Origin of the sequence: Basilea psittacipulmonis DSM 24701 (assembly GCF_000743945.1) — a bacterium.
In the GTDB taxonomy this organism is placed as follows: domain Bacteria; phylum Pseudomonadota; class Gammaproteobacteria; order Burkholderiales; family Burkholderiaceae_B; genus Basilea; species Basilea psittacipulmonis.
In genome coordinates, this window is record NZ_CP009238.1 from 1 (window position 1) to 57,671 (window position 57,671).

Here is a 57,671-nt window from a genome sequence, read left to right on the forward strand (position 1 = left end):
AACATTTTATTATTTGATTTTAATAACAAAAATTGACTTATAAAAGAGTTAATAACAGGGTTTTCCACAATGTTTCACGTGGAACATGTATTTTATAGAGTATTTTTGCTGTATTTTAATTAGGATGAATTTGATACAATTAAATTTTAAATATTTTGTATAAAAAAGATAAAAATGAACCATATTAAAGAATACGATGTAATTGTTATTGGTGGTGGTCATGCAGGAACTGAAGCTTGTTTAGCCGCTGCGAGATCTGGATCAAAGACTTTATTAGTTACTCATAATATAGATACGCTAGGACAACTATCTTGTAATCCATCTATTGGTGGTATTGGTAAAGGGCATCTTGTAAAAGAAATTGATGCTTTAGGTGGATTGATGGGAATTGCTACTGATCATGCAGGCATACAGTTTAGGATTTTGAATGCTTCTAAAGGTCCTGCAGTAAGAGCAACACGTGCACAAATTGATCGTTCTTTGTATAAAGCATATGTAAGAGAAATATTAGAAAATACAGAGAATTTGCATATTTTTCAGAATTCCGTTGATGATTTGATTTTAGAAGGTGATAAGGTTGTCGGTGTTGTTACAAAATTAGGCCTTACTTTTTATTCTAAATCAGTCGTGCTAACAGCTGGTACTTTTTTGAATGGTCTGATTCACGTTGGTCTATCTAATTATTCTGCAGGAAGAGCGGGTGATCCATCATCTATTCAGCTTGGGGAACGTTTAAAAGAATTAAAGTTGCCTCAAGGAAGATTAAAAACAGGTACCCCACCACGAATTGATGCTAAATCGATTGATTTTTCTGTATTAGAAGAGCAACCAGGAGATTTTGATCCTATACCTGTTTTTTCTTTTATGGGTAAAGAAAGTATGCATCCGCAACAATTATCTTGCTGGATTACACATACAAATACGAAAACTCACGATATTATTCGTGGAGGTTTAGATAGATCACCACTTTATACAGGCGTAATTGACGGAGTAGGGCCACGTTATTGTCCTTCTATTGAAGATAAGATTCATAGATTTGCCCATAAAGATTCACATCAGGTTTTTTTAGAACCAGAAGGATTACATACTCATGAAATTTACCCTAACGGTATTTCAACTAGTTTGCCATACGATGTTCAACTAGATTTAGTACATTCATTGCCAGGTTTAGAAAATGCTCATATTCTTAGACCTGGATATGCTATTGAATATGATTATTTTGATCCGAGAGGACTTAAAAAATCATTAGAAACGAAATCTATAAAAGGATTGTTTTTTGCTGGACAAATTAATGGCACAACGGGCTATGAAGAAGCTGCTGCCCAAGGATTATTGGCAGGTATTAACGCAGCTTTGTATGCAAAAGAAAAAGATCCATGGATACCTGGCAGGGAAGAATCGTATATTGGTGTAATGATTGATGATTTGGTTACAAAAGGAGTAACTGAACCATATAGAATGTTTACTTCACGAGCAGAATATCGTTTAAGTTTGCGAGAAGACAATGCAGATTATCGATTAACACCTAAGGGTAGAGAACTTGGTATTGTTTCTGATGAACAATGGAAACTTTTTAATATAAAACAAGATAACGTTGATAATGAAATTAAACGCCTAGAAAATAAAAGACTTTTTCATTCAACTTATCCTAAAGATTTAGCTCAAGAATGGATTGGTAAACCTTTAGAACAAGATTATTCTTTGTTACAAATTCTAAAAAGACCAAACATAAGTTATCAGAATTTAATTAAACAAGTTGATGAAAAAGGTGAAAGCCTTGGTCCCGTTAAACCATTAACAGAAGAGGAAGCCGATCAGGTAGAAATCAGAATTAAATACTCTGGGTATATACAAAAACAAGAAGAAGAAATTAAGAGATTGAAAGATTTTGAACAACATAAAATACCAGAAAATATAGATTATGATTCTTTTGGTTCATTATCTACAGAAGTAAAACAAAAATTAAAACTTCATAAACCTGAAACGATAGGTGAGGCAAGTAGAATTTCTGGTGTAACTCCTGCAGCTGTTAATATGCTGATGGTTTACTTAAAAAGACATAATAAGTAGGGGTGTTTCACGTGGAACATTTGAAAGAAAAATTATTTAATGCGTGTAATCAATTAGATATAAATCTCGATGATGCAAAAGCAGAGAAGATATTAACTTATCTCTTTGCTATGCAAAAATGGAATAAGGTTTATAACCTTACTGCTATTAAAAATCTAGATGATATGTTGATTCATCATGCAATAGATAGTTTGTCGATTATTCCAGTATTGGCCCAATCGTTGAAATCAGGAGATTTAGTTTTAGATGTTGGGTCAGGAGGCGGATTGCCTGGGGTAATTATTGCTATTATGTTTCCAGAAGTTAACGTAGAGTGTGTTGACGCAGTAGAAAAGAAAGTGACGTTTATCAGACAAATAGCTGGAACGTTAAAATGTCATAATTTACATGCAGAACATACAAGGATTGAAAATAGACAAGGTGAAAAGGCTGAGGTGATTATCTCCAGAGCATTTGCTTCTTTAGAAGACTTTGTCTTTTTAATAAAAGATCAAAAGAAAGTTAATGGAAAAGTTTTTGCGATGAAAGGCATTTATCCCGAAAAAGAAATTGAAGATTTGAAGCTAAAAATGGGATGGAAAGTTAAAAATAATTATGAATTAAATGTTCCATTTTTAGATGCAAAACGCTGTTTGATAGAGCTTGAGGAAGAACTATGAGTGAGAAATGTATGTTATTTTGTATTGCTAACCAAAAAGGCGGTGTGGGCAAAACTACCACGACAATTAATTTAGCCGCCAGTCTTGCAATTAAGAAAAAAAGAGTGTTGTTGGTTGATTTAGATCCACAGGGCAATGCGACAATGGGGAGTGGCTTAGACAAGAATGAAATCACAGCTTCAGTATATGAAGTTTTGATTGGAAAAATTGAAGCGAAACAGGCCGTGTTCCACGTGGAACAATCGGGTTATGATGTAATGCCTTCTAATCGCGAATTAGTAGGTGCAGATTTAGATCTTGTTGATATGGAGCGTAGAGAATTTCGTTTAAAAGATGCTTTACAAACCATCAAAGATGATTATGATTTTATTTTGATTGATTGTCCGCCAACATTATCTTTGTTGACTTTAAATGGATTGGCTTGTGTAGATGGTGTAATTGTTCCGATGCAATGTGAATATTTTGCTTTAGAGGGATTGGCAGATTTGACACAAACCATCAAATTAGTGAAAACAAACTTTAATCCAAACTTAAAGAGTATTAATTTATTAAGAGTGATGTTTACACCAAATATTACTTTACAGCAGCAGGTTTCTGACCAATTAAAAGAGTTTTGGGGTAAGAGAGTTTTTGATACGATCATTCCACGTAATGTACGTTTAGCAGAAGCTCCTAGTTATGGACTTCCAGGAGTGGTGTATGACAGAAGTTCGAAAGGTGCACAATCTTACTTAGAGTTTGCATCTGAATTAATAAAGAAAGTTAAAAAAGGTTTATAGGAGAGATATGATGACTAAGACAGGAAAAACGTTAAAAAAAACGGCAGGCAAATCTGAAAAAACAAATGTAAAAGCGTCTTCAAAAGCAACTGAAAAGAATGCTAAGAATTCTTCAGCATCGAATAAAAAAGAAGGAAAGTTGAAAATGGCAACTGCAAAAACAAAAAAAGCAAGCACTGTTACTAAAAAAACACCAGCGGCAAGTGTGAAAAGAGGATTGGGTAAAAGTGTTGTAATGACCAACAAAACAACAAGTAATGTTTCAAGAAGAGGTTTAGGTGGGGGTGCAAAAAACTTACTTGTCCCCACTGATATAGATAGCTTGTTGGATGAAGTTAAAAATACGTCAAAAGACAGTGTGATGTATATCAAATTAAGCGACTTACAACCAGGTCATTATCAGCCAAGAACTTTCATGGATGATACTTTGTTGAATGAATTAGCAGATTCTATTCGTGAACAGGGTGTTATACAACCATTGTTGGTTAGAAAATTAAAAGATAACCGTTATGAAATCATTGCAGGTGAACGTCGTTTTCGTGCAGCAAAAATAGCAGGTTTGTTAGAAGTTCCTGCACTAGTAAAAAGTGTTGACGATCAAAATGCAGCAATTATCGCTTTGATCGAAAATATGCAGCGTGCAGATTTAAATGCCTTGGAAGAAGCGAAAGGGGTAAAACGTTTGATAGATGAGTTTTCTTTTACTCATGAACAGGCTTCAAAGGCGATAGGCAGATCACGTTCATTCACAACTAATTTATTAAGATTGTTGAATTTGGCAGAACCTGTTCAAAAAATGTTAAGTGATGGACAGCTTGATATGGGCCATGCAAGAGCATTGTTAGCAACTGATCTAGGTACGCAAATTATTTTAGCGAACCAAGTTATTAATAAAAACTTATCTGTTCGTGAAACTGAAAAGTTGGTCGCAACGAGTTCTCAAAAAATTAGACCTAAATCGAAAAAAGATAAAAACGTAGATGCTGATGTGTTAATGGTACAGCGTGCTTTGTCAGATTACTTACAAACTAAAGTTAATATCAAATTAGTGGGCAAAAAGAAAGGTTCTTTAGTATTTGATTTTTCTGATTGGGACCACTTAAATGATTTATTGGATAAATTAGGCTTGAATGAGTATTTAGCATCTTTGTAGTCTATGTTTTTGTTCTGAAAATAGAGGGAACATAAACCTATTTTTATAAATAGTGATTAACTCCTATCGATGGTGATTAAACCTCACTTAGATAGGGGTTTTTCTTTTTTCGTAACATATCAGTGTAAGTGATCCGTCCGACTTTAATAACATTAACTAAGAGATATTTAAGACTAGTTTATTAGGATCACAAAAATTAAATAATGTTGGAGTGGGACAAAGTCTTTTTATGAATGTTAATAAATAATGATTAATTGAGTGCCGTAAGACAAGAACTATCAAGGATGATAGAAGCAGGTCATGTAGATGTGGGAGGTTAAAAGTTTAAACGTGCGGTGTTGTGATGTTTTCAGAAGGATGGTGAATTGAATAAGACTAAGACTGTTTCAAAATATAGCTGTGTAAATAATTCAGCCAACTTTAATATTTAAGTACCGAAAAGCAAGAACCATCAAGGATGATAGAAGCAGGTCATGTAGATGTGGGAGGTTAAAAGTTTAGACGTGCGGTGTTGTGAGGTTGGCAGAGGGATGGTGTATTGAATTAACACCAAGAGTGCTTTAAAACATAGCTGTGTAAATAATTCAGCCACCTTAATAATAGAGTATCGAAAAGCAAGAACCATCAAGGATGATAGAAGCAGGTCATGTAGATGTGGGAGGTTAGAAGTTTAAACGTGCTGTGTTATGAGGTTGGCAGAGGAATGGTGCATTGAATAAAATATAGACGTTTTTTGATGTAAATTTTTGACAATAGTTTAAGGAAGTGTAGGATGGAAAATTGCATAATAAATAAAGCTTACATTAACGGCAAATGGGTAGATGCTCAAAGTGGATTGACGTTGGAAGTTACTAATCCAGCAACGGGTGATGTGATTGGCACGATTCCAAACATGAGAAAGATAGATGCGGAGATTGCTGTGCAGGCTGCCAAAGAGGCTTTTGTCACTTGGAGCAAAACAACTGCCGCGTACCGTGGAGATTTAATGAGAAAGTGGTTTGATTCAATTATTGAACATAAAGATATGTTGGCCTATTACCTGACGCTAGAACAGGGCAAACCACTAAAAGAAGCAAAAGGGGAGATTGTTTATGGGGCCTCATATATTGAATGGTTTGCAGAAGAGGCAAAAAGAATCTACGGCGACATAATCCCTGCGACTAATATAGATCAACAAATTATGGTAACAAAGCAAGCGATTGGGGTGTGTGCCGCTGTGACACCATGGAATTTTCCCAACGCGATGATTACGAGAAAAGTGGCACCTGCCTTGGCTGCTGGTTGTACGTTCATCATCAGACCTGCATCAGAAACACCTTATTCAGCCTTGCTTTTGGCGAAGTTGGCTGAAGAAGTAGGAATTCCAAAAGGGGTTTTTAATGTTATCACAGGTGATGCCAAAGAAATTGGCAAGGTGTTGACAGAAAGTCCCGATGTGCAGAAGTTTAGTTTCACAGGATCTACGCCAGTTGGTCGTCTTTTGATGGCTCAAAGTGCGTCAACTGTGAAAAAGGTATCGCTTGAGTTGGGCGGAAATGCTCCGTTTATCGTATTTGACGATGCGGATATTGATAAAGCTGTTGAAGGTGCCGTATTGGCAAAGTTTAGAAATGCAGGTCAAACCTGTGTTTGTGCAAATCGCATATATGTTCATTCGAAAATTTATTCAACGTTTGTAGAAAAATTTACGCAAGTGGTACGTACGTTGAAAGTTGGGAACGGATTGACAGAAGATGTGGATATTGGTCCTTTGATTAGTCAAAAGGCATTAGACAAAGTATGGGTGTATATTAATGATGCCAAAGAGAAAGGAGGGCAAATTGAAATTGGCGGTAATTCGCTTTCCGGGCTGTTCTTTGAGCCAACCGTTATTAGTCATGCTAATGATCAAATGCTATTTACAAAAGAAGAAATTTTTGGCCCCATTGCACCGATATACAGTTTTGACACGGAAGAAGAGGTAATTAAACGTGCCAATGATACGGAATACGGGCTTGCCGCGTATGTCTATAGTCAAAATTTAGGCACGGTCATGCGAGTGACGGATGGTTTAGAGTACGGAATTATTGGCGTGAACACAGGTTTGATTTCAAATGCAACAGCACCTTTTGGTGGAATGAAACAATCTGGTTTAGGGCGAGAAGGTTCTAAATACGGAATTGAAGACTATTTGGAGATTAAATATATCTCTGTTAATTGGTGATTTAAATGGTTAAATAACACATTAGTCACATCAACACAGATGATTAAAACGATAAAGTTGCATTCATCGCGACAGTCTGAAAGCCTGTGTTTATGAGGGTTTTAAGATGTTGTTCACACGAATATGTATTTGGAAGATTGTGTGGATATTTAACTGAATGCTGTGTGGTGTGATAGGTGGGATCTTAAAAACATGGTTGCTGTTGACTAACTTATCACATCAACACAGATAGTTAAAACGATAAAGTTGCATACATGGTGACAGTCTGAAAGCATGTGTTTTCAAGGGTTTTGAGATGTTGTTCACACGAACGTATAGTTAAAAGATTGTGTGGATATTTAACTGAATGCTGTGTGGTGTGATAGGTGGGATCTTAAAAACATGGTTGCTGTTGACTAACTTATCACATCAACACAGATAGTTAAAACGATAAAGTTGCATGCATCGCGACAGTCTGAAAGCTTGTGTTTGTGCGGGTTTTGAGATGTTGTTCACACGAACATGTAGTTGGAACATTGTGTGGATGTTTAGCTGAATGCTTGTTTTTATGCGGGTTGTGAGGTGTTGTCAAAAAATTTAGTAATACTGTTTAGAATGTTGTTTAATTAAACTCGCATTGCCTACGTAAGTTTCTGTTTGAGTAGGGAATAAAATGAGTTGAGGATAGTGTGTAATGCTAGATTTTAAGCTGTTTTATGGATAAATCTCTTGTGAAAGTCTGAATTTTTTTTGATAAATAAAAATAATTTTTTTATTAAAATCAAGGCCTATTTAAAAATAAGGGCTATACTATTAGTGTTTTAAATTATTTTTTAGTAGATTCTGATGAAAAAGTTTTTTATTTTTATGCTGTTGACAGCAGGGGTTTTGGGACTGACAGCTTGTTCAAATAGTGAAGAAGAGATGTTTAAGAAACATTATATGGAGTCTTGCACGGACGGGGCCGACAAACAGTTGTGCGAATGTAGCTATGACGAGATAATGAAAAAATATACGATCGATGAATTAAAACAATTAGGTACGAGTAAAAGTGATGAGGCTAGTTCTCAACAATTTATTCAAGATTTAAGCGGCATCATTTTAAAGTGCCATCAAAAAAATAAAGAATAAAAATGTTTGATTGTGTCGTGTCTCTTTCTTTTTTAAAGAGGCACGACAATTGCGGATTCTAACGAATATTATGAAACAGCGATAGGCTGGGCTTCTTTAAATATCAAAGTATAGTGCGAGAAGTTAATCTAAGTAAAAAATTCCCCCAACAGATCGCACTATAGAAACCGACATTATCTTATCTCCGTTTGCCAGCGGGTTTTAGCATGTATCATCGTTTTACGGCATCTGCTGTTAACAAACGTCATTGTGTTATGTCGGCGAGTTTTAATAAGCATCATCGTTTTATCGAAAGAGTGTTGAATAGCGGTGTTGGTTTGTTTTATCATGCATCTTGCTTTATCAAAACCGCCTTGTTTTCTTGTTTTGCAAGGATCATCGAACAGTTAAATTCAAACATACTTAACGGGTGTTTTGAAAAATTGTGCTTGTTATCAATGTCGGGAAAAGTGAGTAAATGAGCGGATTGTGTAGAGAATCTGAATTTCTTATCTGATGTTTATAGAAAAAAAGTTAACAAAAAATCCCTCCGATAGATCGCACTATAAAAATCGATATTATCTTATCTCCGTTTGCTAGCGGGTTTTAGTATGTATCATCGTTTTACGGCATCTGCTTTTAACAACGTCATTGTTTTATGCTAGCGAGTTTTAATAAGCATTATCGTTTTATCGAAAGAGTGTTGAATAGCGGTATTGGTTTGATTCATCAGATAGCTTGCTTTATCAAAACCGCCTTGTTTTCTTGTTTTGCAAGGATCATCGAACAGTTAAATTCAAGCTTACTTAACGGGTGTTTTGAAAAATTGTGCTTGATGCAAGGCTGGAAAAGTGAATAAATGAGCGGATTGTGTAGAGAATCTGAATTTCTTATCTGATGTTTATAGAGATAAAGTTAACAAAAAATTCCCCCAACAGTTCACACTATAAAAATCGGTATTATCTGAATGAACTGAGTGTCCGTAAAACCCCGATATATCGTACTTTCCCTAATTTTATTATGGGCGGATTGAGGTTATGCTAGTGGGTAGTTGAACAAAAGGAATATCATGAATATTAAGTATCCATTTTTAGTGTTGGCCACTTTGTTTTGTTTTTCATGTCATGAGGTAGTGGCTCAGACAGCATCGCCAACGACGGCAACGATAGCAGCCGCCGCGAGATATGATCAGGGAAAATCCATTTTTCATCCCGTTTATGGTCGTCATGGGATGGTTGCAACTGAGCAGGGGCTTGCGACAGAAGTAGGATTGAATGTTTTGAAAAAAGGCGGAAATGCGATAGATGCTGCAGTAGCTGTTGCTTATTCGTTGGCTGTGGTATTGCCGAATGCAGGTAATATTGGCGGAGGCGGTTTTATGCTGGTTTATGATGCGAAATCAGGTAAAACGACTGCTATTGATTTTCGTGAGATGGCACCGATCTTAGCGACGAAAGATATGTATTTGGACGAGAAAGGGAATGTTATTGACGGTAAATCGATGTTTACGCATTTTTCAGTGGGTGTACCAGGCACGGTTGCGGGACTAGAATTAGCTTATGAAAAATGGGGAACATTGCCTCGGGAAGATTTGATAACACCCGCTATTGAGCTTGCTGAGAATGGATTTGAAATTAGCCAAACGCTCGGAAGGATGCTAGAAACTGAGCGTAAGAATTTAGGGAAATGGCCTTCTACTAAAACGATTTTCTTTAAAGGAAATGAGCCCTTAAAAGCAGGCGATCGTCTAGTTCAGAAAGATTTAGCGAATGCCTTAAAATTAATTCTAAAAGAAGGGAAATATGCTTTTTATGAGGGGGAAATTGCAGATAAGATGGTGGCTGAAATGAAAAAGCATGGCGGTCTTATTAGCAAAGAAGATTTAAAGGCATATCGAGCGATAGAACGAGAACCCGTGTCAGGTTCTTATCGAGGTTATGAGATCGTTACTATGCCAGCACCGAGTTCTGGAGGTATCCATTTGGTGCAGATTTTGAATATTTTGGAACATTTTCCTCTAAGAGAGTACGGGCTGAACAGTGCCAAAACGATTCATTATTATGCAGAGGCGATGAAACTGGCGTATGCGGATCGTTCTGAGTTTTTAGGTGATCCTGATTTTGTTAGTATTCCCGTCAAAGGGCTAATTTCTAAAGAGTATGCAAACGTTCAAGCACAGTCTATTGATGACATAAAAGTTAGACCTTCTTTGGAGATTAAACCTGGCCAACCACAAGCCTATGAAAGCGACCAAACCACTCATTTTTCGATTATTGATAAAGACGGTAATGCAGTGGTATTAACCTATACGTTAAATCTTAATTTTGGTAGTGGAATTGTGGCTGAAGGGACGGGAATATTGCTAAATAATGAGATGGATGATTTTTCATCAAAACCAGGTGTACCTAATGCTTTTGGTTTAATAGGTGGTGAGGCGAATGCGATTGCTCCCAAGAAAAGGCCATTATCTTCGATGACACCTACGATTGTGATGAAAGATGGCAAACCATTTATCTTAACAGGCAGTCCAGGTGGGGCAAGAATTATTACGACGGTTTTACAAAGTATCGTTAATATTATCGATTTTGAACTCAATCCCGCTCAAGCGATTTTGACTCCACGCGTCCACCACCAATGGTTGCCTGATGAAATACGTATTGAAAAAGGAATTAGTCCAGACACAATTGATATTTTGAAACGTCAGGGGTATAAAGTCAGTGAAAAAGCGACTATGGGTAGGGTCCAAATCATTCAAGTAGGAAGCGATGGTTATTATGGTGCATCAGATACTCGTAATCCAGATGGAAAAGCATTAGGATACTGAAGAAAAAATCTTATGATAGTATAGATGTTTTTATCTATCTGAGAAGTGAGCGATGACGATTGAATATACACTTGCAACGACAGATGATTTACCTCGTGTGTTAGAGATTTACAATCAAACGATTGCTTGTCGTTATATTACTTCAGACCTAGCTCCGGTGAGCATGGCAGACAGACAGGAATGGTTTGATTCACATTTGAATGATGATAAACATCCTATTTGGGTGGTTAAAACAGACGAAAAAGTAGTTGGATGGTGTTCGTTTTCTGTGTTTTACGGTAGAGTGGCTTATGCACAGACAGTGGAAGTAAGCATTTATTTGGATAGTCAGTATCAGCAGAAAGGGCTGGGCAGTCAGGTGATTGAATTTTTAAAATCACAGATGTCCACAAGAGGTATTAAAACCTTATTGGCCTTTATATTTAAAGGTAATCAACCTAGTATTAATTGTTTCTTGAAAAATGGTTTTGAAATATGGGGAGATTTGCCTAATATCGCGGATATGCAAACGCATCATGAAAGCTTGTGTATTTTGGGCTATCATGCGAAGTCTTAATGGTAGGCATCGTTTCAAATAAAGGCCTTGATTCTCGTGTGTTGGACCTTGATAACTTGTTTAGAGTCACTTGGGATAACGTTTGTATTTGTCGTTACATGATTGCAAAGACGGACGTTTAGTAAGATTGCAGTAGGTGACGTGTATGGACAGGCGTGTTGTTTGTCGCAAATATTATGTTTGGCTATGCACGGACTCCAATCTAACTGTGATCTGCATGACTCACGCGTATTCTTGCTAACTATCTTGATTTTTAAAGGATAACGTCTATCTGTGGACGGTATCGCTCATGTCTCATTTTATCGGTTAATGAGTAATTGTGTTGGAATGAGAGAGGGGATTCGTGTTGCATTTCGTTGATTTTATAGCCAGACTATCTGTGCAGAATTTCATGAGGAGGATAATGCGTAATCATTTGAGGTTCGCGACAGACTGCATGACTCACGCGTATTCTTGCTAACCATCTTGATTTTTAAGGGATAATGTCTATCTGTGGACGGTATCGCTGATGTCTCATTTTATCGGTTAATGAGTAATTGTCTTGGAATAAAGAACGAGTGTCTTTTCTTTTGTTTGGGAAAAATAGTATAAAAATCAATTAGCTGTTATGAAAAAAAACGGTTTTATTTTGATCAATCGTGTTCAAACATGATTAAACAAGCGCTAAGTTTTTATATTTGATTAAATTTTATTTTTTTTCTTGAAATGCAAAGATATATCCCCATATAAGTTATGGTCAAGAAAGAAATGAATGGAGTATGTAATGAGTGAATCTCACGAAAATACTGAAAATAAAGAAGAAATTTTAAATGCTGAGCCATCGCAAGAAGTAGTTGAACAGGTGGATGTTGAAGAGGCCGTTGATCCTTTGCATGAGTTAGAGGAAAAGGTTGCTCAATATCACGATCAGTTGTTGCGTGCTCATGCTGAGATGGAGAATTTAAGAAAACGTACGCATGAAGAGGTGGTTAAAGCGCGAAAATTCGGCACGGAATCTTTTGCAGAAAGTTTGATCCCAGTGAAAGATAGTTTGGAAGCGGCATTAAACCAAAAAGAACAGTCACTGGAGTCGTTAGTGTCTGGTGTGGAAACAACATTAAAACAGCTTGAGTCGGCTTTTGAACGTAATCAGCTTAAAGAAATTAAGCCTGAGGTAGGGGAGAAGTTTAATCCTCATGTTCATCAGGCTATTTCATCTATTGCGTCTGAACAGGTTGAAGCGAATGCGGTGATTGAGTGCTTACAGAAAGGATATACGATTGCTGATCGAGTATTGCGTCCTGCGTTGGTAATTGTTTCGGCAGGTAAATCTGAATAAGAAAATAAATAAGGACTTGAAAATTAAAAATGAGCCCTTATCTAAGTAACATTAGAAGTTTAAATTAATAGGTTAATGAATTATGAGTAAAATTATTGGTATTGACTTAGGTACAACAAACAGCTGTGTTGCCGTGATGGAAGGCGATCAGGTAAAAATTATCGAAAACGCTGAAGGTGCACGTACTACCCCATCTATCGTTGCTTACATGGATGATGGTGAGATTTTAGTGGGGGCTCCTGCAAAACGTCAGGCCGTTACTAATCCTAAAAATACATTGTTTGCAGTAAAACGTTTGATTGGTCGCAGATTCACTGAAGAAGCGGTTCAACGTGATATTAAACAAATGCCTTATAAAATTATTCAAGCACCCAACGGCGATGCTTGGGTTGATGTAAAAGGTGAACAAATTGCCCCACCACAAGTATCTGCAGAAATTCTTCGTAAGATGAAGAAAACAGCGGAAGATTATTTGGGACATGAAGTAACAGAAGCGGTTATTACAGTGCCAGCTTACTTTAACGATAGTCAGCGTCAGGCAACTAAAGATGCAGGTCGTATCGCAGGTCTTGAGGTAAAACGTATTATTAACGAACCTACTGCAGCAGCATTGGCGTTTGGTTTGGATAAAGTTTCTAAAGGCGATCGTCGTATTGCTGTATATGACTTGGGTGGCGGTACCTTTGATATTTCTATTATTGAAATTGCAGACGTTGATGGCGACAAACAGTTTGAAGTGTTATCTACAAACGGTGATACGTTCTTGGGCGGTGAAGACTTTGACCAACGTATTATCGAGTACATTATTGATGAGTTTAAAAAATCAGATGGCGTGGACTTATCAAAAGATGTATTGGCATTGCAACGTCTAAAAGAAGCGGCTGAAAAGGCAAAAATCGAATTATCATCAAGTACACAAACTGAGATTAATTTGCCTTATATTACAGCGGATGCAACAGGTCCAAAACACTTGAATCTGAAAATTACGCGTGCGAAGTTGGAATCGTTAGTTGAGGAATTGATCGAAAGAACGATTGAGCCTTGCCGTGTAGCGATTAAAGATGCAGGTATCAAAGTTAGTGAAATTGACGATGTGATTTTGGTGGGTGGTATGACCCGTATGCCAAAAGTACAGGAAAAAGTAAAAGAGTTCTTTGGTAAAGAGCCACGTCGTGACGTGAACCCAGATGAAGCGGTGGCCGTCGGTGCAGCTATTCAAGGTTCTGTTTTATCAGGCGATCGTAAAGACGTATTGTTGTTAGACGTGACACCTCTTTCATTAGGGATTGAAACACTTGGTGGTGTAATGACTAAGATGATTCCAAAGAATACGACTATTCCTACTAAACATTCACAGGTGTTCTCAACGGCAGAAGATAATCAGCCTGCTGTAACGATTAAGGTTTACCAAGGCGAACGCGAAATTGCGTCAGGTAACAAGGCATTGGGCGAGTTTAACTTGGAAGGCATTCCCGCTGCTCCACGTGGAACACCACAGATCGAAGTAACGTTTGATATTGATGCGAATGGTATTTTGAATGTATCAGCGAAAGACAAAGGTACAAATAAAGAAAACAAAATCACCATTAAAGCAAACTCTGGTTTGAGTGAAGAAGAAATCGAACGTATGGTCAAAGATGCAGAAGCAAATGCTGAGGAAGATAAACGTATTGCTGAATTGGCTGCGGCTCGTAACCAAGCAGATGCGTTGATTCACTCAACTCGTAAGTCTTTGGAAGAGTATGGCGATAAGTTAAGTGACTCTGAAAAAGAAGCCATTGAAACCGCCGCAAAAGATCTAGAAGCGGTGCTAAAAGATGGTGATAAAGCAACGATTGAAGCGAAGACTGAAGCATTAGCTAAAGCAGCCCAAACTTTGGGTGAGAAGATTTATGCGGATATGCAGGCACAAGCGGCTCAAGCAAATAATGAATCTGCTACGGCGAAAGCTGATGATGTCGTTGATGCAGACTTTAAAGAAGTTAAGCGTGACGAATAATGGCTAAACGTGATTTTTATGAAATCTTGGGTGTTACCAAGAGTGCAAGTGATGAGGAAATTAAAAAAGCCTATCGAAAACTTGCAATGAAGTACCACCCAGACCGCAATCCGGGGGATAAAGAAGCGGAAGAGAAGTTCAAAGAAGCTAAAGAGGCTTATGAAATTCTTTCTGATGCTCAAAAACGTCAAGCTTATGACCAATTTGGCCATGCTGGAGTCGATCCAAACTCTGGCATGGGCGGTGGTTTTGGCGGTTTTGGTGGCTTCTCTGGAGCGGGAGGATTTGATGAAATCTTTGGTGATATTTTTGGTGGTATGTTTGGCGGGGGCGGTCGTGCTCGTCAATCAGGCCCCAGAGTTTATCGCGGCGAAGATTTAACGTACCAATTAAATATTACCTTAGAACAAGCGGCGACAGGCTATAGCACGGAAATTCAAATTCCTGCGTGGTCTGATTGTGGCACTTGTCACGGCACAGGTAGTAAGAATGGGGCTAAACGCGAAACTTGCTCGATGTGCCATGGTTCGGGAACGGTTCTTCAAGCATCAAGTATTTTCTCTATTAAGCAGACATGTCCTGCTTGTCATGGTGAAGGTACGGTGATTAAAGATCCTTGTCCTGATTGTTCTGGAACGGGCAAGAAAAAGGGATCAAAAGTTTTATCAGTAGATATCCCTGCTGGTATTGCAGATGGTATGCGAATTCGTTCGTCTGGAAATGGTAAACCTGGTTTAAATGGTGGTCCAGCAGGCGATTTGTATATTCAAGTGCTTATCTCACCCAACAAAGATTTTGAGCGTGATGATTCGGATTTGCATCGTCAGGTCAATATTCCGTTTACAGTTGCTGCCATGGGTGGTGATGTGACGGTTAAGACTCTAGTGGGTGATGAGGTCGTGATTACGATTCCTGAGGGGACGCAAAATGGTAAGATTTTCCGTTTGCGTGGCAAAGGTATGCCAGAACTACGTTCTAGTGCCAAAGGTGATTTGTATTGTCATATCAATATTGAAACACCCGTTAATTTGACTAAAGAACAGAAAGAGATTCTGAAAAAATTTGAAGAGTCTTTGGGCGAGAATATTACTAGACATCAACCCAACTCATCAGAAAGTTTTACAGAAAAGCTTAAAAAGTTTTTTAACTAAACTGAATTAACATAAACGTTCCTTTTAAGGGATTGAGGTAACACTCAATCCCTTTTTTATGGTTTGTGTGGTGGGTGGATAAAAGAATAAAGCTTGTTTTCAGCTTGATCAAATAGATAAGCGGGTGTGTTGCTTAATGAACTCCCGCTTGAATATTAGGTGGTAGTGGTGGTGCAATGATGTTTCAAAGCAGTTTGAATCCTGAAATGATCATATCGGTGGCGATGAGCAATATAAACACAGCAAAACATTTTTTGACCTTTTGTGCAGGCAGAACAGACTGTAATTTGACACCATATGACGCGGCAAACAAACTGGTCGTCATGAAAGATAAAAATGCGATGAGAGAAAAGTAACCGATGCTATAGGGAATGCCCGTCTCCACGCGAATGCCTGAAATAAAATAACTGATGAATCCGCCAAGTGATAGAAAAACGCCACAAGCAGAGGCATTTCCTAACGCTCGTTTGATGGGAAATTTACAGGAGTGGAAAAAGGGACCTAAAAAGGCACCGCCACTAATTCCTGCTGTGGCAGCAATGGCTCCAACAGCTATGCCAACGGGAATGCTTTTTTTCTTGGGAATAGGAGGACTCGTTTCTTGGGAATGTTGTTCATGAGCCTTTTTCTTCATTAACATGTTCAAAGATAAATAGGTGATAACGAGCCCAAAAAATATTTTCAGGTACCCAGGAGCGATTTTAGTTACCAAAAGTCCAGTTAATAATGCAGAGCAAAAAAGAATAGGCCCCATTAACTTAATAAGAGGGAGATTGATGTTTCCGATTTTATATTGGTGAAGTGATGCCGTTAATGTGTTAAAGAATACCAATGCGAAACTAGTTTGAATGGCAATTGGCAAAACATAAGAAGTACTTAATTCTGGGTAGATTGAGGGAAGTAAATAGCAAAGTATTGGCACGATAACAAGACCGCCACCTAAACCCATTAGACCTGAGGTTAATCCAGCAAAAACACCACCAACAATACAAACACTAATAAATAAAACAGTCTCCGACATGTCACACCACTATTATTTATGCCCAATGCAATTAATCATGCCATATATTTTAGTTATTTACAATTGAAAGTGAGTGATTTAATTTAAGTAAAAACACTAGGTATAAAAAAAGACCATAAGGGTTTGTGCATAATTTTCGTTTCTTAATAAAAATATCTAATAACGTGGAACACTGGAATTTGCTGGGAGTGGTGGTTTTTAAGTATGAGTTGGAAATGGTGGGGATAGAAAAAAGTGGTGTGATGTTGGGTGGGGAAATGAAGTGTTGCGGTATCGAATAAAGACACAAAGTGCGTCAATCAATTAAGTATGGCTTAATACTGTGTTTAAATTTTGGCTATGGTTGCTGTTAAAAAATAATTTTATAATGTGGCTTTTGAAAATTTGAGAATAAGAAAATGAGTCAAGTATTAATTGTTAAAGGTTCGGCAAGAAAGGAATCGACAGGCACGAAGGTGGTGGAATGGATTAAAAAAACACTGAATGCTTATCAAACTAGTGCTGAGGTGGATGTGGTAGATTTGGCAACGTTTCATCTTCCTTATGATGCAGAACCGTATATGGCGGCTACAGGTAAGTATGTTAGTGAGCAAACTAAATTATGGTCTAAAAAGGTTTCTCAAGCCGATGTAGTGGTGTTTGCTGTGCCTGAATATAATGGTTCGTATCCTGCCGCCTTGAAAAATGCCATTGATCATTTAAAGAATGAATGGAAAAACAAAAAAGTAGTGGTTGTGGCGTATTCACCAAGTGGTGCCAGCAGTGTGACTGAGATATTGTCGATTTTGTTAAAACGTTTGGAAATGGATGTGCTAGGAACGGTTCAAGTACCGACTTATACTTTAGGTTTTGATGGTGAAACAGGTGTTTCTCACGAATTTGAAAAAGTCGCAGAGACCGAAGCAGAACATGCATTAGTTGATATAGTGAAGAAGTTTTAAATCTCCCTTTTTCCTCTCTTTCCCTTTGAAGGTCTGCCCCAAGTGCGTTATGTCTTGGGGCTTTTTTATTGATAACGTTCGTGCACTAGCAATGACGCAGTTTTGAAAGTTTTGGATATGGTCACGCATAGTGAAAATAATCTGAAAACAAAGTATTAAACACCAGTAATGACGCTGGTTTTTAAAGGTTTTAATGTGATCGCGTTTAATGGAAATAATCTAGAAAACAATCGTCACGAGATGTTGTTTTGCCCTAAGAAATGATAAACATACGGTTCTTGATCCGCAAGTATATCCACACTCCCTAAGTCAGAGTAGAGTAAGCACCTCAATTCTGAATCCTCTCAATCCACGTGTGCATCTCAACTGACGTGTATCTCTCAACTCACGTGTATATTTGCACTGGCTAAGTGAAGTGTTGTAGTATTGGGTTTTAAAAGCTTGAGTATGGTCACGCATAGTGAAAACAATCTGAAAAAAATGTTGAGCACTAGTAATGAAGCGGTTTTTAAAAGTTTGAGTGCGATCATGTTTAATGAAAACGATCTGGAAAATAATCGTCACGAGATGTTGCTTCGCCCTAAGAAATAATAAACATGCGGTTCTTGATCCGCAAGTATATCCACACTCCCTGAATTAGAGTCAGAGTGAGAAGATCACTTGAGTTCTCTGAATCCTCTCAATCCGCGTGTGCATCTCAATCCACGTGTATCTCTCAACTCACGTGTATATTTGCACTGGCTAAGTGAAGTGTTGTAGTATTGGGTATTGAATGATGAAAAGGAGATAGGAATGAGTCAGATTGCTTTAGTGACAGGGGCGACAGCTGGGTTTGGTACGGCGATTTGTCGATGTTTGATTAAACATGGTTATCAGGTGATTGGAACGGGTCGTCGTGTGGAACGATTGGATGCATTGAAAAATGAATTAGGAGAAAACTTTAAATCGTTGGCATTCGATATTCAAGATCCAAAGGAGATTGAGAAAGCTTGGGATCAGTTACCTGAGTCATGGAAAAAAATAGATCTTTTGGTTAATAATGCAGGTTTGGCATTAGGTATTGAGCCTGCTCATCAAACCAATAGGTCAGACTGGTTGCAAATGATTGATACAAACATCAAAGGGTTGGTTTGTATGACGCATTTGGTGTTGCCTGGCATGGTGGCACGTAATCATGGGCATATTATTAATATGGGGTCGATTGCGGGGAATTATGCTTATCCAGGTAGTAATATTTATGGTTCCACGAAAGCATTTGTCAAACAGTTTTCATTAAATCTTCGTGCCGATTTGCTTGGCACCAAAGTAAGGGTGAGCAATATTGAACCGGGACTTTGTGGCGGAACAGAGTTTTCTCAAGTGAGGTTTCATGGGGACAAAGAACGAGCGGATAAGCTATATGATAAAGTGGATTATGTTACGCCTGAAGACATTGCTGATATTGTTTTGTGGCTGAATCAGCAGCCCCCTCACATCAATATTAATCGTATTGAGGTGATGCCAGTGGCACAAACATTCGCAGGCTTAGTGGTGCATAAGGACTAGAGGGGAGAAAAAATATTCCCTGATAGGTGATTGTGAAACTTATCAGGGAATGAAGGCTGTTCGTTAACTTTGTTCGATTTTAGTAGCGTCTAATGCGAGTGTTGTTATTTTGTATAAATAAACAAAATAAGCAATTCCCAATGTAACGAGCGTCAAGAGTAAATAGATGACGATAGTACCAACAATGGGAGCCAAAGTCAGTTCGCATCGTAAGTGCCCTTTTACCTCTTTAGTATTTTTGTCGATAACTGTGGTGTGGTTTAAAATAAATTTGTTCATGTAAAATGGAAACAAAATTGAACCAATTCCAAACGTACATAAAATAATAAAGAACCAAAGAATAAAATGTCCAAGGATTTCAGCGACGCTTAGGTCAGATTTAAGTTTTAAACCATTCAGTGATAATGTATTCATAAAAGTTCCCCTAAAAAATAAGAATAACAGCTATATTATAGCGAGGATTGTTTTCTTAAATAAAAAGTTAAAAAATAAAAACGTTAAAATTATTAAGAGATCAAAAAAGACATCAAAAAACCGCCTAAATACTCGTGTTTGGCAACATGCATAATGTTAAAGTATGAAAAATAAATATTCAAAAAGCATTGGCCAGCTTAAAACAAGATAAAGTATTTGGGTGTTTGATGAATGTGAATCGTAACACTCTGTTCGGAACGATTTAAACATTGAAAAGCGTTTAAATACAGGTGTTCCGAACAGCATGTTAAGTTAAAAATTATTCTTCTTCAGGCAATCTAATCACTGAGAATAAAAGACCGCCCCAGATAATCAAGATGGATAAGACCATCATAATGATTGCACTAACGCTCATCTGTCTCTCCTACAGAAAGTGATGTGGTTTTCTTCCAAGGAATGAATGCCAACAATATCGCGATGACGATAAGACCAATCGACATGCCCCAACCAAAATAATTGATAAACCATTGCGGATAGCCATCGTAACCTTCAGCTAAAATTTTCTTTAGCTCGATAATGAACATAACGCACAATACAAAAGGCGTGATAAAGCCAGCGAACAAGATCCACGTATAGCCAACTTTGATCGAAGACGTCTCATTAATATGACGAGCTAGTTTAGGGAAATATCGGCATACTAAAATCAACGCAATTGAAACAAAGGCCACTAACACGATACCGAAGCTGTTGACGAATTTATCCAAAACATCTAACACAGGTAATCCAGTGGTAGTTCCAAATAAAATGATGGAGACTAATGCCATAGGAATGCACACTAGCAAAGTAGCGGGAATACGTCTTAAATTTACTTTGTCTTGAAGTGCTGCGATAATGACTTCCAAAATCGAAATCAAAGATGTTAAGCCTGCAAATACTAATGAACCAAAGAATAAAATGCCTAAGACTTCACCAAAAGGTGCTTTGTTAATAATGGTTGGGAAAGCAAAGAACGCTAGGCCGATACCACCTTTTGCGACTTCACTGACTTCTTGACCATTGGATGTGGCGATAAAACCTAATGCCGCAAAGACACCAATACCTGCTAATAACTCAAAACTACTATTGGCAAAACCCACTACTAACCCAGTTCCCGTTAAGTCGGATTTTTTCTTTAAGTAAGATGAGTAGGTAACCATGATGCCGAAACAAATAGACAGTGAAAAGAAAATCTGTCCATAAGCGGCAATCCACACGCTAGAGTCGGTAAGTTTTGACCAATCTGGCGTAAACAAAGCATCTAAGCCTTTTGCCGAGCCATCTAAGAAGAGGGCGATAACCACTAAAATCAAGAACATCACTAATAGCAATGGCATGAAAAAGCGTGAAGCCCCTGCAATACCTTTTTGTACGCCTAGTGCCATAATGCCTACAGAAATCACCCAGACAGCGATTAAAGGAATCACGACATGATTGACGAAATGAAATTCAATTCCTTTAACATCTGCCACCGATTCATACTGAATATATTGGTTCAAAAAGAAAGAAACTGGGTCATTGCCCCATGCACTACTTAGCGAATAATAAGTGTAGCTCATGGCCCAGCCGAGAATAACGGCGTAATACAGACCAATGATGACATTGATTAACACTTGCCACCAACCAATGGCTTCAAAATATTTATTTAAACGTTTAAAGGCCAAAGGCGGCGAGCCTCTAAATTTGTGACCAATCGCGTAGTCTAGAAACAACAATGGAATGCCAGCTGTTAATAATGCAACGATATAGGGAATGATAAAGGCCCCACCACCATTTTCATAGGCAACGTAAGGAAAACGCCAGATATTGCCTAATCCAACGGCAGAACCAATGGCAGCAATAATAAAAGCACTTCTTCCTGAAAAAGTTGCTCGTTGTTGAGCATGTTTCTCCATATGGAAACTCCATTTATAAGACAAAACCTTAAGTAAAACAGTATTTAAGCAAATAGTCAAGTTTTAACCATAATGTATAGCATGGTTTCATGCCCCTTATTTGCTTGCTTGACGTGAATGGAACGTTGGTTTGAGAAATGACTTTTATAGCAAAAATATTTGATTTTGGATTTAAAGCAATAGGATTTTTGCAACAGGAGGAAGGTAATGTGGAAAGGATAAGCCATTGTATCGGTCACGAGAGGTGAATTGGATCGAGTTGATTCGATGCAAATAGGAATAAGTGCTTGTTATTTAGAGGGTTCTAATAAATAAAGGGATTATTTAATCAGCGATGTTTTCACAACATACCAAAGAAAAAAAGTAAAGAAAAAAAGCAAGCAAATTGAAACAATTTAGACCTCATTAATATTCATTTTTAAAAAGTGAATGTTTTGCTTACGTATGGGTAGAACAAAAATGAATAAAAAAACTCCCATCATAAGGGGAAGATGGGAGTGAGCTTATCATAAACAGTAATGGGTGGCAGGCTACCAGTAACCTAATACTTTCCACCAGATACCGCCGATGAAAATAAAGATGAGTAGGTTAACAACACTCATGATAAAGCCTGCTTTCCACCACTCGCCCATGGTGACATAGCCAGAGTTAAAGATAACAGGTGAGGTGCCTGTAGCATAGTGTGTTAAGGACATCATAATGCTAGAGGCGGCAGCCATGATTAAGGCTAGTAGCATGGGCGGTGCTCCTAAAGAGATACCTGCAACATAGAATGCACCAAACATAGCGGTGATGTGTGCGGTTGTACTGGCAAAGAAGTAGTGAGCATACATATAGGCAAGTACTAGTAAAATGCTAGCACCTAGCCAACCCATGCCTAAATTGCTAATACCTGTTTGCAACACCCCTGAGAACCAAGAGATAAGGCCAAGTTTGTTCAAAAATGTCGCCATCATGATTAAGGCACCGAACCAAATAATGGTATCCCACGCCCCTTTTTCAGCTTTGACATCTTCCCAAGTCAAAATATTGGTGAGTAATAACAAAGATAGGCCAATAAAGGCAGTGGTGGTGGCATTGACAGTAGGAAGACCAAAGATCCAGTTGGGTAAATCAGCCCAAAGAATAAGCATAATGGTAAACACAGCCAAGGTAATCCATTCTGCGCAGGTCATTGGCCCTAATTCTTTGAGTTTGTCTTTTGCAAAAGCAATGGCATTGGGTGTTGACTTGATTTCTGGTTTGTACAAGAAATAAAGAATCAGAGGCATTAATAAAATAGCGGTCAGACCAGGTAACAACATACATAATGCCCAAGTCCCCCAAGATAAATGAATATCGCTGTGAGTGGCTTCTGCCACTAAATTCACGACTAAGGGGTTAGGAGCGGTAGCAGTAATGAACATCGCTGAGGTAATGGGGTTGGAATGGTAGTTGACCAAGGCCAGATATTTACCCATGCGATTTTCAGTACCTTTTTCAGGATTGGAGTCATAAGAACTGGCAATCGCTTTCATAATTGGGTGCATAATACCGCCACCACGGGCCGTATTGCTTGGCGTTACAGGCGACAGTAATAATTCAGAAATCGCTAAACTATAGCCAATTCCCATCGTATGACGACCAAAGATGGCGATAAAAATATATCCAATACGAGCCCCAAGGCCTGTTTTCAGAATACCGCGGGAAATCATAATGGAAATACCGATTAACCAAATAAGCGAATTGGAATAGCTACTGAGGGCATCGCTAATGGCTTTGTTGGGATTGTCATTAGTGACACCTGTTACGGCAATGCATGCCACAGCGATGATGGACAAAGCTCCGATCGGCATGGCTTTTCCAATAATGGCCGCAATAATGCCTACAAACATGGCTAATAGATGCCAAGCTTGAGGGCTGACTTTTTCAGGGACGGGGATGATGAACCAAATGATAAGTGTAATCGCCAAGGCAATAAGGCTGGGTTTTACTTTGAAGCCGACATGACTAGGTTCTACTTTGAATGCAGTATGCTTGTTCATAGTTGTGTCCTTTTTATAAATCTATGTCGGGTAAAATTATAGCAATTTACTAAGTTCTAGGGGTTTTCCCTAGAACGTTTTTTTAAAAATCATGAATGAATGGTGCAGAAGGGCAATGCATTGCGATAAGTGTTTATTCGTTTTCTGAATGTAGGTAGTTTTTGCCTTTTAACTGTATGTGGGCCCCTAGTGGTGCACCGACGGCAAAGGGGAGGTTGGTTTGTAAGGAACGAGCAAAATCGCCTTGGTACAACTTGCTGCCTTGATGAGTAAGGTTTGAATGAGCATCTGCATAGATTTTGCCACCAATATTACGCCATAGTTTGCAAAAAGCGTAATCTTCAGAAAGATATCGTTTGGATTGAGGATCAACCATTACATCGAAAAAGCGATAATGAAAGCCTTTGTTTTCTACACCAATCGAGTCGGGTACATAATTGAGATCAGGATAGGCTTGGATGAGTTTTTCAAACACCTGACGTTTTATCATCATGAAACCAGTAGGTGCTTCATCAATTTCAAAGAATCCATCAGGTCCAATCACAATATCGGCCGTGTTTTCTTGGATGCTATTGTGATTAACGGTGTATCGCATGTAATGAGCGTTGAACTCAGCTTCTGTCATCTTTTCTGGCACACCTTCCGTTGGCCAGTTCTCATGTTTTAACGGATATACACCACAAGCGATATCGTAATCAGACATTAATAATCTTAGAAATGCTTGTGCCGAAAAACCAATATCGCTATCAATCCAACATAGATGTGTCCATTGGGGGTTAGCAAGAAAATCAGCTACCATATTGTTTCTGGCTCGTGTGATGAGGCTTTCACCTTGTTGTAATTTGATTTGTAAGTTCAGTTTATGTTCTGTCATGACTGATACAAGATTCAGTAATGAAATAACATAATTATGAAAGTATTTGCCATCGTGGCTAGGCGTCATCACAATGGGATAAAGAGCGGGCTGTTTAGTGTCTGGTGTCATGGTGAGTAAGATTTGAGATATTAGATTGTAAATTTATACGGGTATAGCATAGGTTTGATAGCGTAAGGCTATAGGTTATTTATAGCAAATTAAATAAGCCTTCTATTGTTGAATCGGTGGTTTGATTGAACATGACTAAGCTACACATCATCACTATTTTAGTGGATTTTTGTAGTTAGGTTGAGTTGGTTGGGGAATGAGAGAATTAAAAGCTAGATGAAAGGGTAAAAAAGTGGTTCAAAAAATAAAGTATAGCGATTGACGCCAATAATGGACCAATCGCTATTCATGACATGGCTTATTTATTCAAAGCCAATGCTGTTCTAACGCCCGCGGCATAATCAGGATCTGCTTTTTCAAAATGAATTAATTGTTGATCGATGATGGTTTGTGGGACACCTTGCATAGACTCTGAAATGTTTTTAAATAAGCGTTGTTGTTGTTCTGAACCTAATAGTCGGAACAAAGCTCCCGGTTGAGAGTAATAGTCCTGGTCATCTTCTCGATGGTTGTAGTGGTCTGCTGGCCCACGTAAAGGTAAAGGTGGCTCAGTTGAACGAACGCTTTCTTGGAATTGTTCTATATGGTTAGGTTGATAATTAATTGTGCCACCTTGGTTGCCATCGACACGCATTGCCCCATCGCGATGAAATGAAAATGGGCAACGCGGAGCATTGACGGGGATTTGAGCATGATTAATGCCTAAACGATAGCGTTGCGTATCACCGTAAGCAAATAAACGTCCTTGTAACATGCGATCAGGAGAAAAACCGATACCAGGGACAATATTTGCAGGAGTAAATGCCGATTGCTCCACTTCTGCAAAGTAGTTTTCTGGATTACGATTCAGTTCCAATACGCCTACTTCTATTAAAGGATAATCAGCGTGTGGCCAAACTTTGGTTAAATCAAAGGGATTGATAGCATAGGTTTGTGCTTGCTGTTCAGTCATGATTTGAACGCATACGGTCCACCTTGGAAAATTGCCTTGTTCGATATGTTCATATAAATCTCGTTGGGCAGATTCACGGTCTTTTCCGACCACTTGCGCTGCTTCTTCATTTGTGTAAAAAGCATGGCCTTGTTGAGATTTGAAGTGGAATTTTACATAAAAACGTTCATTTTGTTCGTTAATAAAACTATAGGTATGTGATCCATAACCATTCATTTGGCGATAGTTTTGAGGTAATCCGCGATCGCTCATTAAAATGGTTACTTGATGAAGGGATTCGGGGTGTTTAGACCAAAAGTCCCAAGCAGCTGTTGCGCTACGTAAATGCGTGCGAGGATCGCGTTTTTGTGTGTGAATAAAATCAGGGAATTTTAGGGGGTCTCGGATAAAGAAAACGGGGGTGTTATTGCCTACTAAGTCCCAATTCCCTTCTTCGGTATAGAACTTGACAGAAAAGCCTCTTACATCACGTTCTGCATCAGCGGCACCTGCTTCACCCGCCACTGTTGAAAAACGTAAAAATACGTGGGTCTGCTTGCCGATTTGATTAAATAAATTAGCTTTAGTATAGGCAGTGATATCGTGGGTAACTGTAAATGTACCATAGGCTCCCGATCCTTTAGCATGAACAACGCGTTCAGGGATTCGCTCACGATCAAAATGAGCTAGCTTTTCTACTAGCCAAACATCTTGTAATAGTATAGGGCCACGAGGACCTGCTGTTAAACTGTTTTGGTTGTGGGATACTGGACAACCGTTAGCAGTGGTCATTACTTTCTTATCGCTCATTTACTTCTCCTTATATGATAACTTTTTCAAAACGATTTTTAAATGATAAAGAAAATTTATTAATAAGTAAAATTAAATATTTTTTATAAATCGATAGTTTTTATTAATGGCGGTAGGCGTAAGTAAGTTAATGCCAATGTTTAAGGGTGTTTGTGTGCATAGATAAAATAGAGTGAGGATTGAAATAAGGGGGGGTGACAATTGAGTTAGGAAACCTGAGAGAACGCACACTATAGAGACAGGAGGATTTTAGAGGTGCTTTATGATGTGAGGGGCATAGTGATCTGGTAGGATGGTTGCTAAGGCTAAAAGGGTGGTTTTGGTGGAGGTGCGTTTTTTTTGGGGGGGGGTAAGGAGCAAAAAAATGACCCTCTATTTTGAAATTGAAAATAGGGGGTCAAGGTTTGGTTGTTTTTTGGCAGATTACTTGTGTTTTAAAATGGCTTCGTTAGCCTCAGCATTGTATTTCTTGCTGATGTAAGCCTGTTGTGCAATGGAAAGAATGTTATTTACTAACCAGTAGAGTACGAGACCTGCTGGGAAGAAGAACATGAATGCCCCGAAAATCAACGGCATGATTTTCATCATTTTGGCTTGCATCGGATCGGCTGGGGTAGGGTTCAATGCAAACTGCAAGAACATGGATAAAACCATCAATACAGGTAAAATGTAATAGGGGTCAGTCACGCTTAAATCATGAATCCAGCCTAACCATGGGGCACCGCGTAGTTCGACGCTGGACTGAATCACGCGATATAATGTGAAGAATACGGGGATTTGCAATAAGATAGGCAAACATCCACCCATTGGGTTAATCTTCTCATCTTTATACAACTGGAACATCGCGGCATTGAGCTTTTGTCGATCATCGCCATATTGTTCGCGAATCGCATTCATACGAGGAGCAACGCGTTTCATTTTGGCCATGGATTTATAGCTGGCCGCAGACAATGGGAATAAAATAAGTTTGATAACAATGGTCAGAATGATAATGGTCCAACCCCAGTTGCCCACAATAGAATGGATCCATGCCATAAATGAGAACATGGGTTTGGCCAAAATCGTTACCCATCCATAATCAACCACAACATCTAAAGTAGGGTTAACGGCTGCTAATCCAGCTTTATCTTGTGGACCTACCCAAAGATTGGCTTGCGTGGTGATGCTGGCGTTAGGAGCTAATGTCGGTAACGCTGAAATCGTACTTAACGCATATCGATCATCGCCAACTTTTCTAGCACTTAAATGATGTGTGATGGTTTGATCAGGTACCCACGCCGTCACAAAGTAATGCTGAACATAACTAATCCAGCCTGCTTTGGTTTCTTTTGTATATTCTGCGTCATTGTCCGCAATATCGCTGAATTTTAATTTTTGGAATTTCCCTGATTCGGTATAAAGTGCTAGTCCGTGGAATGAGTGATCAAACTTCTGTGTACCGACTGGATCAGCACTGTTTCGTGTAATTTGATAATATTGAGAAGCAGTAATATCGTGATCAGAGATATTGGTAATCTTATCGTTGACTAAAATATCGTAACTGTTGTTCTCAATAGTGTAAGTACGAACGACTTGTAATCCACCTTTTTGTGCTTCAAAACTAACAAGGGTGCGGTTATCTTGTTTCTCAGTTTTTAAATAAGTAAAAAGTGTTTTCTGATTAGGATAGACATCAGGAGTGGCACCACTCAGCCCTGTTTGAGCAACAAAGAAATTATTCGGATCGTTGTCCAAAAGAAGCGTTTGTTGGGTGTTATCGACAGCGTGTTGGTGTGCCAATAACTCGGCATAAACAAGCTGAGCCCCTAATGTATCAAATTTTAGGCGATATAAATCGGTAGAAACGTCAATGAGTTCTCCAGTCGCTTGAGCGAGTGTTGTCTGACTGTCGATAGCCGCTTCCTTAGTGGTGGATATAGGCAAGTTCGGCGTTTCGTTACCCTGACTGCTCGTTTGGACGGGCGTAGGGTTGGTGTATTGATGCCAATTGTTCCAAATTGTAATCGTACAAAAGGCCACAATTAGCCATAACATAAGTTGTCTAAAATTCATATTTCTCGTATCAAGTTGAAAAAAACAGAAAGCTAACAGTTTAACCTAATATCGGTATTTTCTAATATAAAACTTGATACGGATACTTAAAATTATTAGCGATAGGCAAAGAGGCTGATGTTGAGTGGGGCGTTGAGGTGTGCAAAAGGTTGTTTGAGTAAAAAAGTGGTGAGTTTTAAATAGGTTTGCAGTGATATCAGCTTCACTGGTGATACGCAAAAGTCTGTGTTGAGTTTAGACGCGTTGAAGGTGGGTGATGAGGGCGTTAAAAGGAGGTGAATCATCCATTCAAGGCGTATTTTGGTGAGGTGTTTTGTTTTTAGATCGTGGTTCAGGAACAGGATCATGCCCACCTTGGCACCAAGGACCGCATCTCAAAATACGATAAGCACCTAAATAGCTTCCTTTAAAAGGGCCGTGTAATTGGATCGCCTGCATGGTGTAGTGAGAACAAGTGGGCATAAACCGACATTGACGGCCAATAAAAGGACTTAATGTAATTTGATAAAGACGAATCAATTTTAATAAACACCAAGCAACGGCGTTATTCATCTTTTTTATCATAATGAGTAAGGGTCGTAAAAACTAAAGGATAGTAAAAACTTATTTTATCGCTTTTCTTGTTGAGTACCAATACGACTTGTGTCACACTCGTTATGGAGATAAGGGTTTGAATGGGAGGGTAATTGGCCTCATTATGATTGCTTATCTTGAGGTATGTTGATAAATGCCTTTTGAAGTAAGAAAAGGGTTTCTTCGTGAACGATTTTTTTTAATGCACGCAAACTGCAGTGGGGCGGTTGTCGATAAAGACGAAACACATAGTCTGATAGGAGGATATCTGCTTGATGGGTACGAAAGCATTCACGAATCACTCGTTTAATGGTGTTGCGAGAAACCGCTCGTTTGGCAAATTTCTTGCCGATAACCAAACCTAAACGCGGATGGGTATAAGAAAAGGAAGAGCTTAGGTCGGTCATCAAAACGAAATGACGGGTCTTTCCTAAGCATCTTCCTTTCAGTGTGCGAGCAAAATCATCCGCACGACGAAGTCTAGCATCTGAACGAAATTTAAATAATGAATTATTCAAGACGTTCTTATTGAAAATTCGATTACACTGCTAGACGTTTGCGGCCTTTTGCACGACGTGCATTGATCACAGCACGTCCACCACGAGTTTTCATGCGTACACGAAAACCATGAGTGCGTTTGCGACGCGTAACCGATGGTTGATATGTGCGTTTCATAATTAATTCCTGAATGTTTTCTAAATAAACGAAAGATTTTAAATGATAATTATAAAATATTCAATCCATTTTTATCTACTAGGTTTAAATTTCTAGAAAAGTATATAATGTATGTTTGGAAATTTTGGTGTCAATGATGGAAGAAAAGTTTTGGGATGAGTTTCTTAACTTTGTTCGCCCAAATATGAATGAACATGTGTTTGCACTTTGGGTTGAACCGATGAAGTTCATTCGATGGGATCAGGCAGAAAAAACCTTAGAGGTGTCTGTGCCTAATCCGATGAAACTCAAGTACGCAATCGCTAATTATAAGAAAGTAATTGAAAGCCTTGCCGATGATTTTTTTGGTGTTCAAGGGACGGATGTTCGCTTTGTATTAGACACGAATAAAGATGTGTTGGCGAATAAAATCTCGATATCAAATATTTCTATCTCAAAAAACGTTTCAGAAAATACGGCTCATTCTGCTTCCATGATGCCAAAATCAGCCCCATTGAGCTTAGATGAAAAGTTGAAATCCTTTGGTATCAACCCCCAACAGAGTTTTGAGAATTTTGTGGAGGGGCAGGAAAATAAAATGGCGGTGGCATCGGCGTTGCAAGTGGTGAACTGTCCAGGAGAGATGGGTAATAATCCTTTGTTTATTTATGGCAATACTGGGCTAGGTAAAACGCATATGATGCAGGCTATTGGTATTGAACTGATTAAACAGGATAAGGTCAAAAAAGCACAGTTTATTTCTGCCCAAACTTTTTTGAACAATTATGTTAAAGCGGCCCGCACTAAGGATTATGATAGTTTTCGACAGGATTATGAATCGCTAGATTTGTTGTTGATAGACGATATTCAGATATTGGTGGGCAAAGAAGTCACGATTAATGAGTTTTTTAATCTATACGAGATTTTATTGAATAATCAGTGTCAGGTAGTCATTACGTCAGATGTGCCTGTCAATCAGTTAAAAGGGTTTCATCAGCGACTGATTTCAAGATTTAGTTCAGGGTTGACGGTGGGTATGCGTGCTCCGGGATTGGAGATGCGACAAGCGATTGTTGAACGTAAGGCCCAGCAACAAGGCCTAGAGCTAGGTGAGGGAGTGTCCTTTTATATTGCGCGAAATATTGAGCGAAACGTGCGTGAGTTAGAGGGGGCGATTAACCGTTTGAAGACCTATGCTATGAGTTTTGGTCAACGAGTCATCGATATCGACTGCTGTCGTAGTGTGATTTCTGGCTATATTACAACGACGTTAAGTCATGTTGGGATCGAAGAAGTTAAGAAAACGGTGGCAGACTATTATAATGTGAGAATTCAGGATATTAATTCAAAGAATCGTCGCAAAAAAATCGCATTGGCCAGACATGTGGCGATGTACTTGTGTCGAGAGTTGGTCAAAAAAAGCCAGACAGAGATTGGAGAGGCATTTGGTAAAGATCACACGACTGTGATGCATGCTTGTAATAAAATAGCATCTAACAGAGAGACAGATAGTGAATTAAATCATCAGTTAAATATATTGGAACAAAGCATTAAGGGATAAACTATGCAGTTGTTAAAAACGTCAAAAGAGTCGATATTAAAACCGTTACAGACGGTGGCGGGGATTATTGAAAATCGTTCAGCCAAGCCTATTTTGGTGAATGTGTTGATTGAAAAGAAAGGCGGTCAGCTATCTTTTTTGGCAACAGATGAATCAGTCCAGATTAAAACCCATGCCCAAATTGGATTGGGGGATAGCGAGATGGCGACAACAGTGGCTGCTAGAAAGTTGCTAGATATTTTAAGGGCATTGCCTGATGGTGCAGATGTTTCCTTAGAAGAAGAGGGGGGCATGATTGTCGTGAAGTCAGGACGTAGTCGCTATACTTTACAGACTTTGCCTAGCATGGATTATCCTGTGGTGAAACAGCCAGAAAACTGGACGTTAAGCTTTGCAATGCCTCAGCGTATTTTGTGCAAATTATTGAATCAAGTGCATTATGCGATGGCTGAAAAAGACATCCGTTATTACCTAAATGGGGTGTTGCTTGAGTTTAAAGGTAATGTGCTAACAGCGGTGGCAACTGATGGGCATCGTATGGCAAAATCTGTTGCGGTCGTAGAGGGAATTAGCGGTGCGGATCATTCCATTATCATCCCTCGTAAAGCGATTCACGAATTGCAGCGTTTGTTGGACGAAAGTGATGAGTTGGTGACCGTTGGCCTTACGGATAGCCAGATCTCTTTATCGTTTGGTGATGTAGAGATTGTTTCTAAACTGGTAGAAGGTAAGTTCCCAGATTATTCACGTGTGATTGATACGACTTATGAGATTTCTATTCATATCAATCGTGAGGAATTGTTAGGTGCTTTGAGACGTTCAACAGTATTGTTAGCGGCAGATAAAAAGGACCAAAAAGGGGTCAAACTGCACTTTGAAAATAATATGTTGCGTTTGCAAGCCCATAATAGCGAACAAGAAGAATCGATGGAAGAAGTAGCGATCCATTATGAGGGGGTACCCATCGATACAGCCTTTAAATCTTCTTATCTTCAAGATGTGTTAGCGATGGCTAAATCTGAAGAAGTAGTGTGGACTTGCCAAAGCAGTGGAAGTTCTTCGGTATTTATCACGATCCCCCAAGATGATACGTTCCGATATGTTGTAATGCCCATGCGTGTTTAACTAGTAAAAGATTTTATTTATGTCAGAAAATACAAATTACGGTGCCGACTCGATTAAGATGCTCAAAGGCCTTGAGGCTGTTCGTAAACGTCCAGGGATGTACATTGGTGATACTTCGGATGGAACAGGTCTTCATCACATGGTCTTTGAGGTGGTGGATAATGCGATAGATGAGGCATTAGCTGGATATTGTGATGATATTGTCGTGACCATTCATGCGGATAATTCGATTTCCGTTTCCGATAATGGACGAGGCATCCCAACGGATATTCACCAAGGAGATGAACATCACCGAAGTGCCGCAGAAATCGTGATGACGGAGCTGCATGCGGGTGGTAAGTTTGACCAAAATTCTTATAAAGTGTCTGGTGGCTTGCATGGCGTGGGGGTGTCCTGCGTGAATGCTTTGTCTGAATGGTTGAAACTGAAAATCTTTAGACAAGGCCATATCCATGAGATGGAGTTTCGCCGTGGAGAACGCGTTGAGCCACTAAAAGTAACGGGTGATACCGATAAAACGGGGACGGTTGTACGCTATTTGGCTGATCATGAGATTTTTGGCAAGATTGAGTACCATTATGAAATTTTGTCAAAACGCCTAAGAGAGTTATCTTTCCTAAATAATGGCGTGGCAGTAAGATTGGTCGATGAACGCGAAGGTAAGGAAGAAAACTTTGCTTTTTCTGGCGGTGTTCAAGGTTTCGTCGCTTACATTAATCGTGGCAAAACCACTTTGAACTCAAACATCTTCTCAGTAAGTACCAGCTCCAATGCAGGTGGTGTGGAAGTAGGTGTAGATGTAGCGATGCAGTGGAATGACAGCTTTTCAGAGAATGTGTTGTGTTTCACGAACAATATTCCTCAACGCGATGGTGGAACGCATCTAACAGGCTTGCGTGCAGCCATGACTCGCGTGATTAACAAATATATCGCTGATAATGAATTGGCTAAAAAAGCAAAAGTGGAAACAACCGGCGATGATATGCGTGAGGGGTTGGCATGCGTTCTATCTGTGAAAGTGCCAGAACCCAAGTTTTCTAGCCAAACTAAAGACAAGCTGGTTTCTAGTGAGGTTAGACCAGCGGTTGAAGAAGCTGTAGCAAGAGAGTTAGAGACATGGTTGCTAGAAAATCCCAATGATGCCAAAGCGATTTGTGGGAAAATTATCGAGGCTGCTCGTGCTCGTGAAGCTGCTCGTAAAGCAAGAGAAATTACCCGTCGTAAAAGTGTCTTAGAGGGAGCGGGCCTACCAGGTAAATTAGCGGATTGCCAAGAAAAAGATCCTGCAAAGTCTGAGCTTTATATTGTCGAGGGTGACTCAGCGGGTGGTTCTGCAAAACAAGGTCGTGACCGTAAGTTCCAAGCTATTTTGCCTTTGCGAGGTAAAGTGCTAAACGTTGAAAAAGCACGTTTTGATAAATTAGTGGCCAGTGAACAGATTGCGACATTGATTACTGCTTTGGGTACGAATATTGGCCCTGATTTTAATGTCGAAAAATTACGTTATCACCGCATCATTATCATGACCGATGCGGACGTGGACGGTGCACACATTCGTACCTTACTGTTGACATTGTTCTATCGTCAAATGCCTGAATTGGTGGAACGCGGTTATATCTACATTGCCCAACCTCCTTTATACAAAGCAAAAGTCGGTAAAGAAGAGCAGTATTTGATCGATGAGAAAGAAGAAGCACGTTTCATGCAGAAAGTCGCCTTGAAATCGGCAGGATTGGTGCCTGCTGAGGGTAAAGACCCTATTGTGGATGAAGCGTTGGAAAACTTGATGAACATTTATGAACGTGCCGATCAGGTGATTCATAAATTATCAAAAGTAAAAGATGAGGGAGCTTTATCGGTGATTGCAGAGGGCGTTGGTTTAGACTTCTCAACCCCTGAAAAAGCTCAAGCAACCGCAGCGGCTTTGCAAGCGGCTTTAACGGATCCAAGCATGCCGAATGCTGTAACCGTTACGTTGAAACAGGATGCTGAAACATCGGCCCATTATATTGAAGTGGTGCGTATTCATCATGGTAACGCACGCATTTCTCACTTTACGCCTGAATTTACCCAAACCCCTGATTATGCCGTATTGGCAGGAGCTTCCCAAACCTTTCATCAGTTGATCGGCAAAGGTGCTTATGTTTGGAAAGGCGAGGGCGATAAGCGTGTAGAAATGGCGGTGAGTGACTTCCGTGAAGCAGTCCAATGGCTACGTTCACAAGCTGAAAAATCAGTTACGAAACAACGTTACAAGGGTTTAGGTGAAATGAACGCTGAACAGCTTTGGGAAACCACGATGGATCCTAAAGTGAGACGTTTATTACGTGTTCAGGTAGAAGATGCTATCGCGGCTGATGCGATTTTTACCATGTTGATGGGCGATCAGGTTGAGCCACGACGTGACTTTATCGAAACCAACGCCTTGTCCGTTGCAAACTTGGATATTTGATATGTACATAATGTCCCTAGATCAAGGTACGACTTCCAGCCGTACCTTAATTTTTGGATCAAAAGGCTTGTTGATTTCCATTGCTCAAGAAGAAGTGGGTATCCAAGCTCCAAGAAATGGTTACGTGGAGCAAAATGCTCACCATTTGTGGTTATCACAATTTGATACCATGAAAAAAGCCTTGGAGAAAGCCAATATTCCCGCTTATCAAATCAGTGGGATTGGTATCACGAACCAAAGAGAAACGACGATTTTATGGCGAAAGGATACGGGGCAAGCGATTGGTCCAGCCTTGGTTTGGCAAGATAGACGTACGCATGAATGGTGCCGATCTTTGGTGGAACAAGGTCATTTAGAAACCATTCAATCCATTACAGGCCTAAAATCCGATCCGTACTTTAGTGCGAGTAAAATTCGTTGGATGTTGGATCATTATCCCGATGCGAAAAACCTTGCAGCATCAGGTAAATTAGCCTTTGGCACGGTTGATAGTTGGTTAATTTGGCAATTGACCAAAGGACAACGACATATTACGGATGTCACGAATGCTTCGCGTACGATGCTGATGGATATAGAAACCGAGCAATGGTCTGATACCTTATTAGATTTATTTGATATTCCTAAATCAATTTTGCCAGAAATCGTGCCCAGTGCAGGGGAGTTAGCGTACACACATAAAGATTTGTTTGGTGTAGAAATCCCTATTTATGCGGTGTTGGGCGACCAACAATCTGCTTTATTAGGACATGGTTGCGAGGAACCTGGCACGGCTAAAAATACCTACGGCACGGGTTGTTTCCTATTGATGAATACGGGACAAAAACTACAGCGAAGCACCCATCAGCTATTAAGCACGATTACTTGGAAAAAAGATGTCAATGAAGCCAGTAATTATGCACTTGAGGGTAGTATTTTTATGGCAGGTGCGATCGTTCAATGGTTAAGAGATGGGTTGGGACTGTTTAAAGCCTCTCATGAAGTGGAAGCACTGGCGATGGAAGTGTCAGACAGTAATGGCGTGGTGTTAGTGCCAGCCTTTACTGGATTGGGGGCTCCTTATTGGGATGCACAGGCTCAAGCCGCAATTCTTGGCATGACTCGTGGTACGCATCGTGCCCATATCGCTAGGGCAGCCTTAGAAGCCATTGCTTATCAAGTCGCTGATGTACTAAATGCCATGCAAAAAGACACCAATGTTGCATTGACCGAGTTGTGTGTCGATGGGGGTGCCAGCAAAAATGATCTATTGATGCAATTCCAAGCGGATATTTTGGGAGTGCCCGTATTGAGACCTGTTATGTCAGAGATGACGGCGTGGGGCGTGGCAAAACTAGCGGGTGAAGTGTCAGGACTTTTCCAATCCAAAGAAGTGAAGTGGACCTTAGATCGGGCGTTTGAGCCGAGTCTATCGGAAGACGAACGATGCACAAAATTAGCCCTTTGGCATCAAGCCGTCAATAAGGTTCTTTCTAGGAATCCATCCCTGTAACTGTATCAATATGACAACAGTTTTGAGAACTTGCTATTTACGTCAAATATTAACATTGACAGTATTATGGTTTCTTCTTAAAATGAACTCATCTATGATATAGATCTTTCAAAGGGGAAAGCCCCACATTTAGTTGATTTTATTAGCTTAATGTGGGGCCATTTTTTATTTATTCATCGGCGATTTTTTTATTTACCGTACCTCGTTGATCCTTTAATTAGCAGGTGTAATGAGCTAGAATAAGAACGATAATTTGCTAACTTACAAAGGATTGGTATGAGAATTGGAATTCCAAAGGAAATCCTATCGAGTGAAACACGTGTTGCAGCGACTCCCTCTACAGTGACTCAACTGATTAAATTAGGGTTTGAGGTCGCTATCCAGACAGGGGCTGGTATTAAAGCGAGTTTCGATGATAAGGCGTATGAAGAAGCAGGTGCTTTGGTATTATCAGATAAAGAGGTTTGGCAATCAGACTTGGTTTATAAGGTTAATCCACCCACGCTAGAAGAAATCAAACAGATGAAAGCGGGGGCGACATTAGTGTCTTTTGTGCAGCCAAGCTTGAATCCAGATATTGTCAAACAAGCGGCCACTCAGAACATTACATTACTAGCCATGGATATGGTGCCACGTATCTCTCGTGCCCAATCTTTAGATGCTTTGTCATCGATGGCGAATATTAGTGGTTACCGAGCTGTAGTGGAAGCTGCTCATGAGTTTGGACGTTTCTTTACAGGTCAAATTACCGCTGCAGGTAAGGTGCCTCCAGCTAAGGTGTTGATTATCGGTGCGGGCGTGGCAGGATTGGCGGCGATTGGTACGGCCAGCTCTTTGGGTGCCATCGTCAGAGCATTTGATACACGCCCTGAAGTGGCTGAACAAATTGAATCGATGGGTGGACAGTTCCTGAAACTGGACTTTAAAGAAGATGGTTCTAGCTCGGATGGTTATGCCAAAACCATGTCTGAGGAATTTATTAAAGCGGAGATGGCGTTATTTGCACAGCAAGCAAAAGAAGTCGATATTATCATTACCACGGCAATGATTCCTGGTAAACCCGCTCCCCGTTTGATTACCAAAGAAATGGTCGCTAGCATGAAACCGGGATCCGTTATTGTGGATATGGCGGCCGCGACAGGTGGAAATTGCGAATTGACACAGGCAGGCCAATTAACCGTTACGGATAATGGGGTGAAGATTATTGGTTACACGGATTTAGCAGGACGTTTGGCCGCTCAGTCTTCTCAGTTGTATGCAAGTAACCTAGTGAACTTGACGAAGTTAATCTGCAAAGAGAAAAATGGCGAGGTCACTTTAGATCAAGAAGATGTCATTATTAGAAATATGACCGTGGTCTTAGCGGGACAGATTACGTTCCCACCGCCTCCAATTAGTGTATCGGCGACAGCACCTACCCAAACCGCGAAAAAACAAATGGTGACAAAACAAGCGGAAGCACCTGCTGCCAAATGGCCTTGGGTACTTTTGGCGGTCATCGTGATGTTGTGTATTGCCCAATACGCTCCTTTGGCTTTCTTGTCGCATTTAATGGTGTTCGTACTATCTTGTGTGGTGGGCTATTACGTTGTATGGAATGTATCGCATTCTTTACACACGCCTCTTATGTCGGTGACGAATGCTATTTCTGGTATTGTGATTATTGGGGCATTATTGCAAGTCGCTCAAGGTCACGCTTTTGCGAGCATCCTTGCTTTTGTTTCCGTACTGGTTGTCAGTATCAATATTTTTGGTGGCTTTACTGTCACCCAACGTATGTTAAAAATGTTCCGTAAAGAGGGTAAATAAGATGAGTCAGTCTTACGTTATTACTGCTTATATTGCTGCGTCACTTTGTTTTATCCTTAGTTTATCGGGATTGTCACGACAAGAAACGGCCCAAAGAGGCAATCTACTGGGTATCGTGGGGATGGCGATTGCCGTGTTAGCGACGTTGTTTTCAAGTGATGTCAATGGTACGGTGGCCATTATCTTTGCCATGTTAGTAGGTGGTGCTGCAGGGATTGTGTTGGCAAAACGTGTTGAAATGACCCAAATGCCAGAATTAGTGGCGATTCTACATAGCTTTGTAGGGTTGGCGGCTGTGTTTGTGGGCTATAACAGTTACATGCTATCAGACCTATCGGCGGCCCCTGCTTTAAATAACTTATCAGAAACGATTTTAACCGTGTTAACTCAGGCTCAAATCGGTGATGTGAACGCTGATACACAGGCTATGCACAATATCCACCTTATCGAAATATTTTTAGGGGTGTTTATTGGTGCGGTGACTTTCTCAGGTTCTATCGTTGCTTTTGGCAAGTTAAGAGGCTTTATTAGTAGTAAGCCTTTAATGTTGCCTTATAAACACGGATTGAATCTGGCGGCTTTGCTTGTGTCACTCATTCTGATGATCATCTTTGTATCGGTCGATGGTAGTGCATTTTGTTTGATTTTGATGACACTCATTGCGTTGGCATTTGGCTGGCATTTAGTGGCTTCTATCGGCGGTGCAGACATGCCAGTGGTCGTATCCATGTTGAACTCGTATTCAGGCTGGGCAGCGGCCGCAGCAGGTTTCATGTTAAGCAATGATTTGCTGATTGTAACGGGTGCTTTGGTCGGTTCATCAGGGGCGATCCTTTCTTACATTATGTGTAAAGCAATGAACCGTTCATTTATCTCTGTTATCGCAGGTGGCTTTGGTACAGGCGGTTCTAGTGCCTCTAGCGATGAAGAAGAGGGTGAATATCACGAAATCAGTACAGAGGGGGTGGCCGAACTATTAAAAAATAGTACGTCGGTTATTATCACGCCAGGATACGGTATGGCGGTGGCTCAGGCCCAATACCCTGTGGCAGAAATTACCTCACTACTTCGCGAAAAAGGCGTGAATGTGCGATTTGCGATTCATCCCGTCGCAGGTCGTCTGCCAGGTCATATGAACGTATTGCTCGCTGAAGCACACGTGCCTTACGATATTATGTTAGATATGGATGAGATTAACGATGACTTCCCTGATACGGACACGGTGTTGGTAATCGGTGCCAATGACACGGTTAACCCAGCGGCCAATGAAGATCCTAATAGTCCGATTGCGGGTATGCCTGTGCTAGAAGTTTGGAAAGCGAGTCAGGTCGTTGTCTTTAAACGCTCAATGAATACGGGTTATGCGGGGGTCCAAAACCCATTATTCTTCCGTGAAAACACAAGTATGTGTTTTGGCGATGCCCGTGAAACAGTTGATGCGATTTTGAAAGCATTAAAATCCTAATGGCATCAATGATGAAGAAGGGAGGCAAGCCAACGCCTCCCCTTCCTGTTAAAGATGGCATTGCACCCAGTCGGGTACGTTTAGTGCGAGGTGAATGGCCGAATCTTTACGCTTTCCTATGTTGGCGATTTGCTCACCTCGATTCTCGTTACATTCAAGAACAACTTGCCTCAGGTGCGATGGTCAATGACGAGGGAGAGCCTTTATCCGCAGATAGTCCATATCGCCCCGACTCTTGGATTTGGTACTATCGCAAAGTCCCTAATGAAGCTCCTAATCCGTTTGAATTAACGATTATTTACGAAGACGAACATCTAGTCGTTGTCGATAAACCGCATTTTATGGCCACGATTCCAGGCGGCAAATACCTTAAAGAAACCGCTGTGATTCGGTTAAGGGAAATGCTGAACAACCAAGAGATTAACCCTATTCATCGTTTAGATAGAGATACAGCAGGGTTGCTTTTATTTTCTAAAAAAGTAGAAGTTCGAGGCGTTTATCAAAGTTTATTTCAAACCAGAGACATTGAAAAAACCTATGAGTGCGTAGCCCCTTATCGTGCCGATTTAGCACTTCCTTTAACTTATCGCAGTTATTTGGCTCGAAGCGATCAATTTTTTGTGATGAAAGAATATGACCGTGAACCTAATAGCGAAACGCGTATTACTTTATTAAGCCATGCGAATGGACTGGGGCATTATTTATTGGAACCTGTTACGGGTAGAAAACATCAGCTAAGAGCCCATATGAATGCTTTAGGGGTGCCTATTTTAAATGATGAGTTTTATCCTACATTATTGCCTGCTCGTGAAGTGGGTGATTTTAGCCGTCCCTTGCAATTGCTGGCGCGATCAGTAAGATTTATCGATCCGTTGAGTCAAAAAGAACATGTTTTTGAAAGTCGTCTAACCTTAGAAATGGCGAAGCAGTGTTATCACGATCATTGAACGTCGTTAAGGGTGTCTGGTGGCGGATCGACGGGGTGGCCGTTGTTACGTGAGCAAAGAGGCGGTTGTTCAGTTAACAGATGTGCTGTGGTGGAGGTGGTGATAGAACTGTTTCGATCTACCGATCATTGCTGACGGGGATAAATGGCGAGACTGGCTATGTGAGGGATAAGGCGGTTGTTTAGTTAGTGAGTGCTTGATAGCGGATAGGGAATAGGTTGTGATAGAACATCGTTTGAAACATGTTGAGGTGATAGAGATGTCGAGGGGATAGTGAAGATGGGTGTTAAGATGGTCGTTTGGTGAAGATAAAACAGACAAGTGATTGAGACAGACAAAGGCTTTATATGGAGATGTGGGATGCGGGTAAATCGTTCATCTGAATTACAAGTGGATACATTATTAAAAGATAATCTTTTGGTGGAAGCTTGTGCAGGGGCTGGGAAAACCAGCTATATCGTGGATTTGGCAATTTATGAAGCGAAGTATGAACCTGCAGAGGATGCAAAAAGTTTGATTTTGACTTTTACACGATCAGCCAGAGAAGTCGCCAAACAATACATTAAAGATCGCGATGCAGAACATTTTCTTTTAGATGCCGATCTTCTGTCGTCATCCGCAAAAATTAAGGTGATGACACTGGATGAGATGGCTTATTCATTGTTGTCATTCTGGGGCGATGATTATCAATTATTGGACTTGGAAACCGTCATTGAACAGATTTTGCCCGATGTGATAGACGAATATGCTCAAGTGTTTAAAGAAGAACATATTGATTTACCTTTGTTAACACGTGAGAATCTTTATTTGATTTTTGAAGATATTTCTTTGTACCGACATTCCAAATCGTATCAGTTAGATTCGGCCGATGTTTATCAAACATTTCATTTTTCCTTGCCTTTTGTAGAAACGATATTTGCTTGCTATGAACAGTATCGTTCGCATTGGACGAATGGACAAGGACCAAAGGGCGTATTTGGATTTCGCACCGTACAAGAGTTGTGCTATGACCTATTGGTGATGAGTGAGTATGAACACACGATGCCACAAGCATGGCGTTATGCTCATATCATGATTGATGAATTTCATGATGTCACGCCATTGTACCTTGACGTGGTGACCTTGGTTGCTAATTTGATGGCGAATGACAGAGGGCGTTCTTGTCAGTTAGTGGCCGTGGGAGACCGTTTCCAAAGTTTGAATATATGGCGAACCCAAGACAGCACCTCTGTTTTTGAATTGTATAAAAACGCATATAATCCAGAAGTCGTGTATCTTGATAAAAGTTATCGTTACGGAAAGGCCATTGCTAAACGCGTTCAGAAGATTACAAACGACCAAAGAGGTACGCATTTAAACAGTCTTGAAGACCGCAGCGAGGTGCGTTTTGAGGTGACTTCAGCAGATAAACAATTACCGACTACGCTTATCGTTCAACATCGATCCGACTTGGTCTCTGCGGCCTTTTATATGTTGTCATTCCTGTCGCGAGTCAGTTTTAATTTTCATGAAATCTTTGCCGTGAGATTGATTAATCAGTTTTATATCCAGGTATTTGGGACCTCCGCGTTTGATGGAAAAATATACCAAACACTAGGTGATTGGCAAGAAATGATGAGGCGTGATGAGTCTGAGAAAAAAGACGAGTTGATAAGAAGCCATGATGTATATGTGAGTGATGTAGCTGTTGTCGCAGGGCGTGGTGAAGCGAGTACGGTTGGACAGTTTTGTGAAGATTCGGTGGATGTGAACGGATGGGATAATAAGATAGGGATAGAACCGTCTGATGTCGTGGACCGTGGTGAAGACGGCGGAAAGCGACTAGGTGAAGAAAGCGACTATCCTTCTTGTGTAACAGACGAAGCACCTCAACATCACGACATGATGCATACCCAAAGATCGGGTGATGAGCAGGATAGCAGTGTTTATGAAGCTGCTTACACGGATGATAATGTTCAACACTCTTATGAACACAATAAACGAGAAGTGATAAGGTCAAATGATAATGAGTGGACAACATGGGAAAATCGTTCGACTTCTGCTAAAAATCAATTGAACGAACACTTTTTGAGAATGATGCGAGAAGCGGTATTGGTTTGGATGTCTCCCGATGAGACACCTATCTTGACCATCATGGATGATTTTGAACAAAAAACCGATTGGCTATCATTCGTTTCGATAGGCGAACAAAACTCTTGGAATGCCCTAAAACACTATATCCAAAGCACAGAACCGAATTTAACTTATCGTGAGTGGCCAAACTTTCATCAACGTTTGATCACTAGAAATGGACGTTCGAAATGGAAACTGGATACAGTGCTTAATGCAAAAGGAAAGGAATTTAATCGTGTCGTCGTTTACGATGTGAATAAAGAGGGCGATGATTTCGCACATCATAGCTTAGTTTCACAAAATGAATGTTACGTGGCGATGACCCGAGCAAAACAAACCCTTATTTTGTTGAGTTTGGGGTGATTGGTAAAAAATTACCTTCACCACTTGAGCAGTGTGATTGAGAACGTATTTGATTCACTTGTTTGGAAAAATAAGATTGATAAGAGATGATGGATGGTGGGGAGTGAAAGGTCGAGGAGGCTAAGGACGCTTTACCATATATACCGTCAAGATCGATGAGTGAATTTTTTGAGAGATAGAGTAGGGGGCTTTTACGCCAGCTTCATAATAATTCTTAGTGATTGGTGGATGAATGAATCCTTTTGAAGTGTGAGAGGTTAATGTAAACCTAGTATCATTCAAGAATGAAGTTAGCCGTTAGCTATCGCGGGGTTGCACTAGAAAAGAGGAGCATTGCTGCCAGTATCCCCAATTTAAAAACGGTATTTGAATAACTTGATATAGGTTTGATAGATACAAAAAACTCTCACAGTTTTTACAACCGTGAGAGTAACGTTTTTAAATACAGGAAATAAGGATTAGTCCACAAAAGCACGTTCAATCACATAGGTGCCCGGTGTGCTTGTATTGCCTTCAATAAACCCGCGTTTATCTAACATCACACGTAAATCTGCCAAAAGACCTGGGCTACCACAAATCATGACACGATCTTCAGTAGGATTCATCACAGGTACGCCTAGATCTTTGAACAATTTTTCATTTTCAATCAGATCCGTAATGCGACCTTGATTTTCAAAGGGTTCACGCGTAACTGTTGGGTAGTATTTTAGTTGAGATGCAATCATCTCGCCTAAATATTCATGATGAGGGAGTTCTTTAGTGATGTAGTCACGATAAGCCAATTCAGCCACTTGGCGAACTCCGTGTACTAAAATCACTTCGTCAAACTTCTCGTAAACATCTGGAGAACGAATCAAACTCATGAACGGTGCAAGACCTGTACCCGTGGCCAAAAGATACAAACGTTTTCCAGGAAGCAAGTAATCAGCCACTAACGTTCCTGTGGGCTTACGGCCGATAATAATACTATCACCTGGCTGAATATGCTGAAGACGTGACGTTAAGGGACCATCAGGCACTTTAATACTTAAAAACTCCAAATGCTCCTCATAATTCGGGCTAGCAATACTGTATGCTCGCAACAAAGGCTTACCATCTACAGGCAAACCGATCATCGTAAACTGACCATCAATAAAGCGAAGAGCTTGATCTCGAGTCGTGGTAAAACTAAACAAACGATCTGTCCAATGATGAACAGTTAATACTTTTCCTTCCAAGAAAGCTGACATAGTCAAACCCTTTTAATATCAAAACTCTTATATTTTAGCCTATTCAAAGGATTTTTGCAGATTCGGTAAGGTAGGGGGAGATGAATGGTTATACTTTTTGAAAGTAAGATAATAAGGCCAAGGTATGGCCTTTTATGCCTCCAATGACATGTCGATAATACATTGAACGGATGTGTTTGAGCTTTATGCGACGTTTTGTTTTGTAGATTTTACGTAAAATGTAAGGAGGGGTTCTGTTGAAAACGAAAAAATAATCTTTTTGCAACAATATGTGCTTTTGTATAAAAATTTTGATAATAAACTCTTCGTTATCAGAAAGTTTTGTTAAATGAGAGATAGTGATATTTTTTTGTTTTCTCGTCTCTCTTAAATACTCTTCACTTTTTTTGGGAATATATCGATAGAAATAAAATGGCGTAAAATTCATTGCTATTTTCTGACAAGAAATAAGATAAGCTATGGTTAATAATAAATCTTCGCTGATATAGTATCTATCTGTAATTTTTCCAATTCTATGGTAAGTGGATAGTAATAATGAACGTTTGTAGACCTTGCCTGCAATAAACCATGGGAAGAATTGTCTAATAATGTAAGATCCTAAAATCTGTTCTAAACTAAATGCTTTCTGGCGATAAGTAAATTCTTTTTTATATTGATTTTTGAAAATGTTATTTTTTTGTGGCTCTGTTTGTTCTTCTTTCTCTATAAAAATCGAATTGCATAAAAAGTCGGGTTGTGTGGTTGACCATTGATTATGAATATTAGTGAGTGCATAAGGATAAAAATAATCATCACCATCTAAAAAGGTGATGAGTTCTACATCCTCTGAAGTCGCCAATACTCCTTGATAGCGAGCATTCCAAGTGCCCGTGTTCTTTCCTAAATCGATGACTTTGATGATATCTGGATGTTTTAACGCATACTGTTGAGCAATGGACAAAGTATCATCACTGCTACCGTCATCCACAATGATGAGCTCGAAGTTCTTATAATCTTGACTAATTACAGAGTCAATTGCTTGTGATAAATAAGGGGCCACATTGTAGGCGGCAATGATAATTGCGAATTTCATGGTGAATAAGGTAAAAAGTGAGTAATTTTATTATAACGAGATTATAAGAGAAATGATTTTTGCTTTGTTATGTATATTTAAAATTGTATTTTTTATAAGTGGATATGGATAATGTAATGGGTACAAAAATTCGTGTATAAATGAGAGTCTCTGTTAAAGACATTGAAAATAAGATACTGCCTTGAAGTAAATATTTGTGTGATTAGAAAAACAAATATTGTAAGACGATTGTTTATTATCGGATAAAACGTTGCTTAACCAATTAAATTGCCATTATCAGGCCTAAATTCGTATAATAAAGGCAATGACAATAGGTGAAAAATGAAATTTTACAAACCCGTTAAACACGAAAAATTAATCTTAGCAAGTCGTGCGATTACTCGTTTTATAGGACATATTGTTAAATATCTTTGTTATATTTTTCATTTCCTATTTCCGAAAAAGCGTTTTACGATTCCTTTTTACAGTCCTGCAAAAATAAAGAAAACACAGGATCAAAAGATTCCTCGTATTATTTGGCAAACGAATTATACTAATAAAGTATCATTGCCCGTTTATTGCAACTACTTAGTTAATCGTTTCTTCTCTCAAGATTATGAATATCGTTATATGGGACATGAAGAACGCGAAAAGTATATTAAGGAAAAAGCAGATGAAGTCACCTTTAAAGCTTTTGATCAGATTGCCGATGGTGCTGCACAAGCAGATTTCTGGCGTTTATTCGTTCTATATACTGAAGGCGGTGTTTATCTAGATATCGATGCACAACTCGCTTGGAATTTATCTGCTATTATTGGTGAAGAGGATAAAGAAGTTTTTATTACACGACGCGATCACTACAATAATTTCTTTATGGCAAGTGCTCCTGGTAATCCTTTATTAAAGGATGTACTCGATCGCATCATTCTAAATATTCAAGACAAAGAAAATAATAAGAAAATGGGTGTTTATGGTTTAACTGGACCCACAGTTCTGAATGCTGTATTGAACCCAAAAGAAGAAGCTATTACGGTTCGGCGTGATAGCTTAACTTGCAGTCAAGGAACCTTTACAAACGAACATTTTCAATATATTGATAAGAAAAGAAGTAAATGGACTTATAAATCACCTGATGAAATTTTCAAAAAAGACTAATTTAATCGTATAAGAGTATCTATTTATGAACTATTACGCTTTTGCCCAAACACTTCACCTTTATGCAGCCATTATGTTTGTCGGTACGGTGTTCTTTGAAGTACTGATTATGGAAGGTGTACGAAAGCGTGTTAGCGTAGAGTTTATGCGTGATATGGAAAAAGTCTTGGGTAAACGTATTCGTGAGATTATTCCTTTTGCCTTGTTAGTATTGTACGGCTCTGGGTTAGCAATGATTGCATTACGCTACACTGATGTACTCCATCATCCATTTCAGTCTAGTTTTGGGACGCTTTTACTGATAAAGATCATTCTAGCAACCAGTGTATTTGGACACTTTTTAACAGCAATGATCTTAATTAAACGTCATCGTCTTAATAAATTTAGAAATCACGTGATTCATACCAGCGTCTTTATTCATGTGTTATTAATTGTTTTCTTAGCTAAGGGAATGTTTTTTATTCATTTGTAATTACAAAAAATCATATTTAGGACAGTTGAAGTTTATTTATCATAGCAATAATGATTTAACTCATTTGAATTTTTAACCTAGTTTCGTTATTTATCCTCTCTGAGACGAAGTTTCTTAATTAACGTTTCTGAGAATAAATATCTATTTTTATGAAAATTAATTGCTGTCGATTTTGAACCAAAAGCAGTAAGGTGATCTTGATCCAAATATACTGATTGACCATCAATAAATAAATCTCTGGGTACATATCTATCAATGTCAATGTAATGTACATTTGGAATATCTTTTATTTGCTCAAATATTCGCTTATTACTTTCTGCAGTAAATGTATAACGTGAAATATCGGGTAGTATAAAATTTAATCCCCTATTCATGGCTCGTTGATAACGTACAGCATACTGGGTTAATGTACTAACATCCCCAAACATATAAACCTGTTTTCCTTGCTCAGAAAGATATTGAACCAAATATCTAAATTTTTGATAAAAATGTTTATCTATCAGTCTACGCGGATGTTCTCTAGCAATATAGTAATCTCCAGAAAATCTATCATAGTAAAAACTTAAAATCACAACATCATACTTATTAAGTCTATCTAGAACACTTTGACAATTAAATTTAGTTATTAAATTTCCATTTTTATCGAATGGAAAGCGACACTCTTCAAATGAATTAGTGTTAAAAATATGAAACGCCCAGCCTTCTTGTTCTGCTAAATACGACATAAAAGGAAATAAATGAGTTGCATGTGAATCCCCATAAAGCAATATTTTGGCTTTATCGTTATTTCCCATTTCTACTTTATAAATTTCTTCTCTTAAATAAGAGTGCTCAGACTTTCTTTGCGTTGACAAATAAAATCCTAAAGATAAAACAATAATACTAGGAATTAAATATATGTATATAAATGCATTTTTAAATGTTAATCGTAATGCTCTTATTGGTTTTTCTATTAAAAAATAACTTATTGTCGAAAATAAAAATGTTCCAATAAGAATAAAATAAAATGCATGGCTATTAAATGAAATACCTAGACCCGCTCCAAATGAGTAAGTAACAATACTAATGATCGCCCAATGCCATAAATACAAAGAGAAAGATACTTTCCCAATCGCGACTAAGAAAGGATTAGATAGAACCCGTCCAAGAAAACTAATATCACGAGAAAATAAAAGAATAACGGCGGTTAGTAAACAAGGAATGATCGATATAGCTATGGACCATGTCATTACTTCTTGAGTAATGAATATAAAACACAATACTAGTCCAAAGAATGCAAGAAGTGCTACCCCCCCCCCCCCGTTTATACTAGGTTTTAAGGCATATTTCATCAAATAAGTATGCTGTGAAACAATCGCTATAATAGCTCCAATTAGAATTTCAAAAAATCTTAATTGAGATAAAAAATAAGCATTCGGATGCTTGGAAAAGATGCTCCATAAAAAACTAGTTAAAAACAAAAATAGACATAACCATAATAAATATTTAGTTGTTTTAAATAGTTTATAAGCAATAACAATTAAAAATGGAAATAAAAAATAAAATTGTTCTTCAATCGCCAATGACCAGTAATGTAAATAAGGGTTTGAATGTGAATCAAGATCAAAATAACCCGTTTTTTTAGACAGGTAAAAATTAGTAAGAAACTGATATGTATAATCACTTGTCTTTTTTACCCGTATAAAATCGTCTTTATCAAATAAAAAATAAGTAGCAATTAATACTAATAACACTATAAGTAGTGACATTGGATAAATTCGTTTTATCCGTCTAGCATAAAAATCCGAAAAACTAAATTTTCCTTGAAGTAAATGTTCAATGATAATTTGAGTAATAAGAAAGCCCGAAACTACAAAAAATACATCAACACCAAGGAACCCTCCCGGCAACCAATTTGAATTCAAATGAAAGATGAATACCGACAAAACGGCAATCGCCCTTAACCCATCTATTTCTGGCCGATATTTAATGATATTTTTCATAAATTTTAAATTTATTCATTTTAATATTTATAAGTTATATACTATAACACTTATCTCATTGAAATTTTACTAACAATATATAGTACTTTCATTCTCACTCTTTTACTTTTATTTCAATAGAGAATGCAGAAAGTCATAGGTTTTAATAGCTTTATAGCTAACTAGGGGTAAAAATATGACAGATACATTATTAGCAAGAACAAAAAAAATCCACAGAACAAGCGACAATGTTATTATTTGTGGCAATGGTCCAAGCTTAAAAGCAATTGACTATGATAGATTACCTGCAGATTATGATGTATTCAGATGCAATCAATTTTATTTTGAAGATAGTTATTTTATAGGTAAAAAAATTAAAGCCGCCTTTTTTATTCCAAGCGTTCTGATGCACCAGTATATAACGATGCAGAAATTAATAGAAAATGGAGAATATGAGATAGAAAACATTATCGTTTCTCGCTTTAATAACCCCTTCGTTGAAAATGAACAACAGGAAAAAGAAATTGCCTATTTAGTAGATGTGATTGATGGATATGAAGCGTTCCTGTCTCATTATTTAGATGTGGATGCTTTACTGCGTCGTTATGAATTATTTGAAAATAAAAGAATTACATCTGGCATTTATATGATTATTGCAGCGATGGCCTGTGGATATAAAAATATTTATATTGCAGGCATTGATTTTTATCAAGATGGCTTGTATGCATTTGATACGGCGAAAACAAATATTTTAAATCTTTGTCCAAATATTGATAAAAAAGAGGGGAAAGGACAAGTTCATTCCTTAAATTTCGATATAAACATGATTCAATATTTACGTGCTCATTATGATATTAATCTGTTCAGCCTTTGCCCAGATAGTTGCCTATCTCGACATATCCCATTGAGTTTTAATAAAAATCATATGGGGGGGGGTGTATGCAAATTTAATATAGAGGCAAAAACTGGAGAATGGACAAAAGATATTATTACTGTTCCAAGACATATCAGATGGAAAATAAAACAACTGTTTGATAGCGATCTAAAGAATAGTAAAAATAATATATACAATAATTTTTATTATAAAATTATCATGGATCTTGTTCGATTTCCTAAATTATTTAAAAAGCATAAAAATAGAAAAAAATAGTGGGCGGTAAGAAGTATATAAGATTTGCTTTCATAAACTGTAGTACCTTTGTTAAAAAAGTATAATATCACTGATGATAATTGATTATAAGTCTATGATTGCAAATACCCCCCCCCCCGCATACACATGAGTCGCAACTCATTAATATTTTTATAATTAATCTTGAACGTTCTGTAGATCGTCGGGACATCATTATTCAAAAATTTAAAGAACTAAATATAGAAGTAGAATTTACTTTTTTCTCTGCCATAGATGGAAAAAACAACCCGGACCATTTTTTATTTAAAAAATATAATCATATTAAACGTCTTTTAAGAAAAAAACGCTCTATGACTACAAGTCAGTTAGGCTGTTATGCTAGTCATTATTCATTGTGGGAAAAATGTTGCAAATTAAATAAACCCATTATTATTTTGGAAGATGATATTGAGATATTAAGCTCTTTCACTAAAGTCTATCAATATCTCTCATCAAAAGAGAATATATACGAATTCTTATGGCTGGGAAAACCTTACAACGATAAATATTTAAAACACCATCATGTTATTGATACAACAGATTCTGGGATTGAAATAATAAAATGTCATACAGGATGGGGAAATGCTCTTGCTTACTATATAACGCCTATTGCAGCAAAAAAATTTTTAGATGGTTCTAAAGAATGGATTTATAATTTAGATGTCTATATGGAACGATATTGGGAGCATAAAGTACCATTTTCAGCAATTATCCCTTTATGTTTTCAAGTTAACTCTCAAGGATTGGCTTCTAACATTGATTTTTCAAAAGGTAAAAGAAGTATATTTTTTACGTTTACTCGAGAATGGTTTGAAGCAAAAGATAAAGTAACGAAATGGTTTTTTGATTTATTTCATCAATAGCGAATCAACTCTAGACAATAACTACCAGAATTAATCGAAATAAAGTATTATAAAAACTCAATTCATGTACAAAGTAGGATAAAAGGTGATGAACATCGTATTCGCTTCCGATAATAATTACGTAAATTATTTATCGATTTGCTTGTGTAGCATACTAGAAAACAATAAACACCACGCTATTAATTTTTATATATTGAGTCAAGGCATCAGTGAGGATGGCCAACGTCAATTAATGCGTGTAGTGAATGCGTATCCTGATAAGACGATTACCTTTATTCCAATTCCTATGGAAAAGTTTGTTGACTTTCCTATTACGATTGATTACATCTCTTTAGTCACTTATGCTCGTTTAGCCTTGGTTGATATTTTTGATTGGGGAGATGTAAACAAGCTTATTTACTTGGATATCGATATTTTGGTTAATGGTGATTTAGGTCCATTGTGGAATATTGATTTAGGCGATCACGCGATAGGAGCTTGTTTGGATTCTTTTGTTGAATTTGAAATTCAACAAGATCAACATAAAGAAAAACTGGGGTTACGCTCGGATCATATTTATTTTAACGCAGGGGTATTGTTAATTAATCTGAAAAAATGGCAAGAGATGAATGTTTTTAATCAAGCCATTCAGATATTAAAAGAAAAGAAAAACTTACTTCGATTCCAAGATCAGGACTTGTTAAACATAATTTTTAAAGATAGTCTTTATGTGATTAATCCTAGATTTAATTTTATGCCAAACATTAAACGTAGAATAAAAGATTATAAAAAGAAAAAAATAGACCATCTTAGTTCTTACGAACATGTAACGATGCCAATATCGATATTATGCAAAACTAGCAAAAGTTTCATTACAAACAGCTCAAACTTTTAAAGAGCGATGCAAATATTTTCTAAGAAGAAACATGAATTCATTAAAAGACTATTTTTATGGATTTCGATGATATTATTTTGTAGGCATCTTACTTAATTATATGAATTTGTAATTTTTCAACATTCTAAATTAAAATTTTGGTATACGATAAGCGTATTGCCAAAAAAGGAAATATTTGTGAATCATCCAACTTTAGCCGTAGCATTGATTGTAAAAAATGAAGCGACACATTTAGCAGATTGCTTGAATTGTGTTAAAGACTGGGTTGATGAGATAGTCATTCTTGACTCGGGTAGCACAGATGCTACTGAACAGATTGCCAAGCAATTTGGTGCTAAGTTTTTTGTACATACTGATTGGCAAGGCTTCGGTAAACAGCGTCAATTAGCACAACAGTATGTTGCTTCAGAATGGGTATTATGGTTAGATGCGGATGAAAGAGTGACACCAGAACTCAAAGAACATATTATTCATATCATCCATCATGCTGACACAAAAACAGTTTATGAACTAAACCGACTGAGCATCGTATTTGGTAAGGAAATACGCCATAGTGGGTGGTATCCTGAGTATGTATTGCGCTTATTTCGTACTCAAGAGGCGGAATATAACGATGCTTTGGTACATGAAAAAGTAGAGATTCCTGATGGATTTGAAGTAAAAAAAACGAATGGAAATCTCTTACATTATACCTATGATGATTTGCATGAGTATTTGGTAAAATCAGCTTTCTATGCCAAACTATGGGCAGAACAAAAATCATTAGAAGGTAAAAAAGCAGGTATTTTTTCTGCTATTACTCATGGCTTGGGAAGGTTTTTTAAGATGTACTTCATTAAAGCTGGTTTTTTAGATGGTAAGGTGGGGTTTGTATTGGCAGTGTTATTTGCACAATCAACTTTTTCAAAATATATCTATCTATGGCTTAAAAATAAGGAAAAACAAGAAAGTTAAAAGGATATTTGTACCATTCTTAGATTATAGACATGGTCGTATTGAAAGTTTTTTAGACTATAATGATGGATTATATTTTCGGCACGGGTTTATGATGAAAATTACATTGGCAATTCCTACGTACAATCGATTATCTTTCATTAAGAGAGCAGCTGAGTCTTTAAAACAATCTACAGATATTAGCAAAATAAATGTTAGAGTTTATGATGATTGTAGTACGGAATTTTCTGTTGATGAGTTGAAAAATCTTTTACCTTTTGCCAAAGAAATTATTGTTAGAAATAAAAATTTAGGGGCGGACAACAACACCCGTCTAATGTACGAAGACTTTCTTAAAACAGAAGATGATATTCTGGTTAATGGAGACTCAGATTTAATCTATCGTCCTGGTTGGGTGGAGAAAATTCAAGAATTATTGCCAAAAACAGATGGTTTATTATCAATATATAATTCGAACTCTCATGAGTTCATAGATAATAATTTTGAACATGGAATGGGAATCAAAAAAGATGTAGGAGCGGCAGGGTGTGTCTTGTCCAGAAGGTTAGTTGAATATATTGTAAGTCACACTAATCAATGCACTAAAAATTTTGATTGGGTATTCCCGAAACTTTTGCAGGAAAATAATGTAAGATTATTTTGTACCGTTGAAAGTTATGTTCAACATATTGGTATCACAAGAGGTTCTAATCAAATAGGATTAATGCATGCTATCGATTATGGACATCATTTTTTGGCAGGTAGCGAAGTTAATCAAAAAATTATTTCTGATTTGATATTAGAGTTAAATGCAACTCAAAAGGCTGAAACGACGTTTTGGGTGAATTTTAGTGAGAGAGCTTAATAAAAAAATCGCAGTATGTTTTTTTGTGGTTGCGTCTAATGGTTAAGGTTGGAAATTGGTAAGGTATTAAAGTTATTGCCTTGAATTTCAAAAAAAATATTAAAAAACAAGATGTTAAATTTACATTGTATAACTTAGTAAAGTTTATTGATATGTGATATACTCTAAAGATAATAAAATAAAATTTAGGAGAAATATTTTGATTGCCCCCCCCCTTATCACTTCCGCAAATATTTGTTATTAGTCTAAAAAATTCATCTCGCAGAGAAGTAATAAAGAGTCGGTTAGATGTATTAAATATATCTTTTTCTTTTTTTGATGCAGTAAATGGTCGAGATTTGACAAAAGAAGATTTGGGTAAAGTGGATTATTCTTTTACAGTAAAAGAGTTTCATGTAAAAAAACCTCTGACATTGGGCGAGATTGGTTGCGCCATGAGTCATATTCATCTCTATGAACATATGGTAAAGAATAGTATCGCAGAGGCGATTATTTTTGAAGATGATGCTATTGTTCCACATGAGTTTAAAAAAATTATTAGCACGGCATTAGCAAAAGTTCCTAGAAGAAAAGAGATTGTTTTTTTGGCACATGGAAAAGGCAATATTTGGCCAGTTAAAAGGAAACTTCCCGAACGTTATTCTTTAGTTCGTTATAGAGTGCCTTCTAAAAATTCTTTGAGATTCATAACAAAGACATCGGCGTATTACATTACCTTGGATGGAGCTAAAAAATTATTAAAACACGCTTATCCTATTAGGATGCCTTCTGACTTTTTAACAGGTCTTTTGCAAAGAAATAAATTAAATGCATATGGTATCGAGCCAGCATGAACTCAATCTGAAATTAATTCCGTAGAGCAGAGAAAAGAATAGTTTTTTATGTTTGAATGTTCTTAATGAATTAATGAAAGGATGTGGAGATTAAAGTAATAAAAAAAGATTTAATAACGCATAGAAAATGTCTTATTAATTTGAATAAAAAAGAAGTAAAAAATTTAATTTGGATGTATGATTAGACCTATTTAAATAATAAGTATTGGAGTTTGTTTATATTATGCGTACCCCCCCCCCCATTCATATCGGTCATTATGCCGGCGTACAACGTTGAAAAATATATTGAAAAATCTATCAGAGCCGTGCTTGCGCAAACTTATCGGCATTTTGAATTAATTGTTATTGATGATGGTTCAAAAGACAATACTGGTAAAATTATCCAAAAATTGGCACTAGAAGACTCTCGTATTAAATTCATTGAAAATAAAAATAATAAAGGAATTGTGTGTACATTAAATATGGTAGTATCACAAGTAAAAGGTGATTATATTGCTCGAATGGATGCTGATGATATGGCTTATCCATTCTGGTTAGATACTATTGTATCTTGGATGGAGGAAAAACTGGACGTATTGATATGTGGTAGTGCAATGAAAGTTCATGCTGTAAATTCAATTTTGGAGGTACCTGAAACAAATTTAGATATTACTAGAAAATTTTTTATTAATTGCCCAATGTTGCATCCAACTGTCTTAATTCGACCTAAGGTGTTTAAAGAATTTGGTTTGAAATATGATGATTATAAACATGCTGAAGATTATAAATTATGGTTTGAAATTTCAAAGAAAGGAAAATTAGCTAATCTTAGTATGCCATTAGTAGAATATAGGGTGCATGATACCCAAGTATCACGGACTTATTCTAATGAACAAAGAAACACAGCTAATAGAATTCGTAAAGAAGTCTGGGCTTATTATTTGCCAATTCTTTATCCATCATTGAAAATAGAACTTAATTTAACTTTTGATGATGCTAGAAAACTATATGATTATTTTCGTCCAATATATTCACAGATGGAGGTTAAAGAAAAAGAATTTATACAAGAAATTATTTATATGTACTACATGTCGTTAATTCAGTATCGGTGGGTAGATTTGTTAAAATTCATTAAAATGTCACCTAAAGAAATACTTTCTAGACGTCAAGTCAAGAAAATCATTAAGAAATTTATTCGTTCACAGAAATATAAGCCTTTTTTGTAATATGGTTGTTAAGCAAGAGAAAAAAATTCATAGAACCAGCGATAATGTCGTTATTTGTGGCAATGGCCCTAGTTTAAAGGCCATTGATTATGATCGATTGCCTGAAGATTATGACGTGTTCAGATGTAATCAATTTTATTTTGAAGATAGTTATTTTATAGGTAAAAAAGTTAAAGCAGCTTTTTTTACGCCACATGTTCTATGGAATCAGTATTTAACCGTACAAAAATTAATTAAAAATAAAGAATATGATATTGAGCATATTGTCGTTTCTTTATTTAATAATCCTCTAGTTGAATCAAAAACATTAAAGGAAGAAATTTCATATTTGGTGGATGTTATTGATGGTTACAATGATTTTTTGTCTCGCTATCTAGATATAGATGCCATGTTAAGACGTTATGAACTATTTGAAAACAAAAGAATTACATCTGGCATTTATATGGTTATTGCAGCGATGGCCTGTGGATATAAAAATATTTATATTGCAGGTATTGATTTTTATCAAGATGGTTTATATGCATTTGATACGGCGAAAACAAATATTTTAAATCTTTATCCAAACATCGATAAAAAAGAAGGAAAAGGGCAAATGCATTCTTTAAATTTTGATATGCAAATCATCCAATACTTGCGAGATCGTTACGATATTAATCTTTACAGTATTTGTCCTGATAGTTATTTGGCTCAACATATCCCTTTAAATGCTAATAAAAATCATATGGGGGGGGTATGTGCAAATTTAATATAGAGGAAAAGACAGGAGACTGGACAAAAGATATTATGTTATTGTCTGCAGACGTTAAATGGCGAATTAGAGAGTTATCTGACAACAATAGAGAAGTTAAAGAGCTCAAAAATAATAATATATATCAGAATATTTATTACAAGTTGATTGTGGATTTGGTGAGGTTTCCACGTCTATATAAGCAATATATAAAAAAGAGGTAATGCAAGAATCAAAAAGGCATGTTAAAAGTACAAATTTGGGATGTAATGTAATGAACATCGTATTCGCTTCTGATAATAATTACGTAAATTATTTATCGATTTGTTTGTGTAGCATACTAGAAAACAATAAACACCATACCATTAATTTTTATATATTGAGCCATGAGATTAGCGAAGATAGCCAACGTCAATTAATGCGTGTGGTCAATGCATATCCTGATAAGACGATTATGTTTATTCCTATTCCCATGGAAAAGTTCTCTAATTTTCCTATTACGATCGATTACATCTCTTTAGTAACCTATGCTCGTTTAGCCTTAGTTGATATATTTGATTGGGGGAGGGTAGACAAACTTATTTATTTGGATATCGATATTTTAGTCAACGGTGATTTAGGTCCATTGTGGAATATTGAGTTAGCCGATCATGCTTTGGGGGCTTGTTTGGATTCTTTTGTTGAATTTGAAATTCAACAAGATCAACATAAAGAAAAACTGGGGTTATGCTCGGATCATATTTATTTTAACGCAGGGGTATTATTAATTAATCTGAAAAAATGGCAAGAGATAAATGTTTTTAATCAAGCCATTCTGATATTAAAAGAAAAGAAAGACTTACTTAGATTCCAAGATCAAGACTTGTTAAACATAATTTTTAAAGATAGTCTTTATGTGATTAATCCTAGATTTAATTTTATGTTTGCATTGTTTAAGCGTTTAAAACAATTGAATGCTAAAGAAATAGATGCATTAAATACTCATGAAGAAGTAAAGAACCCTATTGTTATTTATCATTATTGTGGGAAAAGAAAACCATGGAATATTGAAGTAGGGAAAAAAGATTTATATGAAATAAAAGCTTCTTTGTATCAGCGTTATGCAGAAAAAATAGGGATGCTGAAATTTTGTAATAATACAAGAACCAGTATTTTGAAAAAAATAAAAATATGGATGAAATCTATTAAAATTTATTTTTTATTGGGGATTAGATAACTAAATGAATCTTTAAATGCTGATGTTTATGGAGTGTTCTTGTGATTACCCCCCCCCTACCACAACTATTTGTTATTAGTCTAAAAAACTCATCTCGCAGAGAAGTAATAAAGA

At 37.8% G+C, this 57,671-nt stretch carries 48 protein-coding genes (1 of these 48 running past the window's edge); 34 read left to right on the forward strand and 14 right to left on the reverse strand.

Annotated features, from left to right (window positions below; translation table 11 throughout):
- Positions 1-174: 174 nt before the first annotated feature.
- The 12 genes from mnmG to dnaJ all read left to right on the forward strand — a co-directional run bounded on the left by mnmG (position 175) and on the right by dnaJ (position 15,801).
- The gene (mnmG, locus tag IX83_RS00005) at positions 175-2,070 is read left to right on the forward strand and encodes a tRNA uridine-5-carboxymethylaminomethyl(34) synthesis enzyme MnmG (protein ID WP_038497683.1); all 1,896 of its coding nucleotides are present in this window, start codon (positions 175-177) and stop codon (positions 2,068-2,070) included.
- A gap of 20 nt (positions 2,071-2,090) precedes the next feature.
- Positions 2,091-2,729, forward strand: coding sequence for a 16S rRNA (guanine(527)-N(7))-methyltransferase RsmG (rsmG, locus tag IX83_RS00010; protein ID WP_158332737.1), 639 nt, complete (start codon positions 2,091-2,093; stop codon positions 2,727-2,729).
- A gap of 11 nt (positions 2,730-2,740) precedes the next feature.
- Entirely contained in the window at positions 2,741-3,508 is a 768-nt protein-coding gene (locus tag IX83_RS00015; protein WP_038501336.1) for a ParA family protein, read from the forward strand.
- Between the two features lie 235 nt (positions 3,509-3,743).
- Positions 3,744-4,661: a ParB/RepB/Spo0J family partition protein gene (locus IX83_RS00020; protein WP_236620637.1), complete on the forward strand. Its 918-nt coding sequence runs from the start codon at positions 3,744-3,746 to the stop codon at positions 4,659-4,661.
- A gap of 772 nt (positions 4,662-5,433) precedes the next feature.
- A complete protein-coding gene (locus IX83_RS00025; protein ID WP_038497689.1) occupies positions 5,434-6,864 on the forward strand; it encodes an NAD-dependent succinate-semialdehyde dehydrogenase in 1,431 nt (476 codons plus the stop codon).
- An 825-nt stretch (positions 6,865-7,689) separates the two neighbouring features.
- Entirely contained in the window at positions 7,690-7,974 is a 285-nt protein-coding gene (locus IX83_RS00030; RefSeq protein WP_038497692.1) for a hypothetical protein, read from the forward strand.
- 637 nt (positions 7,975-8,611) lie between these two features.
- Positions 8,612-8,812: a hypothetical protein gene (locus IX83_RS00035; RefSeq protein WP_038497695.1), complete on the forward strand. Its 201-nt coding sequence runs from the start codon at positions 8,612-8,614 to the stop codon at positions 8,810-8,812.
- 210 nt (positions 8,813-9,022) lie between these two features.
- Positions 9,023-10,777: a gamma-glutamyltransferase gene (gene ggt / locus IX83_RS00040; RefSeq protein ID WP_038497699.1), complete on the forward strand. Its 1,755-nt coding sequence runs from the start codon at positions 9,023-9,025 to the stop codon at positions 10,775-10,777.
- A 52-nt stretch (positions 10,778-10,829) separates the two neighbouring features.
- Entirely contained in the window at positions 10,830-11,333 is a 504-nt protein-coding gene (locus IX83_RS00045) for a GNAT family N-acetyltransferase (protein WP_038497703.1), read from the forward strand.
- A gap of 763 nt (positions 11,334-12,096) precedes the next feature.
- Complete coding sequence (gene grpE / locus IX83_RS00050) at positions 12,097-12,651, forward strand: nucleotide exchange factor GrpE (protein WP_051918916.1); 555 nt, start codon at positions 12,097-12,099, stop codon at positions 12,649-12,651.
- An 82-nt stretch (positions 12,652-12,733) separates the two neighbouring features.
- Positions 12,734-14,650 (forward strand): molecular chaperone DnaK, encoded by a 1,917-nt coding sequence (dnaK, locus tag IX83_RS00055; protein WP_038497709.1) that lies wholly within the window; start codon positions 12,734-12,736, stop codon positions 14,648-14,650.
- Entirely contained in the window at positions 14,650-15,801 is a 1,152-nt protein-coding gene (gene dnaJ / locus IX83_RS00060; protein WP_038497712.1) for a molecular chaperone DnaJ, read from the forward strand. The genes dnaK and dnaJ overlap by 1 nt, the downstream gene beginning before the upstream one ends.
- Before the next feature lie 184 nt (positions 15,802-15,985).
- Here the strand turns inward: dnaJ and IX83_RS00065 are convergent, their stop codons facing one another.
- Positions 15,986-16,822: a sulfite exporter TauE/SafE family protein gene (locus IX83_RS00065; RefSeq protein ID WP_038497715.1), complete on the reverse strand. Its 837-nt coding sequence runs from the start codon at positions 16,820-16,822 to the stop codon at positions 15,986-15,988.
- Positions 16,823-17,220: 398 nt separating this feature from the next.
- Between IX83_RS00065 and IX83_RS00070 the strand changes: the two genes are divergently transcribed.
- A complete protein-coding gene (locus IX83_RS00070; RefSeq protein WP_051918920.1) occupies positions 17,221-17,763 on the forward strand; it encodes an NADPH-dependent FMN reductase in 543 nt (180 codons plus the stop codon).
- Between the two features lie 792 nt (positions 17,764-18,555).
- Positions 18,556-19,308, forward strand: a complete 753-nt coding sequence (locus IX83_RS00075) for an SDR family oxidoreductase (protein WP_038497718.1) — start codon at positions 18,556-18,558, stop codon at positions 19,306-19,308.
- Positions 19,309-19,371: 63 nt separating this feature from the next.
- Here IX83_RS00075 and IX83_RS00080 read toward each other — a convergent pair whose 3' ends face one another.
- The 10 genes from IX83_RS00080 to rpmH form a co-directional block, all read right to left on the reverse strand.
- Positions 19,372-19,722 carry a DUF6693 family protein gene (locus IX83_RS00080; protein ID WP_038497721.1) on the reverse strand — a complete coding sequence of 117 codons (351 nt, stop codon included), beginning with the start codon at positions 19,720-19,722 and terminating at the stop codon, positions 19,372-19,374.
- Positions 19,723-20,041: 319 nt separating this feature from the next.
- Positions 20,042-20,137, reverse strand: a complete 96-nt coding sequence (locus IX83_RS08740) for a methionine/alanine import family NSS transporter small subunit (RefSeq protein ID WP_038497724.1) — start codon at positions 20,135-20,137, stop codon at positions 20,042-20,044.
- Positions 20,127-21,653, reverse strand: coding sequence for a sodium-dependent transporter (locus IX83_RS00090; protein WP_038497727.1), 1,527 nt, complete (start codon positions 21,651-21,653; stop codon positions 20,127-20,129). Before IX83_RS00090 ends, IX83_RS08740 begins: the two co-directional genes overlap by 11 nt.
- A gap of 530 nt (positions 21,654-22,183) precedes the next feature.
- On the reverse strand, positions 22,184-23,677 hold the full coding sequence (locus IX83_RS00095; protein WP_051918923.1) for a DASS family sodium-coupled anion symporter: 1,494 nt from the start codon (positions 23,675-23,677) through the stop codon (positions 22,184-22,186).
- A gap of 133 nt (positions 23,678-23,810) precedes the next feature.
- On the reverse strand, positions 23,811-24,551 hold the full coding sequence (locus tag IX83_RS00100) for a hypothetical protein (protein ID WP_236620610.1): 741 nt from the start codon (positions 24,549-24,551) through the stop codon (positions 23,811-23,813).
- Between the two features lie 409 nt (positions 24,552-24,960).
- A complete protein-coding gene (locus tag IX83_RS00105) occupies positions 24,961-26,403 on the reverse strand; it encodes a catalase (RefSeq protein ID WP_038497733.1) in 1,443 nt (480 codons plus the stop codon).
- Between the two features lie 423 nt (positions 26,404-26,826).
- Entirely contained in the window at positions 26,827-28,455 is a 1,629-nt protein-coding gene (gene yidC / locus IX83_RS00110) for a membrane protein insertase YidC (protein ID WP_038497736.1), read from the reverse strand.
- 288 nt (positions 28,456-28,743) lie between these two features.
- Positions 28,744-29,007, reverse strand: coding sequence for a membrane protein insertion efficiency factor YidD (yidD, locus tag IX83_RS00115; protein ID WP_038497738.1), 264 nt, complete (start codon positions 29,005-29,007; stop codon positions 28,744-28,746).
- A 143-nt stretch (positions 29,008-29,150) separates the two neighbouring features.
- Positions 29,151-29,546, reverse strand: coding sequence for a ribonuclease P protein component (gene rnpA / locus IX83_RS00120; RefSeq protein ID WP_051918928.1), 396 nt, complete (start codon positions 29,544-29,546; stop codon positions 29,151-29,153).
- Between the two features lie 22 nt (positions 29,547-29,568).
- The gene (gene rpmH, locus IX83_RS00125; protein WP_006578231.1) at positions 29,569-29,703 is read right to left on the reverse strand and encodes a 50S ribosomal protein L34; all 135 of its coding nucleotides are present in this window, start codon (positions 29,701-29,703) and stop codon (positions 29,569-29,571) included.
- A 133-nt stretch (positions 29,704-29,836) separates the two neighbouring features.
- Between rpmH and dnaA the strand changes: the two genes are divergently transcribed.
- From dnaA to IX83_RS00170, 8 genes are all read left to right on the forward strand, one after another.
- Positions 29,837-31,243, forward strand: coding sequence for a chromosomal replication initiator protein DnaA (gene dnaA, locus IX83_RS00130; protein ID WP_081888794.1), 1,407 nt, complete (start codon positions 29,837-29,839; stop codon positions 31,241-31,243).
- A 3-nt stretch (positions 31,244-31,246) separates the two neighbouring features.
- Entirely contained in the window at positions 31,247-32,368 is a 1,122-nt protein-coding gene (gene dnaN, locus IX83_RS00135) for a DNA polymerase III subunit beta (RefSeq protein WP_038497746.1), read from the forward strand.
- A 19-nt stretch (positions 32,369-32,387) separates the two neighbouring features.
- Positions 32,388-34,820: a DNA topoisomerase (ATP-hydrolyzing) subunit B gene (gene gyrB / locus IX83_RS00140; RefSeq protein ID WP_038497749.1), complete on the forward strand. Its 2,433-nt coding sequence runs from the start codon at positions 32,388-32,390 to the stop codon at positions 34,818-34,820.
- A gap of 1 nt (position 34,821) precedes the next feature.
- Positions 34,822-36,309, forward strand: coding sequence for a glycerol kinase GlpK (gene glpK, locus IX83_RS00145; protein ID WP_038497752.1), 1,488 nt, complete (start codon positions 34,822-34,824; stop codon positions 36,307-36,309).
- Positions 36,310-36,585: 276 nt separating this feature from the next.
- Positions 36,586-38,118: a Re/Si-specific NAD(P)(+) transhydrogenase subunit alpha gene (locus IX83_RS00150; RefSeq protein WP_038497757.1), complete on the forward strand. Its 1,533-nt coding sequence runs from the start codon at positions 36,586-36,588 to the stop codon at positions 38,116-38,118.
- 1 nt (position 38,119) lies between these two features.
- Complete coding sequence (gene pntB, locus IX83_RS00155) at positions 38,120-39,583, forward strand: Re/Si-specific NAD(P)(+) transhydrogenase subunit beta (protein WP_038497760.1); 1,464 nt, start codon at positions 38,120-38,122, stop codon at positions 39,581-39,583.
- An 8-nt stretch (positions 39,584-39,591) separates the two neighbouring features.
- Positions 39,592-40,530 carry a pseudouridine synthase gene (locus IX83_RS00160; protein WP_236620611.1) on the forward strand — a complete coding sequence of 313 codons (939 nt, stop codon included), beginning with the start codon at positions 39,592-39,594 and terminating at the stop codon, positions 40,528-40,530.
- A 360-nt stretch (positions 40,531-40,890) separates the two neighbouring features.
- The gene (locus tag IX83_RS00170; RefSeq protein ID WP_038497766.1) at positions 40,891-43,005 is read left to right on the forward strand and encodes a UvrD-helicase domain-containing protein; all 2,115 of its coding nucleotides are present in this window, start codon (positions 40,891-40,893) and stop codon (positions 43,003-43,005) included.
- Between the two features lie 458 nt (positions 43,006-43,463).
- Here IX83_RS00170 and IX83_RS00175 read toward each other — a convergent pair whose 3' ends face one another.
- Together IX83_RS00175 and IX83_RS08480 are read right to left on the reverse strand one after the other, a co-directional pair.
- The gene (locus IX83_RS00175; protein WP_038497768.1) at positions 43,464-44,234 is read right to left on the reverse strand and encodes a ferredoxin--NADP reductase; all 771 of its coding nucleotides are present in this window, start codon (positions 44,232-44,234) and stop codon (positions 43,464-43,466) included.
- Positions 44,235-44,322: 88 nt separating this feature from the next.
- On the reverse strand, positions 44,323-45,306 hold the full coding sequence (locus tag IX83_RS08480) for a glycosyltransferase family 2 protein (protein ID WP_051918931.1): 984 nt from the start codon (positions 45,304-45,306) through the stop codon (positions 44,323-44,325).
- A gap of 321 nt (positions 45,307-45,627) precedes the next feature.
- Between IX83_RS08480 and IX83_RS00185 the strand changes: the two genes are divergently transcribed.
- Entirely contained in the window at positions 45,628-46,440 is an 813-nt protein-coding gene (locus tag IX83_RS00185) for a glycosyltransferase family 32 protein (RefSeq protein ID WP_038497771.1), read from the forward strand.
- Positions 46,441-46,465: 25 nt separating this feature from the next.
- A complete protein-coding gene (locus IX83_RS00190; RefSeq protein ID WP_038497776.1) occupies positions 46,466-46,912 on the forward strand; it encodes a CopD family copper resistance protein in 447 nt (148 codons plus the stop codon).
- Positions 46,913-46,998: 86 nt separating this feature from the next.
- On the opposite strand, the gene IX83_RS00195 is transcribed toward IX83_RS00190, so the two are convergent.
- A complete protein-coding gene (locus IX83_RS00195) occupies positions 46,999-48,894 on the reverse strand; it encodes an acyltransferase family protein (protein ID WP_038497779.1) in 1,896 nt (631 codons plus the stop codon).
- A gap of 175 nt (positions 48,895-49,069) precedes the next feature.
- On the opposite strand from IX83_RS00195, the gene IX83_RS00200 reads away from it, so the two are divergent.
- The 10 genes from IX83_RS00200 to IX83_RS00250 all read left to right on the forward strand — a co-directional run.
- Positions 49,070-50,023, forward strand: coding sequence for an alpha-2,3-sialyltransferase (locus IX83_RS00200; RefSeq protein ID WP_051918934.1), 954 nt, complete (start codon positions 49,070-49,072; stop codon positions 50,021-50,023).
- 98 nt (positions 50,024-50,121) lie between these two features.
- On the forward strand, positions 50,122-50,904 hold the full coding sequence (locus tag IX83_RS00205) for a glycosyltransferase family 25 protein (protein ID WP_081888795.1): 783 nt from the start codon (positions 50,122-50,124) through the stop codon (positions 50,902-50,904).
- Positions 50,905-50,992: 88 nt separating this feature from the next.
- Complete coding sequence (locus IX83_RS00210; protein ID WP_051918941.1) at positions 50,993-51,778, forward strand: glycosyltransferase family 8 protein; 786 nt, start codon at positions 50,993-50,995, stop codon at positions 51,776-51,778.
- Positions 51,779-51,955: 177 nt separating this feature from the next.
- Complete coding sequence (locus IX83_RS00215; protein ID WP_038497782.1) at positions 51,956-52,732, forward strand: glycosyltransferase family 2 protein; 777 nt, start codon at positions 51,956-51,958, stop codon at positions 52,730-52,732.
- A 91-nt stretch (positions 52,733-52,823) separates the two neighbouring features.
- A complete protein-coding gene (locus IX83_RS00220) occupies positions 52,824-53,576 on the forward strand; it encodes a glycosyltransferase family 2 protein (RefSeq protein WP_158074697.1) in 753 nt (250 codons plus the stop codon).
- A gap of 203 nt (positions 53,577-53,779) precedes the next feature.
- On the forward strand, positions 53,780-54,409 hold the full coding sequence (locus IX83_RS00225; RefSeq protein ID WP_038497787.1) for a glycosyltransferase family 25 protein: 630 nt from the start codon (positions 53,780-53,782) through the stop codon (positions 54,407-54,409).
- A gap of 212 nt (positions 54,410-54,621) precedes the next feature.
- The gene (locus IX83_RS00230) at positions 54,622-55,614 is read left to right on the forward strand and encodes a glycosyltransferase family 2 protein (protein ID WP_269077392.1); all 993 of its coding nucleotides are present in this window, start codon (positions 54,622-54,624) and stop codon (positions 55,612-55,614) included.
- A 1-nt stretch (position 55,615) separates the two neighbouring features.
- Complete coding sequence (locus tag IX83_RS00235) at positions 55,616-56,365, forward strand: alpha-2,3-sialyltransferase (protein WP_081888796.1); 750 nt, start codon at positions 55,616-55,618, stop codon at positions 56,363-56,365.
- A 199-nt stretch (positions 56,366-56,564) separates the two neighbouring features.
- The gene (locus IX83_RS00245) at positions 56,565-57,557 is read left to right on the forward strand and encodes a glycosyltransferase family 8 protein (RefSeq protein ID WP_051918944.1); all 993 of its coding nucleotides are present in this window, start codon (positions 56,565-56,567) and stop codon (positions 57,555-57,557) included.
- Positions 57,558-57,598: 41 nt separating this feature from the next.
- Positions 57,599-57,671, forward strand: the beginning of a protein-coding gene (locus IX83_RS00250; protein ID WP_038497796.1) for a glycosyltransferase family 25 protein. 608 nt of this gene lie beyond the right edge of the window; 73 of the gene's 681 nt are visible here — the first part of the coding sequence; it begins with the start codon at positions 57,599-57,601; the stop codon falls past the right edge of the window.

Excerpts from the sequence above, each read along its gene's own strand:
- IX83_RS00070 (WP_051918920.1), top strand. The coding sequence starts at position 17,221 with ATGAGTCAAGTATTAATTGTTAAAGGTTCGGCAAGAAAGGAATCGACA.
- grpE (WP_051918916.1), top strand. The coding sequence starts at position 12,097 with ATGAGTGAATCTCACGAAAATACTGAAAATAAAGAAGAAATTTTAAAT.
- IX83_RS00190 (WP_038497776.1), top strand. The coding sequence starts at position 46,466 with ATGAACTATTACGCTTTTGCCCAAACACTTCACCTTTATGCAGCCATT.
- glpK (WP_038497752.1), top strand. The coding sequence starts at position 34,822 with ATGTACATAATGTCCCTAGATCAAGGTACGACTTCCAGCCGTACCTTA.
- mnmG (WP_038497683.1), top strand. The coding sequence starts at position 175 with ATGAACCATATTAAAGAATACGATGTAATTGTTATTGGTGGTGGTCAT.
- IX83_RS00045 (WP_038497703.1), top strand. The coding sequence starts at position 10,830 with ATGACGATTGAATATACACTTGCAACGACAGATGATTTACCTCGTGTG.
- IX83_RS00105 (WP_038497733.1), bottom strand. The coding sequence starts at position 26,403 with ATGAGCGATAAGAAAGTAATGACCACTGCTAACGGTTGTCCAGTATCC.
- IX83_RS08740 (WP_038497724.1), bottom strand. The coding sequence starts at position 20,137 with ATGAGCGTTAGTGCAATCATTATGATGGTCTTATCCATCTTGATTATC.
- IX83_RS00035 (WP_038497695.1), top strand. The coding sequence starts at position 8,612 with ATGCTAGCGAGTTTTAATAAGCATTATCGTTTTATCGAAAGAGTGTTG.
- IX83_RS00170 (WP_038497766.1), top strand. The coding sequence starts at position 40,891 with ATGCGGGTAAATCGTTCATCTGAATTACAAGTGGATACATTATTAAAA.
- IX83_RS00030 (WP_038497692.1), top strand. The coding sequence starts at position 7,690 with ATGAAAAAGTTTTTTATTTTTATGCTGTTGACAGCAGGGGTTTTGGGA.
- IX83_RS00235 (WP_081888796.1), top strand. The coding sequence starts at position 55,616 with ATGGTTGTTAAGCAAGAGAAAAAAATTCATAGAACCAGCGATAATGTC.
- rpmH (WP_006578231.1), bottom strand. The coding sequence starts at position 29,703 with ATGAAACGCACATATCAACCATCGGTTACGCGTCGCAAACGCACTCAT.
- IX83_RS00075 (WP_038497718.1), top strand. The coding sequence starts at position 18,556 with ATGAGTCAGATTGCTTTAGTGACAGGGGCGACAGCTGGGTTTGGTACG.
- IX83_RS00090 (WP_038497727.1), bottom strand. The coding sequence starts at position 21,653 with ATGGAGAAACATGCTCAACAACGAGCAACTTTTTCAGGAAGAAGTGCT.
- dnaN (WP_038497746.1), top strand. The coding sequence starts at position 31,247 with ATGCAGTTGTTAAAAACGTCAAAAGAGTCGATATTAAAACCGTTACAG.
- ggt (WP_038497699.1), top strand. The coding sequence starts at position 9,023 with ATGAATATTAAGTATCCATTTTTAGTGTTGGCCACTTTGTTTTGTTTT.
- dnaK (WP_038497709.1), top strand. The coding sequence starts at position 12,734 with ATGAGTAAAATTATTGGTATTGACTTAGGTACAACAAACAGCTGTGTT.
- IX83_RS00185 (WP_038497771.1), top strand. The coding sequence starts at position 45,628 with ATGAAATTTTACAAACCCGTTAAACACGAAAAATTAATCTTAGCAAGT.
- IX83_RS00220 (WP_158074697.1), top strand. The coding sequence starts at position 52,824 with ATGATGAAAATTACATTGGCAATTCCTACGTACAATCGATTATCTTTC.
- gyrB (WP_038497749.1), top strand. The coding sequence starts at position 32,388 with ATGTCAGAAAATACAAATTACGGTGCCGACTCGATTAAGATGCTCAAA.
- IX83_RS00015 (WP_038501336.1), top strand. The coding sequence starts at position 2,741 with ATGTTATTTTGTATTGCTAACCAAAAAGGCGGTGTGGGCAAAACTACC.
- IX83_RS00065 (WP_038497715.1), bottom strand. The coding sequence starts at position 16,822 with ATGTCGGAGACTGTTTTATTTATTAGTGTTTGTATTGTTGGTGGTGTT.
- IX83_RS08480 (WP_051918931.1), bottom strand. The coding sequence starts at position 45,306 with ATGAAATTCGCAATTATCATTGCCGCCTACAATGTGGCCCCTTATTTA.
- IX83_RS00195 (WP_038497779.1), bottom strand. The coding sequence starts at position 48,894 with ATGAAAAATATCATTAAATATCGGCCAGAAATAGATGGGTTAAGGGCG.
- IX83_RS00150 (WP_038497757.1), top strand. The coding sequence starts at position 36,586 with ATGAGAATTGGAATTCCAAAGGAAATCCTATCGAGTGAAACACGTGTT.
- IX83_RS00095 (WP_051918923.1), bottom strand. The coding sequence starts at position 23,677 with ATGAACAAGCATACTGCATTCAAAGTAGAACCTAGTCATGTCGGCTTC.
- pntB (WP_038497760.1), top strand. The coding sequence starts at position 38,120 with ATGAGTCAGTCTTACGTTATTACTGCTTATATTGCTGCGTCACTTTGT.
- yidC (WP_038497736.1), bottom strand. The coding sequence starts at position 28,455 with ATGAATTTTAGACAACTTATGTTATGGCTAATTGTGGCCTTTTGTACG.
- IX83_RS00200 (WP_051918934.1), top strand. The coding sequence starts at position 49,070 with ATGACAGATACATTATTAGCAAGAACAAAAAAAATCCACAGAACAAGC.
- IX83_RS00210 (WP_051918941.1), top strand. The coding sequence starts at position 50,993 with ATGAACATCGTATTCGCTTCCGATAATAATTACGTAAATTATTTATCG.
- IX83_RS00020 (WP_236620637.1), top strand. The coding sequence starts at position 3,744 with ATGACCAACAAAACAACAAGTAATGTTTCAAGAAGAGGTTTAGGTGGG.
- IX83_RS00100 (WP_236620610.1), bottom strand. The coding sequence starts at position 24,551 with ATGACAGAACATAAACTGAACTTACAAATCAAATTACAACAAGGTGAA.
- dnaA (WP_081888794.1), top strand. The coding sequence starts at position 29,837 with ATGATGGAAGAAAAGTTTTGGGATGAGTTTCTTAACTTTGTTCGCCCA.
- IX83_RS00080 (WP_038497721.1), bottom strand. The coding sequence starts at position 19,722 with ATGAATACATTATCACTGAATGGTTTAAAACTTAAATCTGACCTAAGC.
- dnaJ (WP_038497712.1), top strand. The coding sequence starts at position 14,650 with ATGGCTAAACGTGATTTTTATGAAATCTTGGGTGTTACCAAGAGTGCA.
- IX83_RS00025 (WP_038497689.1), top strand. The coding sequence starts at position 5,434 with ATGGAAAATTGCATAATAAATAAAGCTTACATTAACGGCAAATGGGTA.
- IX83_RS00245 (WP_051918944.1), top strand. The coding sequence starts at position 56,565 with ATGCAAGAATCAAAAAGGCATGTTAAAAGTACAAATTTGGGATGTAAT.
- IX83_RS00175 (WP_038497768.1), bottom strand. The coding sequence starts at position 44,234 with ATGTCAGCTTTCTTGGAAGGAAAAGTATTAACTGTTCATCATTGGACA.
- IX83_RS00160 (WP_236620611.1), top strand. The coding sequence starts at position 39,592 with ATGATGAAGAAGGGAGGCAAGCCAACGCCTCCCCTTCCTGTTAAAGAT.
- yidD (WP_038497738.1), bottom strand. The coding sequence starts at position 29,007 with ATGAATAACGCCGTTGCTTGGTGTTTATTAAAATTGATTCGTCTTTAT.